The organism is Mesorhizobium shangrilense (genome assembly GCF_028826155.1).
Classification (GTDB): domain Bacteria; phylum Pseudomonadota; class Alphaproteobacteria; order Rhizobiales; family Rhizobiaceae; genus Arvimicrobium; species Arvimicrobium flavum.
On record NZ_JAQGPN010000001.1, the window covers coordinates 3,023,113 to 3,078,650 of the forward strand.

Here is a 55,538-nt window from a genome sequence, read left to right on the forward strand (position 1 = left end):
CTTCAACGCCGTCTACATGACCGGGGCAGGGGTCTCGGCTTCCCACGGTTACCCGGACTTTGGCCTGATCACCATGACCGAGATGGTGACGGTTGCCGGGCGCATGGCCGCCTCCGTCGATGTGCCTCTGATTGCTGACGCGGATTCCGGCTTCGGCAGCGAACTGAATACGGCCCGCGCGGTGCGCGCCTATGAGCGGGCGGGTGTGGCCGCAATCCACATTGAAGACCAGACCTTCCCGAAGAAGTGCGGGCATTTCGAGAACAAGACAATTGTTCCGGCCGAGGACTTCGTCGCCAAGATCCGCACGGCCTGCAAGGCGCGCGAGACGCCCGACTTCATGATCATCGCGCGGACAGACGCGCGCGCCGTCGAAGGATTCAACGCGGCGATCGAGCGCGGCAAGCGCGCCGCAGATGCCGGCGCGGATATCATCTTCGTGGAGGCGCCGCAGACGCTGGAGGAGATGGCGGCGGTCCCCGAGCGCATCGGCGCGCCCTGCCTCCTGAACGTGGTCTGGCGCGGCAAGACGCCGGAGATCGATTTCGAGACCGCGGCCGAGCTGGGCTACAGCATCGTCATCTTGCCCAGCATCCTGCTGAAGTCTGTGATGGGCATGTCGATGGAGATACTCAACGCTGCAAAGACCATCGGCCGTCATCCGGTTCCGCCGGGGGACATCGGCATCAAGGAAGGCGTCGCCATCGCCTCGGGCGCCGAATGGCGAACCATCAACGCGGCATTGGACGTCCCTCTCGCCTGACTCCAGCACCACACGAAACGGTTTTCCGGGTCGCTGCAACCCATGACGAGGTGACAATGCCAACGACGCTTTTCGACAAGCTGTGGAGCAGACACGCGGTCATGGAGCATCCGCTTGCCGGGACCTTGCTGTTCATCGACCGCCACCTGCTTCACGAAGGCTCGCGCAATGCGTTCTCCCAGTTGCGCCGCCGCGGCCTGCAGGTACGCCGGCCCGACCTGAGCACGGCCGTCGTCGACCACTATGCCCCAACCACCTCGCGCGATGTTGAGCAGATCGATGTCGCGTCACGGCGACAGGTTATCGCCGATCTCGCCAGCAACGCCGGCGCGGCGGGCGTCGAGATCCTCGATCTCGCTCATCCGTCGCAGGGCATCGTCCACGTCATCGGTCCTGAACTTGGGCTGACCCGGCCGGGCATGACCATCGTCTGTGGCGACAGCCATACCGCGACACATGGCGCGATGGGGGCGCTCGCCTTCGGCATCGGCGCCTCGCAGGTTGCCCATGTTCTCGCGACGCAGACGCTATGGCAGAAAAAGCCCAAACAGATGCGGATCGTCGTGCGAGGAAGCCTCAGGCCGCACGTCACCGCAAAGGATCTTATCCTGGCGATCATAGCCAGAGTGGGTGCGGCTGGTGGAACGGGCTACGCCATCGAATATGCGGGCCCGGCCGTCGAGGCGTTGAGCCTCGAGGGCAGGCTGACCTTGTGCAACATGACCATCGAGGCCGGCGCCCGCTTTGGCCTAGTCGCCCCGGATCAGGTCACGTTCGACTATCTGCGCGAGCGCGCATTCGATGCCGACGATGCGGGATGGCAGGCGCGCCTTGACGAATGGCGGGAGCTGCGCACGGAAACCGGGGCGGCCTTCGACAGCGAAATCGAGATGGACGCGACGTCGCTGAAGCCGATGATCACCTGGGGAACGAGTCCGGAAGACGGGGTCAGTGTCGACGGCGTCGTACCCGATCCGGCGTCGATCCAAGAGGTGTCACGGCGCAACGGCAAGATGGCCGCCCTCGACTATATGGGTCTGATGCCGGGCACGGCGATCGAAGACATCCGCTTCGACCGCGTCTTCATCGGCTCCTGCACCAATGGCCGCATCGAGGACCTGCGCGCTGCGGCGCGAGCCATCGGCGGGCGCAAGGCCGTCATACCGGCCATGGTCGTTCCGGGCTCCATGGCAGTGAGGGCGCAAGCCGAACGCGAAGGACTGGACACGATCTTTCTGGAGGCCGGGTTCGAGTGGCGTATGTCGGGATGCTCGATGTGCGCGGGCATGAACGGCGACCTGGGTCGCGCCGGCGAACGCTGCGCCTCGACGTCAAACCGCAACTTCGTCGGTCGCCAGGGCGCGGGTGTGCGCACCCATCTGATGAACCCCGCCATGGCCGCCACCATCGCCGTAACCGGCCATCCGGTCGACATTTCAGAGGCTGAACGATGATTCCCTTCACCGCCCTCACCGCGACCGGCCTTCCGCTCGGTCTCGAGAACGTCGACACCGACCAGATCCTGCCCGCACGCTTCCTTTCGATGAAACCGGAGGACGGCTATGCCGACTTTTGCTTCCATGACCTCAGGTTTGACGCCCAAGGCGCGCCAAGGTCAGACACTCCCCTGACGTCCGGCGTGCATGCTGGCGCGGCGATCCTCGTCGCAGGCTCGAATTTCGGTTGCGGGTCCTCAAGGGAAGGCGCCGTATACGCTTTGCAGCACCTCGGTTTCCGGGTGGTCATCGCGGAAAGCTTTGGCGACATCTTCTACCAGAACGCGCTGGTCAACGGCCTGCTGGCCATCCGAGCCGATGCCGGGATCACTCAGACGATCCTAGAGCATCTGCGCGCCCAACCTGACGCGCCAATCCATGTCGATCTGGACAAGCAGACAGTCGATGTCGAGGGCAGCGTGACCTTCACGTTCGACATTGACCCCTTCAAGAAACACTGTGTGCTGAACGGCACCGACGAAATCAGTTTCACTCTGGGCTTTCTGGAACAGATCCAGCGGTACGAAATCAAGGGGGAGGGCACCCTCGGTTGAATCGTATCGGCCTGCAGTTCTTCCAACGTCATGCGCCGCGCTGGGCGCCGCTATCAGAGTCGCCGCTTTCGGCGATGAGCATGAGCAGCCATCTGAACAGAGAAGCGTCGCTAAAGCCTTGCCGCCCGCACGGACGAATTTGATGGCCTCGGCGAAAGCCGCACGCCAATCACCGCGGGCCATGCGTTCACCTGATGATTGTGGCGCCGGCCAGCCTCATGTTGAGCACCGTCCAGGTGCTCCTCGTGATGCGCGCCGAGCGGGTGTCCCCGGATTTCCAGCCAGTCCATTGCGAGGACATGGGAAAGCGCGGTGCTGTTGCGACGGGCTTACTGTTCGGACGTAGTGGCAGACGTGTCGCGGACTAACGCGGTCCCCTGGCATCAACCGCCGGGGCAAAGAATCGAGAAGGCCTCCTCCACGCGCTGCCGATCGCCGTCGTCCATCTCGTCGTCACCTTCGCGGGGAAATCCAGCACCGGATGCTGCGGCTGCGACTCCTTATCGACACGATGAGCATTGGCGCGGATGAGATCGTCAACTTGCTTCCGCTCACGCGACGAATCGTGACGCTCTCGTAGAGCTTGCCGTCGAACTCCACGGGAGAGCCCAGCGTGACACTGGTCGAGCGGGGCTTCGGGGAGCGATACGTGCTTCAGGCTTGAGGCGCGTTCGTCGGTCATAGGGTAGATCTCCTGGTTGTCCAATGGAGAACCTATGGCCGATGTGAAAGGGTAAAAAGAACTGATTTTTCAGTTGTTTACGGTCGCTCCAACAATCCGCAGCCATCGACGGTCCCAGGAAAATTTCATTCCTAAGGCGAGATTGCCGGGGCTTTGGGTGCAACGAGATCCCCCTCGTTCGGGGCGCAAGCGAACGAAAGTCGCCTTAGGAAGGGGCTTAGAGTCGTCTAATTTTGTTCGGGAAAATACAGCGAAATCAATCGCTTGGCATAAGATGGCTCCCCGGGCCGGATTCGAACCAGCGACCAACCGGTTAACAGCCGGTTGCTCTACCACTGAGCTACCGGGGAACGTTGGGCTCAAGCGAACGCGGCTGCCTATAGCAAAGACTTTTCGACTTTGCAAAGAAGCAATCGGCACTTTTTTCACTTCTCTCCACAGCCTGGCGGAAAACATGGTGTGACATTTCGGCCGCCTTGCGCGTGCAACCGGAAAAATGGCCGTCGGATGCATGTTCAGGGAGCGCACGACGCACGTCGGGCGGGCTTGCGGAGCGTCATTTTCCGCATCAGAGAATTGTCGCGTGACCCGGCGGCGGCAACGCACCATATGTCGCCGATGATCGAGACGAGACGAGAGACGAGGCGGGTGAGGCGAACCATCAACCTGTTCGGAAGGCATATCGCGCTGCCGCGCTCGCGCGGCATGCGAATCTCCATTGGCGTCCTGCTGGTGTTCTGCGGCTTGCTTGGGTTCCTGCCGGTCCTCGGATTCTGGATGATCCCGCTCGGCCTTCTGGTGCTGTCGCACGATTTCGCACTGGTGCGTCGGTGGCGTAGACGCCTGGCCGTGTGGTGGGAAAGAAGACGCCGCCCGGGGCAGCCGCCATGATCCATCGAGCCGGCGTCAAACCGCCCCATGTGGGTAAGTCGTTTCGACCCGAGTAATTTGCGACCACATGCTTGTCCGCCTCGATACCCTCTGTTAACAGAGCCTCGCGCAAAGCGCCTCGACGGTTGGCCTCGTGGCGGAGTGGTTACGCAGAGGACTGCAAATCCTTGCACCCCGGTTCGATTCCGGGCGAGGCCTCCACTCGATGGCGATTTTGCGACGGTCGATTCCCATCGACCTTCATCCCTCAGGGCCTGGCAAGCCACCACGCGGACCGAACGAGAATGAACCCAGATTTTGCCGCGCTCCGTACGAAGATGGTCGATGGCCAAGTGCGCACCACCGACGTGACGGATTCGGCGATCCTGGATGCCATGCTTGCGGTGCCGCGCGAAGAGTTCGTGCCGGCCAAGCTGCGCCCGCTGGCCTATATCGACGAGGACGTCGAGATTGCCCCGGCTTCTTCCAGCGGCGGGGCGCGCTATCTGATGGAGGCGTCGCCTTTCGCGAAGCTGCTCCAGCTCGCCGAAATCCGAGCGGACGACGTCGTGCTCGATGTCGGGTGCGGTAGCGGATACTCGTCCGCAGTCCTGTCCCGCCTGGCGGGGTCGGTGATTGCCCTGGAGGAGAACGCCACGCTTGCCGAACGCGCGCAGTCGACCCTGGACAGGCTTGGCTACCATACGGTGGCCGTCGTGCAGGGCGCGCTTGCCGCCGGCCACGAGCCGGAGGCGCCCTATGACGTCATCGTCATCGAAGGCGGGGTCGAAACGGTCCCCGAGCCCCTGCTGGACCAGCTCAAGGAAGGCGGGCGACTGGTCGCCGTGGAGGGTGCCGGCAATGCCGGCATCGCCAAGGTTTATCTCAAGATCGACGGCCTAACCTCGGCCCGACGCGCCTTCAATGCGGCAGTAAAGCCACTACCCGGCTTCGAACGTACGCCAGAATTCGAATTCTAACGATCGTGTCCTTGCGACCGGCGGCATTTCATGTTGCCCTGTAACGGAGTGAAAGAGTGGGGCGGGACTATGTCGTCCTGCCAGCCATAAATTGTTTGGCATCATTGGATTGGGTTGGCGTCGCGATGCAAGCCGCTGAACGAGTCTGCACCGAAGCTTGAGGGGATTGCAGTGTTTGGACGTCGAGTTTTCTTCGCCACGGTCTTGGTGTCCGCGACGGCCCTTTCGCCCGTCGCGGCGACCGCCGAGACTTTGCTCGGCGCTCTCGCCAAGGCTTACGGGAACAATTCGGAACTGAATGCCGCGCGCGCCGGCCTGCGGGTGACCGACGAAAACGTCGCGATCGCCAAATCCGGGCAGCGTCCGATCATCACCGGGACCGGGAGCTACAACCTCGCGGAGCAGAACGGCATCGAGATCGAAACCGGTTCGTTCGGCGTACAGATCCAGCAGAACCTTTTCGACGGGTTTCAGACCAGGAACTCCGTAAGGACCGCGGAGGCGCGCGTCCGCGCCGGGGGCGAGGCGCTCCGCAACACCGAGCAGTCGGTCCTTTTCAATGCCGCAAGCGCCTATATGGACGTCATCCGGGATCGTCAGATCGCCGTGCTGACGGAGCGCAATCTGGAGTTCCTGATCGAACAGGTGCGTGCGGCGCGATCGCGATTCGAAGTGGGTGAGGGCACGCGCACCGACGTCGCCCAGGCGGAAGCCAGCCGGTCGTCGGCCGAGGCGCAGCTTGCTGCCGCCCGCGCCCAGGCCGACGTGAGCGCCGCAACCTACCGGCAGATCATCGGCGATTCCCCTGGCAAGCTGAGAGCCGGCTCGCCGGCCCGAGGCCTGCCCAAGAGCCTCGACAGCGCCTATTCGATCGCCACCGTTCAGCATCCGGCGATTCTGGCGACGAGCCATCTCGTCGATGCGGCCGCCTATTCGGTCAAGGTGGCGGAAGGCGCGCTGTTCCCGCAGTTGAACGCCACGGCGGGCCTGTCGCGCAGTTTCGTCGACGAGAACACCCGCTTCGGCCGGCAGGACGAATACACCAACTCCGCCACGATCGGCGCCCAGATCACCGTCCCGATCTATCAGGGCGGACGCGTCTCGGCCCAGGTGCGCCAGTCCAAGGAATCGCTCGGTCAGGCGCGCATCCAGGTGGATGTCACCCGCGACCAGGTCCGCGCCGCAGTCACCTCCGCCTGGACGCAGTTCGTCGCGGCCAACGAATCCGTGACAGCGAATCGGGCGCTGGTGTCGGCAGCGCAGCTGGCGCTCAATGGCGTCATCGAAGAGCGCAACGTCGGCCAGCGCACCACCCTCGACGTGCTCAATGCGCAGGCGGACGTCATCAGCGCTCAGATCAATCTCGCAAGCTCCGAGCGCGACGTCGTGGTGGCAAGCTACGCCATCCTCAGCGCCACCGGGCAGCTGTCGGTGCCAAAGCTCGGATTGAACGTCGAGCAGTATCGTCCGGAAGAGCACTACAATGCCGTCAAGGACAAGTGGTTCGGTCTGAGGACCCCCGACGGGCGTTGAGCCGCGCCTTGCCGGCGCCAACTTACTTGTGAGAAATACGAACCCCGCGGAATTTGGGGATTCTCCATAGCGGACTGCTCCGCTACGCTCTCAGCATTGATTCGTCGCTCGCCTCAAGAGGTGAAGTCCGACGATCGGGTGAGCTCAGGGCGGCAACGCGACAATGGCACAGGCAAGCAGCGCACAGCGTGAACCCTCCATGGAGGAGATTCTCGCGTCGATTCGACGAATCATCGAGGATAGCGATGTCGAGAAGCGGCGCGACATTGACGAGGCGTTGCCCGCTCAGGTGGCGCCCGCCAACGACGTGATGGATACGTTGAAGGGTATCGAAGCCTTCCGGGCGGAATTCCAGGAACCGACGCCGGCAGACGATGCTCCGGTCTCCGATCGAGTGATCTTTCGGGCAGTCGATGGCGACATGCAGCATAGTGCGCCGATCGCCGAGATTGCGGCAGTGGTGACGGCGGCTCCAGCGGAGCAGTTTGCGCCGTCAGAGCCCGAGACGGGTGAACAGCTGGCAGAAGACGGTCCGGCGACGAACGCCGAACCCGAAGTGACCCTTGATGCCGAGCCAATTGTCCCCGAACTGAGCGCGGTCCCGGTCGATGCGCCCCTGGCGGCGACACAGAACAGCGCTCCTGCGGAGGCGCAATCTCGACCGTCTCTCATCTCGGAGCAGGCCGGACGTCAGGTGGCGGCGGCGTTCGGGGAGTTGTCGGAGGCCTTTGCGGCGAGCCGTCGCCGCAGTTTCGACGAGATGGCCGAGGAGATGCTGAGGCCAATGCTGCAGGACTGGCTGGACAACAACCTCCCGCATCTCGTGGAGAGGCTGGTGCGCGAGGAAATCGAGCGCATAGCCCGCGGCTAGACCTGGAACCAAATGCTGTTGGCGCCGCCCTCGGGCGGCGTTGTGCGTTCGGACCACACCATCGCCTGCTGTTGACTTGGCGCTGCCCTTCCGATTTACACCGGCGTTTAGGGCAAAGATGCCGTCAGACGGGCGGCGTCCTGCTCCAGCTTTCCCGATGGGCCGGATGTGCGCTGATGCTTGAGAAAACCTACGATTCCAGGACGGTCGAACCAAAGATCGCGAAGATCTGGGACGAAGCAGACGCATTCCGCGCCGGCGCGGGCTCGCAAGCTGGCGCCGAGCCGTTTGCGATCGTCATCCCTCCGCCCAATGTGACGGGCTCGCTGCACATGGGGCACGCGCTCAACAACACATTGCAGGACATCCTGGTCCGCTTCGAGCGCATGCGCGGCAAAAACGTGCTCTGGCAGCCGGGCATGGACCATGCCGGAATCGCCACCCAAATGGTGGTCGAGCGCCGGCTCATGGAGAAGAAGATTCACCGCCGCGATCTGTCGCGCGAGGCTTTTATCGACAAGGTCTGGGAGTGGAAGGCCGAATCGGGCGGCATGATCTTCAACCAGCTGAAGCGCCTCGGCGCTTCCTGCGACTGGTCTCGCGAGCGTTTCACCATGGACGAAGGCTTGTCCAAGGCGGTCCTCGAAGTTTTCGTCACGCTTTTCAAGCAAGGGCTGATCTACAAGGACAAGCGCCTGGTCAACTGGGACCCCAAGCTGCTGACTGCGATCTCCGACCTTGAGGTCGAGCAGTTGGAGGTGAACGGCAATCTCTGGCATTTCCGATACCCAGTCGAGGACAAGACGTTCGACCCCGAGGATGCGAGCACCTTTATCACGGTTGCGACCACGCGGCCCGAGACGATGCTGGGTGATACCGCAGTCGCGGTGCACCCCGATGACGAGCGGTTCCGCCATCTGATCGGAAAATCGCTGGTTCTGCCTCTGGTCGGACGCCGGATCCCCGTCGTCGCCGACGAGTATTCCGATCCCGAGAAGGGCACGGGCGCGGTGAAGATCACCCCGGCGCACGATTTCAACGACTTCGAGGTCGGCAAGCGGCACAAGCTGCGCGCAATCAATGTGCTGACGGTGGAGGCGGCGATCAGCCTCCGCGAGAACGAGGATTTCCTGGAAGGCGTCGAGGAAAGCAAGACGCTCTTGGAAACGGTCGAGGCTCTTCAGGGACTGGACCGCTTCGCCGCGCGGCAGCGGATCGTCGAGATGATGGAGGCTGGCGGCTTCCTTGCCAAGATCGAACCGCACCGCCACACGGTGCCGCATGGCGACCGCGGCGGCGTGCCGATCGAGCCGTTTCTGACAGACCAGTGGTACGTCAACGCCGCCGAACTGGCGAAGCCGGCGATCCGCGCCGTGCGGGACGGCAGGACGAAGTTCGTCCCGAAGAACTGGGAAAAGACGTATTTCGAGTGGATGGAGAACATCCAGCCCTGGTGCATATCGCGCCAGCTATGGTGGGGACACCAGATCCCGGCCTGGTATGGCCCGGATGGCCACGTCTTCGTCGAGAAGTCCGAGCAGGAAGCCCTTGACGCCGCAGTGGAATACTACCTGGCGCTGGATGGGCCGTGGAAGGCATGGGTCGAGGAGAAGCTGGAGAATTTCCGTCCGGGCGAGATCCTGACGCGTGACGAGGACGTGCTCGACACCTGGTTCTCGTCGGCGCTGTGGCCGTTCTCCACTCTTGGCTGGCCGGACAAGACACCCGAACTGGACACGTACTACCAGACCGACGTGCTGGTGACCGGCTTCGACATCATCTTCTTCTGGGTCGCCAGGATGATGATGATGGGCATGCACTTCATGGATGAGGAGCCGTTCCACACGGTCTACGTCCACGCCCTTGTCCGCGACAAGAACGGGCAGAAGATGTCGAAGTCGAAGGGCAACGTCATCGACCCGCTCGAACTGATCGAGGAGTATGGCGCCGACGCGCTGCGTTTCACGCTGGCGATCATGGCTGCGCAGGGCCGGGACGTTAAGCTGGATCCCGCGCGGGTCGCCGGCTATCGAAACTTCGGCACGAAGCTTTGGAACGCGACGCGGTTTGCCGAGATGAACGGCGTCAAGCGGAACAACGATTTCTGGCTGAACGACGCGAAGCTGACGGTCAACCGCTGGATCCTGACCGAGCTGACGCGCGCCTCGCGGGAAATCACCGAGGGCATCGCCGCCTATCGCTTCAACGAAGCCGCCGCCGCCGCGTACCGTTTCGTCTGGAACCTGTTCTGCGACTGGTATCTGGAGCTGTTGAAGCCGATCTTCGCCGGCACTGACGAGGCAGCTAAGGCCGAGAGCCAGGCTGTGGCCGCCTTCGTCCTCGACGAGATCTACAAGTTGCTGCATCCGATGATGCCGTTCATGACCGAGGAACTCTGGGCGCATACCGCGCCGGAGGGCGGAGAGCGCGAGAGCCTGATCTGCCATGCGGCGTGGCCGGAACCCGAGTTCGTGGATGCGGATGCGGCGGCGGAGATCAATTGGCTGGTCGAGATGGTGACCGGCATTCGTTCCGTCCGCTCCGAAATGAACGTGCCGCCGTCTGCGGTGGCTCCGCTGGTCATGATCGGGGCGAACGACGAGACGCGCGCGCGACTTGCCCGCCACGATTCCGCAATCAAGCGGCTGGCCAGGATCGGCGAGATTTCGCATGCAGAGGCCGCCCCCAAGCTCTCCGCCCAGATCGTGGTTGGGGAGGCTACGGCATGCCTGCCGCTGGGCGATCTGATCGACCTGGAGGCGGAGGCTGCGCGGCTGCACAAGGACGTTGCCCGCGTCACCCAGGAAATCGCCCGGCTGTTCAAGAAATTGTCCAACGAGAAGTATGTCGCCAACGCGCCCGAAGAGGTCGTCGCGGCCGACCGGGAAAAGCTTGCAGAGTTCGAAGACGCCCAGGCGAAGCTGCAGGCCGCACTTGCTCGCATAACGACCCCAGACTGAGAATCCGGTCCGCGCGAACGGGTGTGATTCCCTGTAGCTGCGTCGGAGTGTTCGCCCGGCTCCCCACGAACCCGCTTTATCGAAGCCTTCCATGATTTTCGGCCCCATTGTTGCCTTAATGCGACAGTGGGGCAAGGAGCTGGCAGACTTCCACGTATCTGCTTGAAATCCTTACGTAAGTGTAGGCCGTCAGAGCGCCCTTGGCGCGGTTTCGAAGGTGGGCGCGCAGCTGATCGGCGAGCCTCGGAACACAGGTCGAACCTTGGGTCTGGGGATGTCGGCCAAGATCACGGTTGCGCGACCCGACGGAAACCGGTCTAGCTTGTGCACGTGCTTCGGGGAGAGGGCTTATGTACGGGAATGCGCTGAAATCAGCATTGGGCGCGGGGATTGCGGCGCTCGTACTTGGAGGAGCCGCGCATGCGAATGGTTTCGCGCGCGGGACCGCCGATACCGACATCCTTTATGAGGAAGGTGGTTTCACATTTCGTTCGGGCATGACCTTCGTCAACCCGAGCCGCGAATACACCAAGCATGGCAATCCGGCGAACGTCGGCACCGACGCGTTCCAGGACTATGTGATCCCAAGCATCGCCTTCAAGCTCGATGTGTCTGATGCATTCCGCTGTGCCGGCACCTACACCACGCCCTATGGCGGCGCGGTGAAGTACGCCGCGCCGACGCTGTCGGGCAAGACGGAAGAAGATTTCGTCATTCATGAAATCGCGGCGACGTGTGCCGTGAAGTTCAGCGCTGGCAAGGGGAATGTCTACCTTCTTGGCGGCGTCTATCAGGAAGAATTCGACTACAACCGCTTCAACGTGTCTCCGCTCGGCGGGCTGCAGCTGGACCTCAGGGGCACCGAGATGGGATACCGCCTCGGCGTCGGCTACGACATCCCGGACATCGCGCTTCGCGCCCAGCTGCTCTACCGCTCGGGCACCGACTACGGCGCGAGTGGCACGCTGACCGGACCGGCAGGCGTTCTGGCTCCGCAACTGGGACTGCCGGCAACGATGCAGATCCCGGTGCGGGCGATCGGCATCGGCCATCTCCCGCAGACGGTCGAGGCAAAGTTCCAGTCGGGCATTGCGCCTGGCTGGCTCGCCTTCGCAAACATCAAATGGTCGAACTGGAGCGTCCAGGACAGCCTCGACGTCCGCTCCGCGGTCACTGGCCAGCTCATCAGCCGCGACATCTACAACTGGGACGACGGCTGGACGATCACGGCGGGTATCGGCCACGCCTTCAACGACGTGGTCTCCGGTGCGGTCAGCCTCACCTGGGATCAGGGTGTGGGCACCGGATGGGACCTGCAGAGCGATGTCTGGACCCTGGCCAGCGGCGTTTCCGTTAAGGACACTCTGGGCGGCGAGCTTCGCGCCGGCGTCGGCGTCAGCTATCTGACATCCGCCGAGGAGACGCAGTACGCGCCCGCGGTCAATTCGGCGGTGGACGATGGGTGGTCCTACGCTGGCTCCATTTCCTACAGGGTCAAGTGGTAGCCGTTCACGGACGGCGAAGTCTCCGGAGGCCGGCGCAGAGCGTCGGCCTTCTTCGTTTGGGCAGCGAGCGGCGATCGAGACGAACCGCGAGGCGCGCCGACAGGTGCGCGGCCCCAGGCCGTTTGTGTTGTTTGCGCAACACTCTCTCAACAAGCCCTGTTGTATAGATCCACCAGCGGGCGCCGCCAAGTTCCCGCCATAAACCCGGAGCACCCCACAAGCATTCCGGGCAAGGGTCGGGTCAGCCGCAACTGCCGCGGCGGGGAAAACGATGAACGCTGATGTAGTTTTGAGGGCGACAGCGCCAGTCGGCCGGGGGTCGAGCGAGGGCAAGGCGCGCTGTTTGCACCACGGCCCCACTTTGGCCGAAAACCATCGGCAAAGTTCCTATACCGGCTCGCGCCATCGGCACCTTTGCCAGGCTGTCGCGCATGCGATCGAAGCGCTCCTGTCCAAGGCCCTTAGGCGGCGCGGCGAAGCCGGGATTGATCCGGAGGCTGCCATCCGCGGCCGAACCGGGCGCGTCCTGCTGGACGGAGAATTTGCGGTGAGGGCAAGGGGAATGAAGTCGCGCACAGCCGCTTTTGCGGCGGGTGCGGGTGTTGAGTGCGGCTTGTCGCCGAACCTTGCGTGGATGGAGCATCGCTTCCTCGGCGCAGATGGAAGAGCAGACTGATGACAATGCGAGTGGCGCGTTCAGTATATTCTGCGGTCGTCGCTGCCGGTCTTTTCGGAGCATCGGGCGGCGCCCATGCCTTCGACACGAATGCTGCGAAGCCTGAGAAGTCGAGCCCGTGGGCCGTTTTCCAGCGGGGCTTCGACGCCTACAAGAGCGGGCATAAGGACGAAGCGGTCGAAGCCTACCGCTATGCCGCCGAGAATGGTCAGATCGGCGCTACCTGGAAACTCGCGCGCATGTATGCCGAAGGGGACGGGGTCAAGCGCAACGACTATGAGGCCTTCAAGTTCTTCAACGAGATCGTCGCGCAGGATGTGGAGCCGGGCTCTCCTGAGGAGAGTTACATTTCGGACGCCCTGGTCGCGCTCGGAGGATATCTGAAGAACGGGATACCGGGGTCGGTCGAGCCCAATCCGGTCGCAGCGCAGGAATTCTATATGCGCGCAGCTGCGAACTACCGCAACGCGGAAGCCCAGTACGAGATGGGCAAGATGTTCCTCAAGGGCGAGGGCGGCATGAAGGCGAGCGTCCGCCAGGCTGGCCGCTGGCTGCAGCTGGCGGCCGCAAAGGGGCATGCCGGCGCCCAGGCGACCCTCGGAAACCTCCTCTTCGAGAGCGGCAAGGTGGTGCGCGGGCTTGCCATGATGACGGCTGCGCTCGAACGCGCGTCGCCGCACGACCAGCCCTGGATCCGTGGCATGCAGGAACAGGCCTTTGCGCTGGCCGGTGAAGCCGACCGCCGCACGGCGATCGCCCTTGCCGAGGACATGCTGGCCCAGGGCGCCAACCCGTAAGGGTGCTGCCGGTCTCTTGCGCAGATCCGGCGCGAATTCAGATCGAACGTTCGTGACGCTCGTCGCCCGTCGGCAACGCGCGCAACGCCTGGCCCACGAGACCCGGGTCCACGCCGGCGTGTTCTGCGAAGCGCAACAGGGTCGGCTCGTGTGCGAGGATGAAACCCAGTATCCCAGCCAGGAATCCGGGCTCAGACGCCGCCGTGCGGATCATCGACGCACTGATGCCCGTGATCGCCAGGAAGCGCGGCAGCAGCTCTGGATCTTCCGCAATGAAGACGAGAGCGGAGATGGCGAGGTTTTCGGCCGAATCCCGGTCCATGCTCGTTTCCATTTTCTGACGCCTCGATTCGCTTATTCGAGGTAAGGCTGTATTGTCTTCCATGCCAAGCTGGCGGTTCGAATGCAATCGATGCGCCAATTTCCGTTTCGTCAATGATCTGGCGGTATTGTTGTGTCGGGAATCGTGCCCGTGGCGGGGTACGGGCCGGCCCAGCGATTCGCCGCAGCCGGCCGGCAGGGCAGGGTGATGATGCCAAAAAAGGTGATGATCGTCGAAGACAACGAGCTGAACATGAAGCTCTTCCGCGACCTCATTGAGGCCAGCGGCTACGAGACCGTGCGCACTCGCAATGGGCTCGAGGCGCTCGATCTTGCGCGGATCCACCGGCCTGACCTGATCCTGATGGACATCCAGTTGCCGGAAGTGTCCGGCCTCGAAGTCACCAAATGGCTGAAGGCCGATGACGACCTTCACGTGATTCCGGTCATCGCGGTGACCGCCTTCGCCATGAAGGGCGACGAGGAGCGTATCCGGCAGGGAGGATGCGAAGCCTACATTTCCAAGCCCATCTCGGTTCCACGGTTCATCGAAACGATCAAATCCTATCTCGGCGACGCATGACCCGAGTCTCGCGGGTCCGGAGAGTGACAACGCATGACCGCCCGCATTCTTGTTGTTGACGACATACCGGCCAATGTGAAGCTGCTCGAGGCGCGCCTGCTGGCGGAGTATTTCGAGGTTCTCACGGCGAGCAACGGACCGGATGCGATCGAAGCGTGCGAGAACGCCAAGATCGACGTCGTGCTCCTGGATGTCATGATGCCCGGAATGGACGGGTTCGAGGTTTGCCGCCGGCTGAAGAGCGATCCGGCGACCTCGCATATCCCCGTCGTCATGGTGACTGCACTCGACCAGGTTGCCGATCGCATCCGGGGTTTGGAGGCGGGCGCCGACGATTTTCTGACCAAGCCAGTCAACGATCTCCAGCTGATGACGCGGGTGAAGAGCCTGGTCAGGCTGAAGTCGCTGACCGACGAACTGCGGCTCAGGGCGTCCACGACGCGGAACATTGGCATCGAGGAACTGCTCAGCCGGACCAATCCTGACCTGTTCTCACGGCCTCGCGTGCTGCTCGTCGATGAGCAGCCAGCTTCGTTCCGGCGTGTGGTGCAGATGCTTGCGGACGCCGCAGACGTGGATGTCGGAACGGATCCGCATGCGGCTTTGTTCCAGGCGGCCGAGAACGCATACGACGCCGTGATCATCTCCAGCCGGTTCGCCGATTTCGATCCGTTGAGACTGTGCTCGCAGCTGCGCTCCGTCGATCGCACGCGTCTTCTGCCGATCATCCTGATGGTCGAGGCCGGCGACGATGCGCGCATCATCCGCGGCCTCGAGCTGGGCATCAATGATTATCTGGTGCGGCCGGTGGACAAGCACGAACTGCTTGCGCGTCTCGACACGCAGGTGCGGCGCAAGCGCTACAACGACCATCTGCGGGCGAGCGTCGCGCAGACAATCGAAATGGCGGTCACGGACGGCCTCACGGGGCTCCACAATCGCCGCTATCTCGACAATCATCTGCAGACGCTGTTCGACCGCGCTGTGGCGCGCAAGCGGCCGCTGTCGGTCGTCATGACCGATCTCGACCGCTTCAAGTCGATCAACGACACCTACGGACACGACGCCGGCGACCTCGTGCTGCGGGAGTTCGCCCGGCGGCTGCGCAAGAACGTCCGCGGGATCGACCTTGCCTGCCGCTATGGCGGAGAGGAGTTCATCGTGATCATGCCCGACACGGATGGCGACATTGCCGAGATGGTCGCCGAGCGCATACGCGCCCAGATCGCGCAGACGCCATTCAGTCTAGGCGAAGGGAAGCCGGACCTCGAGGTGACGGTAAGCGTGGGTGTCTCGTCGCTGCGCCGTGGCGCGGACAACCCGCAAAACCTGATGAAGCGTGCCGACGTTGCTCTATACGAGGCGAAGACGGGTGGGCGAAACAGAGTAGTGGCTGCGGCCGCGTGAGACACGCCGGCCTGCCGAATCGTCAGCGCCGCCATGACAGGCTTGACCTTGGCGCAGAAATTTACCCTATTTGCCTGATTCGGCAGCGTTGGTTAAGAAACTATTGATTTTCAAGCGCTGTTGCGCAATTCTCTTACCTGAACGCTCAACACCTCGGGACGGTGGAACGATTTCAACCGACGCGAGCAGGTTTACCCCATGATGCTCAGGTCCGCCGCATCTCCTGGGTCCGTGGGGTTGGCCGGTCGACTCTGGCACATAGTGGCCTCCTCGTACCGCTGCTGGATGTCGACCGGCCCCCTTTCTCTCATTCTTCGCGAAGAAATGGCAGGATATCCCTGATATCGCAGGGTTTCCGTTTCTGAAACGAAAAACGCCGCCCGAAGGCGGCGTCGAACCAGTGTCGCGTCGGCGCGACTACTTGATCTTGGTTTCCTTGAACTCGACGTGCTTCTTCGCAACCGGGTCGTACTTGCGGAACGACATCTTCTCGGTCTTCGTGCGGCTGTTCTTGCTCGTCACGTAGAAGTAGCCGGTGTCGGCGGTCGAGAGGAGCTTGATCTTGATGTTTGCGGCTTTTGCCATGGCTGTCTTCCGATCTGTTTGGGCACATACCGCTGAAACGCGGGCACGGCGCCCGGATGCGGAAATTTGCGCGAGACATACTGATGGCGGCGTGAAAGTCAAGGGCTGGAGCCGATCCGCCAGCGGAAACGCTTCGCGGATGCCCGTGCGGGTGCGGAGCGGTGAGGCGGCAAGAGGCGGTCGCCGCCCCACCCGACAGTTTCTGCCTCACACGCCGGGCGTGCGACAGGTCTCAGCCCCCGCTGATCGCAGTCAGCACAAATACCTCGCTTCCTGCCGGTATCCTCGTGCCAAGTTTTGCGCGCTCACCGTCAATGAAGATATTGATGTGCTTGCGGATGGCAGGCGAGGTGTCGCAGAGGCGGTCGCGCATGCCCGGCCATGACCGGTTGAGCCCATCCATCATCTCGTCCACGGTGGTCGCCGACATCTCCACGCGCCGCGGCGCGCCGGGAAAAAGGTCGACGAGCACCCCGGGCAAACGCACGACGATGACGTTTGTCATTTGGCCACTGTTGTGGCCAGGCCCGAAACTCTGGTCGTTCATCGCATGATCGCCGGTTGTGGCTTCCCTTTGAGTGTCCTGCATCCCGCACGCCTCATCTGCGCAACATCGGAAGGAGGAGGTGACCGGCCCGTCCCGCGCGACAGGCTACCGCTCGACCACCATGGTTTCGACCGAGGAGATTGAAGGCAGGTGCTCGGCGATGGGCTGCCAGCTATCGCCTTCATCCGGGCTGGCGAAGAGGACGCCGCCGCTGGTGCCGAAATAGACGCCCGACGGGTCGAGCCTGTCCGTCGCCATGGCCTGGCGAAGCACGCCGAAATAGGCGTTCTCCTGGGGCAGGCCGGCGCGCAGGTCTTGCCACGTCTGGCCGCCGTCGCGCGTGCGCCAGACGGCCGCCTTGGCGTCGGGCACGTAGCGGCCCTTGATGTCGCCGTTGAGCGGCAGCAGGAACAGCGTTTCGCGATCGCGTGGGTGCGTGGCTGCAGGGAAGCCGAAGGTGGAGGGAAGGCCGGCCTCGATGCTCTCCCAGCGCTTGCCGCCGTCGTCGCTGCGATACATGCCGCAATGGTTCTGCTGGTAGAGCCGGTCGGGCTCGCCGGGCGCCATCACCAGGCAGTGCACGCACTGGCCGAACTCAGGATAGTTCTGGCCCTCGGGCATGAAATCCGCGCGGGTGCCGCGGTTGCGGGGCTCCCAGGTCTCGCCGCCGTCGGCCGTGTGGAAGACGCCGGCGGACGAGATGCCAACCCAGATCTGGTTGTCGTCCTTCGGGTGAGCCACGAGGGAATGCAGGATGAGCCCGGCGCCGCCTGGCATCCAGTCCTTTCGCGTCGGATGCTTTTGCAGGCCGTCCAGATGGATCCAGGTCTGGCCCTGGTCCTCGCTGCGGAAGAGGCCGGCTGGCTGCACGCCGGCGTAGAGATGGCCGTTGCGTGGCGCGACGCTCCAGACCGCCTTGATCGGCTCCTCGCCGGCGTCATAGGCGAGACCCTCGCTGGAGTGCGTCCAGGTTTGCCCGAGATCGGTCGATTTCCATACGGCCGGCCCGAACCATTCGTTGCCGCCTCCGGCATAGATCGTTCCTGATTCGGCGTCGCCGATCGCATGATGGATCGGCCAGGTCTCGCAGTATGGGCCCCTGATGTCCCACTTCTTTCGGGCCGCATCGCTCTCGGCGATGAACACGCCCTTCTTGGTGCCGAGGAGAATCAGAATCCGTTTGGCCATGAAGCTTGTTCCTCCAGACTTTTGTCCTGTGCCTTCTGCACCCAAGCCGTGGTATGAAAGCATGAGAATTATGTTGATATCAACTGACAGAATCAAATGACCGACGAGAACCTCCTCGACTTCAGCACCACACTGGAGGTTCGCGACAGCTGCCTGTGCATGCACGCGCAGCGGGCGGCGCGGGCGCTGGCGCGGCGCTACGACGAGGCGTTGCGACCGTCCGGCCTGACGAACGGGCAGTTTTCGGTGCTGATGGCGCTCAACCGGCCGGGCGGAGCGGGGATCAGGGATGTGGCGGAGGTTCTGGCGATGGACCGGACGACGGTGACCGCAGTGCTCAAGCCGCTGACCCGGCGCGGACTGGTCGAGGTCGCTGCCAGCCCCAAGGACCGGCGCGCACGCGCGCTCATCCTGACGCAAGCCGGCAGGGGGCTCCTCGTCGCGGCGCTGCCGGTGTGGCGCAAGATGCAGAAGGAGATCGAGAGCCTGTTGCAGGAGCCGGAGAGGCTGCGCACCGAAATGCGTAGTCTGTGCTGACATGCGGGGCTTGTCTGTAAGCCGGGTTTGGGGCATCGCAAGGGGATGAGTGACACCGCGCGGCCGATCGATCATCTCGTCTTGCCGACCGCAAGCCTGAAGGCGGCGAGGGCGCGGTTGGCTGCACTGGGCTTCACGGTCGCTCCCGACGGCGAGCATCCGTTCGGGACTGCGAACTGCTGCGTCTTCCTGTCCGACGGCGTCTATCTGGAGCCGCTCGCCACCGTCAGCAACGCCTTGGTGGCCGATGCGCGGGCCGCAAGCAACGTATTCGTCGCACGTCATGAGGCCTTCCGCTTCAGGCGCGGAAACGAGGGATTTTCAGCCGTCGTGTTCGGCACGCACGACGCCGCCGCCGATCACGCGAGATTTGCCGCGACCGGCTGGTCGGGCGGGCCGATGCTGGAATTCTCCCGCGATTTCGTCGACGCTTCCGGCAACAAGGACCGGGCCTCGTTCAAGCTCGCCTTCGCAGGCGATGCGCGTGCGCCGGACTGCCTATTCTTCACCTGCGAGCGGGTCAACGTACCCAAGGTCGATCGCACGACACTGCAATCGCATGCCAACGGCGTGAGGCGGCTAAAGTCCGTTGTGCTCGCGGCGCCCCGAGCCTCCGCCTTTGCTCCCTATCTCGCCGCCGCCAGCGGCGCGACGGTCGACGGGATGTCGGACGATGACACGGTGGTGATGAATGCGGCCAACGCCAGCATCCAGTTAACGAGCAACCAGGCGCTGCAGCGGGATTTCGGGCGATCGTCCAGCGGCGATCAGGGGCTGGAAGCGCGCGCCATCATCTTCGGCGTGGATGACCTCCACGCCACCAAGGCCTATATGACCGCCAACCGTATCGACTGCGAAAAGTTCCGCGGTCGGCTCATCGTGCTTCCTGCGCCTGGACAAGGCGCGATCCTTGCGTTCGAGGCGAATGAATGAACAAGCCCAACCACACCGTCGCCGCCGGCAAGGTGCGATTTGCCAATGACGCCCCGCTGGCGCTGGTCGCCGGTCCGTGCCAGCTCGAATCGCGACAGCATGCCTTCGACATGGCCGGCGCGCTGAAAGAGATGACGGAAAAGCTCGGCATCGGGCTGGTCTACAAGACCAGCTACGACAAGGCGAACCGCACCTCGCTCTCGGCCACGCGCGGGGCGGGGCTGGAAGCGGCGCTCCCGGTGTTCGACGCGCTTCGCAAGGAGTTCGGCCTGCCGGTGCTGACCGACATCCACAGCGAGGAGCAGTGCGGCATCGTCGCGCCGCATGTCGATATCCTGCAGATCCCGGCGTTCCTGTCGCGACAGACCGACCTACTCGTCGCCGCCGCCAGCACAGGCAAGATCGTCAACGTGAAGAAGGGGCAGTTTCTGGCCCCCTGGGACATGAAGAACGTGGTCGCCAAGGTCACGGGCTCCGGAAATCCGAACGTGCTGGTGACGGAGCGCGGCGCATCCTTCGGCTACAACACGCTGGTTTCCGACATGCGCGCCTTGCCCATCATGGCCGACATCGGCGCGCCGGTGATCTTCGACGCCACCCATTCGGTACAGCAGCCGGGCGGCCAAGGCGGCTCGAGTGGCGGCGAGCGGCGCTTCGTCGAAACGCTGGCTCGCGCAGCGGTCGCCGTAGGGGTTGCGGGCGTGTTCATCGAGACACATCAGGACCCGGACAATTCGACGTCGTCCGACGGTCCCAACATGGTGCCGCTCAAGGACATGCCGGCCCTTCTCGAAAAGCTGATGGCGCTGGACCGCGTGGCAAAGGGCTGATCGGGCCGGCCGGCGTAGGGCCCGGCCCCAGTCCAGGACGGCCGGACAAGAGTCTGATTCAATCCGGGCGCGTGTTGCTCTAGGCTGGACCGGCGGGGGCCTCAGGAGGAACCCATGTCGGTTGCACGTGTCACCGAAATCACCGCTTCGTCAACGACGAGCTTCGAAGACGCCATCGCTCAGGGCATCGCCCGGGCCAACCAGACGCTGACGAATGTCGAGGGCGCCTGGGTCCAGCAGCAGACGGTCGCCTGCGAAGCGGGCAAGATCAAGGAGTACCGGGTGAATATGAAGGTGACCTTCATCCTCACCGACTAGCTGCGGCGGACTGCAGCGGACGGGGAGGCACGACAACGGCACGCCGCGACGCGGCCGGCCGTTACGGGCCCCGGAGGCTGTCGGCGATGCCGCCAACCAGCGCGTCGTAATCTGCCTTGAGCGACGGCGGATAGGCGACGCTCACCGTATGGATCACGCCGCCATGTCCGAACAGGCGGCGCTGGTAGAACACGTGGCCGTCCTTGAAGCCCGAAAGCACCACCCAGTCGCTGCCGATCCGGCTGTAGGTGATGCGGTACGAGGAGTCCTGGTCGGCGGCAGCGCTGGCGGCGAAGCTCTTCGGCGTCTCGTCCATGACATTCTGGATGCCGGAGCAGACCAGGCTCGCCCCATCGTCGGCCATCCACTGCTGCCCGTCGCCGTTGTCAGGTTCGGGCAGCCGCCGGATGAAGATCTCGTCCGGAAAGGTGCAGGTCGTGCCGAACCGCGAGTTCACATAGGTGTAGGGATCTGCTCCGGCCGTGGCCGCACCTGCCGCAAGCACGGCCAGGGCCAGGGAGAGCAGGGCGCCCCGGGGTCTCATCCCCCGGTCACGCTCATGTGACGCGACACCGCGGGGCGCTTGCTGCGCCGATCGATGACGAAGTCATGGCCCTTCGGCTTGCGGCCGATCGCCTCGTCGATGGCGGCGGAGAGCAGATCGTTGCCTTCGGACGCCCGCAGCGGCGTGCGCAGGTCGGCCGCGTCCTCCTGACCGAGGCACATGAACAGCGTGCCCGTGCAGGTGATGCGTACGCGGTTGCAGCTTTCGCAGAAATTGTGGGTCATCGGCGTGATGAAGCCGAGGCGGCCGCCCGTCTCGGCGACCTCGACGTAACGAGCGGGGCCGCCGGTCTTGTAGGGGATGTCGTTGAGCGTGAACTGGCGCTCGAGATCAGCGCGCAGCACGGAGAGCGGCAGGTACTGGTCGGTGCGGTCGACTTCGATCTCGCCCATGGGCATGGTTTCGATGACCGTGAGGTCCATGCCGCGGCCGTGGGCCCACCGCATCAATTCCGGGATCTCTGCCTCGTTGAAACCCTTCAGCGCGACCGCATTCAGCTTGATGCTGAGCCCTGCGGCCTGCGCGGCGTCAATGCCGGCGATGACACGTCCGATATCGCCCCAGCGGGTAATCTCGCGGAATTTCACCGGGTCGAGCGTATCCAGCGAGACGTTTATGCGCCTCACGCCACAGTCGACGAGTTCTTGGGCGAAGCGGGAGAGCTGCGAGCCGTTGGTGGTGAGCGTCAGCTCTTCCAGCGCGCCGGTCTTGAGATGGCGCGAGAGCTCGCGCACGAGATGCATGATGTTCTTGCGCACCAGCGGCTCGCCGCCGGTGAGCCGCAGCTTCTTCACGCCCTTCTCAATGAAGACCGTGCAGAGCCTGTCCAGTTCCTCGAGCGAGAGCAGATCCTTCTTGGGTAAGAAGGTCATGTCCTCTGCCATGCAATAGGTGCAGCGGAAGTCGCAGCGGTCGGTGACCGATACGCGAAGATAGGTGATGTCTCGACCATACGGGTCGGTCATGCTCATCGGACGTTTCACTCCCTGCACGTCAGAGGCTGCCGAGTGTCATATACCGTGATGTTGTACGATCCGGCAGAACAATCAAGTGGGTGACGCCTTTGCCTTGCAGGAAGTCGCATTTTCCCGTGCCGGATTTCGAATGTCCGGGAAGGGCGCGAAATGACGGATCACCGGCCAATCGCCCTTGTTCGCAGGGGCATCAAGTTCCATTTGATGGCTTCCTCAACAGAATTGAGTTCCAATGATGGCCGCCGAGGGATATTTTCGTTCGTAGACAGCGGCCAACGACACAATCGGAGAACGGCGTGAACACAGTCAGCGCTATTCGCGGCAATACGGTGAAGCCGGTCGATCCAATCTGGAACGCCGTGCGGGAAGAGGCGATCGCCGCGGTCGACAACGACCCGCTGCTATCGGCATTCCTCTATTCCACGGTGCTGAACCAGGAGAGCCTGGAGGAAGCCGTGATCCATCGAATCGCCCAGCGCCTGGACCACGGCGATCTCAGCGCCGATCTCATCGCCCAGACCTATCGCGAGATGGTCCGGGCCCAGCCGGAGTGGAGCGCCACCGTACGGGTAGACATCCAGGCCTATTACGATCGCGACCCAGCCTGCGACCGGTTCATCATGCCGGTCCTCTATTTCAAAGGCTTTCACGCCATTCAGACGCATCGGCTCGCGCACTGGCTGTGGAACCAGGACCGCAAGGATTTCGCGCTCTACCTGCAGAGCCGTTCGTCCGCGATCTTCCAGACCGACATCAATCCCGCTGCCCGCATCGGCAAGGGGCTGTTCATCGATCATGCGACCGGACTGGTCGTCGGCGAGACGGCGGTCATCGAAGACAATGTCTCGATCCTCCACGGCGTGACGCTCGGCGGTACTGGCAAGACTGGTGGCGACCGCCATCCGAAGATCCGCTACGGCGTGCTGATCGGCGCCGGCGCCAAGATCCTCGGGAACATCGAGGTGGGTCACTGCGCCAAGATCGCCGCGGGTTCTGTCGTGCTGGCCCCGGTGCCGCACAACAAGACGGTCGCCGGTGTTCCGGCGCGCATCGTCGGCGAGAGCGGGTGCGACCAGCCTTCCCGGCAGATGGACCAGTTGCTGCCGTCGCGCGCCTTCGATGACGGGCCGGGCTTCGATATCTGAGAATTGGACGCCGCTTCGGTTCTGACGGACTTTACAGGCACGTTTGCCGCGTGCCAGAAGCCGGGCTTCATTGACCACCTCGTTGGAGAAAGCCGTTGAAGCCCGAAGAGATCCGAAAGCTCGACGCTTATTTCAAGCGCACTTTCCAGAATCCGAATCTCCAGGTGAAAGCACGCCCGCGTAAGGCCGATTCCTGCGAAGTCTATGTCGGCGACGAGTTCCTTGGCATCGTTTTCAAGGATGAGGACGACGGCGACTACAACTTCTCGATGGCGATTCTCGACATCGATCTCGGCTGAAGCTCAACGCTTCACCATTTGCTCCGCCTTGGCGATCACTGCGGCATCGAGCTGCTTCCAGTCTGCCAGCAACTCCTGCGGGAAGCGGTATGTCAGGCTGAGCGCGTCGCCCATGTGGATGTCGCGCTCGCAGGGCGCCAGCGACTCGGCGGCGCTGGGGCCTGATAGGCACCGAGCCACATAGGGCGGCATGCCGGCTCCACGCTCGGCCACCGCCAGGACTTCGTTCAGATAGCCCGAGCTCTCGTTGAATTCATGGAAGACCAGCCCGGCTGGCCCCGCCGTGGACGGTTCAACGATGAGCGATTTATAGATCGGCTCGAACCGGCCGCTCATGTCGCGCGACATCATGGCGGGCTCGAAGGACACGAAAAGAATGTTCTTCCTGTCGCCGGCGTTGTTGAAGTCGACGCTCGTGCTCGGGCTGTAGCCGTCCATCTGCGGCCATCGGAAATAGAGGTCGAGGCGAGGCGCGACGCCGTTGATGCGCTGGCGCTCGAAACGGATGACGTTGGCCGGCGCGACGATCACGTTGTTTCCGACCACAATCTCGCGCAGCGTGACGTCGTCGGTGTGACCGGCCATGACGATGGAGGCGCCCACCCACTTGCCGGCGACGCTGAGGCCTACCGAGAACAGGGCGAGGGCGGCGAAGACGTAGAACATCTTGAGCATGAAAGTGGAGTTGACGACGTTGAGTTCAACGTCGGCCACTGACGCTTCTTCGGCCGTCCGGGACACCGAGCACTCCACCATTAGGACCGGTTCCATGCCTGATCGGCACATCCTTCACGGCATGGCGTTGCCGCGCGACGAAGGTACTGTGCGGAACTATGGTAAACAGCCGGTAAAGAGCGGACTGCGCGGCGGCGACCGTCGATCCTTCGCCGGCATCGCTGGGCAATGCCAAGGTTGCTTCGTGCGTCGGCCGCACCTAGGGTCGCAACGATCCCAAGGAAGGAAACGATGCCGATCTACGCACTGGATGGAGTTCGTCCCACATTCGACGACGAGAACGTATGGATCGCGCCGGATGCGTCGATCATCGGCAACGTATTGCTGGGTCGAGACGTCGGCATCTGGTTCGGCGCGGCGTTGAGGGGCGATTCCGAGCCGATCCGGATCGGCGACGACACCAACGTACAGGAACACACGATCATGCACACCGATCCCGGCTTGCCGCTGACGATCGGGAAGGGATGCACGATCGGCCATCGCGCGCTGCTGCACGGCTGCACTATCGGCGACAATACGCTGATTGGTATGGGGGCGATCGTGCTGAACGGCGCCCGCATCGGCAACAATTGCCTCGTCGGCGCCGGGGCGCTGGTGACGGAAGGCAAGGAGTTCCCCGACGGCTCGTTGATCGTGGGATCGCCGGCGAAGGTCGTGCGCCAGCTGGACGAGGCGGCGATCGAGCGCCTGCGTCAGTCTGCGAGGCACTACGTGGCGAACGCGCGCCGGTTCAGGGCCGGATTGACGACCGTTGCGTAGCCTGTCGGCGGCGTCAGCCGCCGACAGCGACCGTGACCACGCGCAGCGGCGTCGTGATGATGATGTTCGCGGCGCTGGTGACCGCGTGGCCGATCCCCGTGGTCAGGTTCCCGATGCGGTCAGCCAGTTCGGTTTCGGACGCGATGGTGTCGCCTGCGCGCAACCTTTCGCCGAGCAGCTTCACCAGCACCGGGTTGTCCGCGAATTTCGAGTGGTTGAGGCGATCGCCGGAGGCGACGTCGGAAACGTTCACGACCGTGACGCCCAGCTCGGCCAGTTCCGCGGCATCGCCATAATCGCCTACTCGCGGCCGATTGCCTGCGATCAGGCCGGAGATGCGAAGGGCGCGGTCGTCGGCGGACAGAAGCACGATGAACGGCTTGTCGGGCTTTCCGTAGCGCTGCATCTGAGTCTTGAAGACGTCGACGTCGATGTCGGGCGATGCCAGGAGCACATCGCCAAGGCGGCCATCGAGGTCGCGGTCGTCGGTGATGGCGAGCTGGCGCAGGGCTTCCATCGTTACCCAGTTGCCCATGGAGTGCGCAAGTATGTCCACGCGCTTGGCGCCGGCATGCGAGACGAGGCGCAAGGTGGCTTCCAGTTGGTCGCGAGCGGCATGGGCGCTGTTGCTGTCATAGACATAGTCGGTCACCCGGCCGCCCGACGCCCAGGTGAAGAGGATGGGCGTTCCGTCGTAGCCGGCGTCGTGGACCAGTTGCGTCATCCGATACACGGCATCGTCGAACTTGGTGTTATAGCCGTGAATGAAGACGATCGCCCGCCCACCGCGCTTCTTGATGTCGCTGCGCAGCGCCTGTGCGAACGCCTTCTCGTCGTAACCAGTGACGGAGGTGGCGGTGAAGTACTTCGCCGGGTCGCGGACGCCTCGCTTCGGCCGCTCGGTTGCGCCCAGCTTGTGGGAAGCGGGAACGGAAACTTCCACCTTGGCGAGACTGAGATCCGGCGAGCGTGCGCGGCTGAAAACCTCGGCATGATCGGCGGCGGGAGCCCGCGTCGTGGCGACGAAGATGGAGTGCGTCGCTGCGATCGCCGATGCAGGCGCGGGCGTTATCGTGCCGGACAGGAGCTGATGTGTTTTGCTGCCGCCACCACAGCCGGCGAGGGCGAACGCAACTACGGCGATCTGCAGGTAGACAACGACCCGACCCAATACCACACCTCGAACGGCGCCTCTCGCAGCGCTTTCATAACTTGGACGACCGGTCGGGTCCACCCGCCCCAGCCGCGATGTCAGCGTCGCCAGAATGCCGGGCTGAAGACCACGAGGACGGCGAGGATCTCAAGACGCCCGAGCAGCATAGCGATTGCGCAGAGCCATTTTGCGATGTCCGGGAGGCTGGAGAAATTGCCCACCGGACCGATGACGGGACCAAGCCCGGGGCCGACATTGGTGAGCGACGTGAGCGCACCGGTAAGGGCTGTCACGAAATCCAGGCCGGTGGCGCTCAAGAGCAGCGTGAAGATGACCCACAGCATGAAAAAGGACGCGACGAACAGGACGACGGCGCGCTGCATGTCGTCGTTGATGGTGCGGTCGCCGTACCTCACCGGAAGCACCGTGTGCGGATAGATGAGGCGCCTCAGACCGTTCACCACAAGCTCCAGGAGGATGAGGAACCGGTATGCCTTGATGCCGCCGGTGGTCGAGCCCGAGCAGCCGCCCAGAAACGTCGCCACGAACACGCAGCCGACGGCGAACGGCCCCCACAGCGTATAGTCGTCGCTGGCAAAGCCCGCGGTGGTGATGATTGAGAGGAAGTTGAAGGTTGAATGGGTGAGCGCCAGGCCGAACGGCATGCCCGCCTTGACGGTCAGGTAGACGGCCACCGCGACCGCAAAGACGACTGAATATCCGGCAAAAACGCGGATCTGGGGATCGCGCAGCACATCGAAGCGGCCGCGTACCGCAAACAGGATCATGATCGAAAAGGGCAAGGCGCCGATGAACATGAAGACCGATCCGACCCACAGCACCGCAGGCCGGTTGGCATACTGCAGGAAGGAGGTGTCATGCGTGGAAAAGCCGCCGGTCGCCACCGTCGACATGGCGTGGTTGATCGCGTGAAAACCATCCATCCCGGCCGCCGTATAGGAGACGGCGCAGGCGAAGACGAGCGCCGTGTAGATGCCGATGAGACTGATCGTGAAGGTCTGGAAGCGCTCGAACGGACGATCTTCGATGTCGGACGATTCGATCTTGAAGTAGCTGACGCCGCCAATGTTCAGGAAGGGAAGCAGGAACAGGCCGAGCACGATCACGCCAAGGCCTCCCATGAACGAGAGCAGCGATCGCCACAGGAGCAGGCCGGGCGGCGCTTTGTCGAGCCCGTTGATGACGGTCGAGCCGGTCGTCGTCACGCCGGACACCGATTCGAAGATGGCGTCCGTCAGGCTCATGTCGAGCGACGAGACAGCGAACGGAACCGCGCCGGCAAGCGCCATTGTGAGCCAGAGCATGTTGACGAGAAGGAAGCCGAAGCGCGTCGAAGCCTGCGGCGCGCGCCCCTGCGTCGCCAGCATGATCGCCATCGCAATGCCGCCCACGAAAAGGGCCGACAGGGCGAACGCCTCCCAATCGGGATTGTCGTAGTAAAGGTCCACGGCGGCCGGGATGAGCATGGCTGCCGAGAGATAGAGTGCGAAGACTGCGGCGACGTGGGTAGCGGCCCGGATGGCTGATCTGTTCACGAACGACTCGATCCCGTCTGGCCCCGCTCAAAAGGGTCGGCTTGGCTACTCGAACGGGCCGACAGTGGCTTCGCACAACCGAATATGCAATAGCGCCCCTGCCGCAACCAACAGACTGATGGACCCACGGATCGACCGATGACGACATTTTCCGAACGCGTCTCCGGTTCCGCGGAGGCGCTGCGGGCGCTGTTTCCCGCCACGCCACTGCAGGAGAACGACTATCTCTCGCGCAAGTACGGGGCGCGCATCCTGCTTAAGCGGGAAGACCTGACGCCGGTGCGCTCGTACAAGATCCGCGGCGCCTTCACCTTTTTCCGCAAGGCGCTGGCGCATGAGGGCGACACGGCGACCTTCGTCTGTGCTTCGGCCGGCAACCACGCGCAGGGCTTCGCCTTCGTCTGCCGCCACTTCGGGAAGAAGGGCGTCGTCTTCATGCCGGTGACGACGCCGCAGCAGAAGATCGACAAGACGCGCATGTTCGGCGGCGGGTTCGTCGAGATCAAGCTCGTCGGCGACTATTTCGACGATTGCTACCGCGCCGCCCTGGCCTTCGCGGAGACGACCGGCAGCCGCATGGTGCCACCCTTCGATCACAAGGACATCATCGAGGGGCAGGCGACCGTCGGCTTGGAGATCGCCGCCCAGATGCCGAATGGCCGCGCGCCCGATATCGTTGCTGTGCCGATCGGAGGAGGCGGCCTGGCGGCCGGCGTGACGCAGTACTTCGCGGAGGCTGGGGCATCGCCCCGATACCTGTTTTGCGAGCCGGCCGGAGCGCCGAGCCTCAGGGAGAGCCTCGCCGCCGCGCGGCGCGTGAAACTCGACAGGGTCGATAATTTCGTCGACGGCGCAGCAGTGGCGGAGATCGGGCGCGAGCCGTTCCGGAACTTGAAGGGGTTCTCGGCGGATTCTGTCACGCTCGTCCCGGAAAACCGCCTCTGCGCCACCATGATCGAGATGCTGAACGTCGAAGGGGTCGTGCTGGAGCCGGCTGGCGCTCTTGCGATCGACGCGCTGAAGGATCTTCCCCGGAAGGAGATCAAGGGCAAGACGATCGTGCTGATCGTCTCCGGCGGCAACTTCGACTTCGAGCGGCTGCCGGACGTCAAGGAGCGGGCGCTGCGTTTCGAGGGCCTGAAGAAATACTTCGTCTTCCGATTTCCTCAGCGTCCCGGCGCGCTGCGCGACTTCCTGGCCCTGCTCGGCCCGGACGACGACATCACCCGCTTCGAGTATTTGAAGAAGTCGGCGCGCAATTTCGGCTCGGTGCTGATCGGCATCGAAACGAAGGATGCCAAGAACTTCGGCCGCCTTGCAAAACGCTTCCACGAAACCGGGTGGGCCTATCAGGACATCACGGACGACGAAACGATTGCGGAGTTCGTCGTGTGAGCGGCACGGTCTACATCCTGCTCTTCCGTGGGGTGGGCGGCGCAACCCAACTGCCCACCAGGCCGCTGCGCGAGGCATTGTCGCAGGCCGGCTTCCAGAATGCCGGCACCTACATCAACAGCGGCAACGCCTACCTGAAAACCGACATGCCGCGCGCAAAAATGCTGGAGAAGGTGGCCGACATCTGCCGGGAGCAATTCGGCTTCACCAAGGACATCTATGCGCCGACGCTCGCCGAATGGCGACGGCTGATCAAGCAGAACCCGTTTGCAGACCAACTGAAAGAGGGCCGCTTCCTCCACGCGGCCGTCCTGAAAGGGCAGCCGGAGAAGGAGAACATCGATGCCCTGCGCGCGCTCGCCGCAGACGGCGAAGGCATCGAGATCGTCGACGGGTTGGCGTATCTTCACACGCCCGGCGGCCTCAGCTCGTCGAAACTCGGCGCGAAGTTCGACAAGGGGCTCGGCGTGCCCAACACGGCGCGCAACTGGAACACTGTGCTGAAGCTGCTGGAACTGGCGGAGAAAGCGGCGAAGTAGTCGGCGCTGCCGCGCGTGAGCCATTGCTGCACTGCAGCGCAATCTTCCTTGCATTTTTCGGCGAACTCCTCCATATGCGCAGCCATAGGCGCTTGGGCCGGCTCTGACCGGCTTTCCCGTGGCATGGGACTGGTTGCGTCTGTTTCCCCTTCCCGAACAGTTCGGCGAGCGGCGGAAAAGTCCCGCGGCATTCGGCTGGCGGGCACGACAGCGCAACCGCGGGGGCACTTTCCTTGCCCCCCGCCTTGTCGTTTCAACGAACAATGAATGCACGGCAGGTTGCGCCCTGCCGCTCTGCCTGTTTGCGGCGTCTTGCCGCCTGAAAGAAGAACAAATTGAACAACGAAAACAATAATACGCTCAAGAGCTTCGAGGAGCTGGGCATTTCCGGCCAGCTGCTGAAGGCGACGCTCGCCGCCGGCTACACCGATCCCAAGCCGATCCAGGAGCAGGCGATTCCCGCGCAACTCGAAGGCCGTGACATACTGGGCGTGGCCCAGACCGGCTCCGGCAAGACCGCCGCATTCGCGTTGCCGATCCTATCGAAGATCATCGCCCTCGGCTCGAAGCGCAAACCCAAGACCACGCGGGCGCTGGTCCTGGTGCCGACGCGTGAGCTCGCCGTGCAGATCGACGAGACGTTTCGTCTCCTCGCCAAGGGCGCGCATATTTCCACCGCTCTCGTGCTGGGCGGGGTTTCGCGCTTCAGCCAGGTCAAGAAGATCCAGCCCGGTGTTGACGTGATCATCGCCACGCCCGGTCGGCTAATGGATCTGGTCAAGGCGCGGGACGTGTATCTCTCCGACACCACTTGGCTGGTGCTGGACGAGGCCGACCGCATGCTCGACATGGGGTTCATCAACGATGTCAAGCGCATCGCCAAGGAAACCCATGCTGCGCGCCAGACTGCGCTGTTCTCGGCCACGATGCCGGCGGAAATCGAGCAGCTTGCGCAGAGCCTGCTGCGCGCTCCGGTCCGCGTCGAGGTGGCGCCGCAGAGCACTACCGCCGCCGAGATCACCCAAAGCGTCGTGCTCGCCCGCACCAAGCAGAAGCGCCAGATCCTCTCGAAGATGCTCGCTGACCCGGACATGTCGTCCGTCATCGTCTTCTCGCGCACCAAGCACGGCGCCGACCGCATCACCCGCGATCTCGAGCGTGACGGTTTCGAGGCGGCGGTCATTCACGGCAACAAGTCGCAGAATGCCCGCCAGAAGGCGTTGAACGGCTTTAAGGACGGGACCGTCCGCATCCTCGTCGCCACCGACATCGCGGCGCGTGGCATCGACGTTCCGGGCATCAGCCATGTGGTGAACTTCGACTTGCCGGACGAGGCCGAGAGCTATGTCCACCGCATCGGCCGCACCGGGCGCAACGGCGCATCCGGCGTCGCGGTCACGCTGTGCGATCCCTCTGAAAACAGCAAGCTGCGCACCGTTGAACGGATCATCCGCATGAAACTGCCGGTCAGCGCGGACCACCTCGGCGAGGCGGATCCGCAGCGCGAGCCGCGTGCACCGGGGCAGCCGGCGGCCGCCAACGACGACGCCCAGCCGCGCGGCGCGCGCAGTCCGCAGCAGCGCAAGCCGAACGGCGGCAAGCCAAACGGCGGGAGGCCGAAGTGGAAGGCCGACGGGGACCGTCCGGCCGGCGACCGTGCCCATTCCGACAAGCCTGCAGGCGCAAAGCCGGACGGGCGCAAGCCCTTCCGGGGCAAGCGCCGCGGTTTTGGCGGCAAGCGCGCCCCGGCGCGCGCTGCCTGACGATCTTGTCTACTCTGGGCTGATGGCCCGGGGTTCTGGTCCATTGTTCCGCCGTCGATGACGGGTTAGGGCGGTCGAAGCACGGCTTCGGCCGCCCATTCATGTCATGGACACGAAGCCGATGGCCGGGATTGTAGCACTCGCATTTGGCTATGTGCTGTCGCAGTTCTTCCGGTCTTTCCTCGCGGTTCTGACCCCGGCGCTGTCTGCGGACATCGGCGCCAGCAAGGCCGATCTCGCCCTGGCTTCCGGCGCCTACTTCCTTGTCTTCGCGCTGGCGCAGTTCGCGGTCGGCGTGTCGCTGGACCGGCTGGGCCCGCGCCGCACAGTCTCGCTGTTCCTGGCGTTTGGCGGGGGCGGGGGATCGTTCCTTTTCGCCGCGGCGAGCGAGCCGTGGATGGTGATCGCCGCCATGGGTCTCATCGGGCTTGGCTGCGCTCCGGTCCTGATGGCCTCGCTGTTCATCTTCGCAAAGGCATATTCGCCGGCACGCTTCGCAGTGCTGGCGTCCTGGATGGTGGCATTTGGCACGGCCGGCAACGTGCTCGGGGCGGCGCCTCTCGCCAATGCGGCCGAGCTCATTGGCTGGCGACCCGTCATGACTGGCCTTGGCGTGGTCACGCTGCTGACCGCCGCCGCCCTGGCGCGGCTGGTGAGCGATCCCGAAACCGACGCCGTCCAAGGGGCAGGCCTTTCAGGCTATCGGGAGCTCTTCCGCATGCGCGTGCTTTGGCCGATCATTCCCTTGGTTGCGCTGAACTATGCCCCGGCATCCGGCATCCGCGGACTGTGGGCTGGCCCCTACCTGGCCGACGTCTACGGGGCCGACGCGCTGCTGATTGGCAACGTGACGTTCGTGATGGCGCTCGCCATGGTCGCCGGCTCATTCGTGTACGGCCCGCTGGACACGATCTTTCGAAGTCGCAAATGGGTGGCGATGGCGGGCTGCTGCGTCCTCCTGTGCGCTCTCGCCTATCTGGCGATCCACCCGGCGCCCGAGCTCGCGGGCGTGACCGCGCTGCTGGTCGTGATCGGCGTCTCCGGCGGCGCCTATGGGCTCCTGATGGCGCATGCGAGAGCCTTTTTCCCTCCCCATCTGATCGGGCGCGGCGTGACCCTCATGAACTTCTTCTCGATCGGCGGAGCCGGAGCGATGCAGTTTGCGACCGGCATGGTGGTGACGCGCAACATTGCTCCCGGCGATCCGACGGCCGGCTACCAAGCGCTCTTCGCCTTCTATGCTGCCATGCTCGGCCTTGCGCTCTTCGCCTATTTGCTGGCGCGCGACGCCAAGCCCGAGGCCGCCCCTAGCCGGCCGTCTTCCTCACCCAGTTGACGATCGCCCCCGTGAGGCGTCCGGTCGTCGACGGCGACAAGGCATCACCCGCGATGACATGGTGCTGGGGATCGTCGGAATCCTCCACTCTGACGATCTCATGCAACGCGCCCCAGCGTTGAGCCACCTTGCGCGTGAGGTCCGGCCGGACGACCTGATCGTTGTCCGAGAAAACGAAGAGCGCGGGGACCTTGATGGTCTCCACGGGAGCGCGGCGCGCCGCCAGGGTCAGGGCGGCCATCGGGAGCAGCGCGGCGGTCGGATAGCGCGACGTCCAGTAGGTGGCGCTGAGCTGGTTCTGCGGGGTGAAGCCGCGCTCCGGTCCGATCACAAGCTCTGCGATGTGTCGCCCCCAAGGCTGCGTCAGCAGCCAGGCCCCCGTGCCCTTTACACCATAGTTCGGCGAGATGAGGACCATGCCTGCAACGTGCCCGGTCAACTCCTCGTTGGTCGCGGCCAGGGTCGCCAGCGCCGCGCCGGTGGATGTCGCGATGACGATGACGCGCTCGCCGAGCCGGCTTCCGATCGCCACCGCTTCGGCATAGTCGTTGATCCAGTCGTTGACGGATGCCGTGGCCATCGCCGCGCCGTCCTGGCCATGGCCCTTGAGCCGTGTGAACAGCAAGTTTGCGCCAAGCCGCTTGGCCACTTCGTCGGGAAGCGGGCGGATCTCGCCCTTGGACGCCGAAAAGCCGTGCACGTAGACGACGGCAAGCGGGGTCCGGACTTTGGTGTCTCGGTCCGCCCAGACGATTTCCTTATGCATACCGGGCCGGAGGGCTGCGACTTTGTCTTCTGCCGCCTCCAGATACACTTCAAGATCATCGCCGATCTTGCTGACATCGAAGGCTATTCTGGTGTCGACGCGAACACGTGGTCCGAACATGAATGCGAGCGCGAACACGATGGCAATGACGGCAAGCCAGATCAAAATGCGCCTCATGATCAATCTCCGGGTTCGGTCACCGGCAATGTCGGCAGGCTGCCCCGAATTTCCCGGCGGCGCCAGAGCGCCCTCCCAGTCGGTCTTTTTCCGAAGAAGGGAGACATCGCAGAACGCGCTTTTCGCCAGGAGGCCGACCTTGCGCACGCATGAGGCGATTTCGACCCATCCAGAACAAATTCTGACCTTGCAACCGGCGACGCCGATTTCTACGCTCCGGGCGGAAAATCGAGAGACAACATGATGCATCGTTCGGCAATCGAAGCGATCGGCAACACGCCGCTCATTCGCCTGCGCCGCGCCTCCGAGGAGACCGGCTGCGAAATCCTCGGCAAGGCCGAGTTCATGAACCCCGGTCAGTCAGTGAAGGATCGGGCCGGCCTTTTCATCATTCGTGATGCGGAAAAGAGAGGCCTGCTGAAACCCGGCGGCGTGATTGTCGAGGGCACAGCCGGCAACACCGGCATCGGTCTGACCGTCGTCGCCAAGGCGCTCGGCTACCGCACGGTGATCGTCATTCCGGACACGCAGAGCCAGGAGAAGAAGGACGCGCTGAGGGTGCTGGGCGCCGAACTGCTCGAAGTGCCTGCTGTGCCCTACAAGAACCCCAACAACTACGTGAAGGTGTCGGGACGTCTGGCCGAGCAACTGGCCAGGAGCGAGGCGACCGGCGCCATCTGGGCCAACCAGTTCGACAACGTCGCCAACCGCGACGGCCACATCCGCACAACGGCAGAGGAAATCTGGCGCGACACCGGCGGCAAGGTGGACGGATTTGTCTCTGCCGTCGGCACGGGCGGCACGCTGGCGGGCGTCGCCATCGGCCTGAAGGCGAAGAACAAGGACGTGAAGGTGGCGCTTGCCGATCCGCTCGGCGCGGCGCTCCACAGCTTCTATACCGAGGGACAACTGAAGGCAGAGGGAAGCTCGATCACCGAAGGCATCGGCCAGGGACGCATCACCGCCAATCTCGAAGGTTTTACGCCCGACTTCTCTTTCCAGATCCCCGACGACGAGGCGCTGCCGATCGTCTTCGACCTGGTCCAGGAAGAAGGGTTGTGCATGGGCGGATCGACCGGCATCAACATTGCCGGGGCGATCCGCTTGGCGAAGGAGCTCGGGCCCGGCCACACGATCGTGACGATCCTTTGCGACTACGGCACGCGGTATCAGTCGAAACTGTTCAATCCGGATTTCCTGCGCAGCAAGAACCTGCCAATTCCGCAATGGATGGACCGTTCGCCCGACATTGCCATTCCGTTCGAGAAGGTCGAGTGATGCCGGCGACCGAAGCGCTTTTCCGCGACGACGGCTACCTCAGGGAGACGGATGCGGAAGTCGTCGCGATCAACGACCGCGGCGGCGTCATCCTGGACCGTACCGTCTTCTACGCGACCTCCGGCGGCCAGCCTGGCGACACCGGCCATTTCACTACATCCGGTGGTGCGAAAGTCGCCATCGCAGGCACGATAACGGGCGAGACGAAGGACGAGATCATCCATATCCCGGCGGCTGACCAGGATCCTCTTTCCGTCGGCGAGCGGGTCAGGCTTGCGATCGACTGGGAGCGCCGCTATCGCCTGATGCGCATGCACACCGCATGTCACCTGCTGACGGTCGTGTGCCCGTTTCCGATCACAGGGGCTGCGGTTTCCGAGGATGATTCGCGCGTCGACTTCGACATCCCCGACGCCAGCTATGCAAAGGAAGAGGTCACGGAAAGGCTCATGGAACTGGTCGCCGCCGATCATCCGGTCTTCTACCGCTGGATCACGGACGACGAACTGACGGCCAATCCCGGCCTCGTGAAATCGAAGAACGTGCGTCCGCCGTCAGGCACCGGACGCATCCGCATCGTCGGCATCGGCGACGAAGGCGCAGTGGATACCCAGCCGTGCGGTGGCACCCATGTTGCCCGAACGGGCGAGGTGGGCGAGATTCACATCGGCAAGATCGAGAAGAAGGGGCGCGAAAACCGTCGCTTCCGGCTGCGCTTCGGTCCGATTCCAGCTAACTGAGAGCAGATATGAACGACCGTAGTCCTTTCGTTGTCGATGCCGACTGGCTCCAAGGCTGGGTGGGCAAGCCCGGAATTTCGATCGTCGACGCTTCCTGGTATCTGCCGGCCCAGAAGCGGAACGCGCGGGCCGAGTATGGCCAGGCGCACATTCCGGGCGCTGTCTTCTTCGACCACGACCAGGTTGTCGACCAGGCTTCGCCGTTGCCGCACACGCTGCCGCGGCCGGAGGACTTTGCCCGCCTTGCAGGCTCGATGGGCATTTCCACGGAAGACACCATCGTCGTCTATGACGGTCCCGGCATGTTTTCCGCGCCCCGTGTGTGGTGGATGTTCCGCCTCATGGGGGCGAAGGAAGTGTTCGTGCTGGACGGCGGCTTTGACCGCTGGAAGGCCGAGGGACGTCCGGTTACGGCGGAGCCGACGAGGATCGCTCCCTGCGTATTCACGGTCGAGTTCGACGCATCGCGGGTCGCCTCGCTTGCCGAAATGCGGGAGATCGTCGCGAAGGGCGGCCGGCAGATCGCCGACGCTCGACCGGCCGGGCGCTTCACCGCCGCCGAGCCAGAGCCCCGCGCGGGCGTTCGTGGGGGCCATATGCCCGGCGCCAGAAGCGTGCCGGCGAGTTCGCTCTCGCAAGACGGCATGCTGCTCCCGGTCGAGGCGTTGCGGGAGAAGCTCGAGGCGGCAGGACTCGACCTGGACCAGCCGATCGTGACCTCATGCGGGTCGGGCATTACCGCCGCGGTAATCACGTTGGCGCTGGAATCCGTCGGTCATTACGGCAGCAAGCTCTATGACGGTTCCTGGTCGGAGTGGGGCAGTCTTGCCGACACGCCGGTCGCCACCGGTAAGGAGTAAGCATGGAGGCCCAAGAAGGCACGGAAACCGTCCCCGTCACGGTGACCTTCCTGGAGATGTCCGCCCCGCCGGCGCACTATCCGCCACTCCCGCACAACCGGCAGATCGCACTGCTGCGAGCGCGAAAGGTGCCGACCCACTTCTACCGCTATCTCGCCGATCGGGTTGGGCGCAAATGGCATTGGGTCAACATCCTGCGCTGCAGCGAGGAGGAACTGGAAGCTTCCCTGTGGAAGCCCGATCGCGATATACGCGTGCTTTATCTCGATGGTGCGCCCGCAGGGTTCTTCGACATCAAGCCGCATTTGCCGGCAACGGCGGAGATCGCCTATTTCGGCATGATGGAGCACGCGATGGGGCAGGGGCTCGGCCGCTGGTTCCTGGGCGCGGCGATCGAGGCGGCGTGGGCGCAGGGTCCGAGCACCGTGACCGTCCAGACCTGCACCATGGATCATCCGGCCGCACTTCCGCTCTACCAGAAAATGGGCTTTTCGCCGGTCGGCCAGAAGCAGGAGATCGTCAAGCTCATGACTTTTGCCGAACGCTCGGAAAGCGTCATGCGCTGACAGGTGGGCGGTTCGTCGCCTGAACGGATCGTTCATCACCGCTTCAGCTTTGGACTGCAATGGTCGCCCCGGTTCCAAGTCAAACGGAGAGGGCGCGATCCCATGCCGAAATCATCATTCCTTGCGGCGGCAATGGCTGCGATGCTTGCCCTGCCGGGGCAGGCGGCGGCGCAATCCATGCCCTCGGCATCCCAGATCGAGCGCTCGCTGGAGGCCGCACCGCGCGAAAGGATCCGGCCAGAACAGCGGACCACGGTGCGCGAGTTGAAGCGAAGGCCCGAACTGCGGCGGGCCGCTCCCTCGATCGATATCCAGGCTATCAACTTCGCCTTCGGTTCGGACGAAATCCCTGACTCGCAATACAACAAGGTCGAGAACATCGCGACGGCGATGGAGCGAATCCTGCGCCGCAAGCGCGGCGAGGTCTTCCTGATCGAGGGCCACACGGACGCCGTGGGCTCGTTCGCCGCCAACCAGCGTCTGTCCGAAGAGCGCGCCGCCTCCCTGAAGCGCGTGCTGGTGCGCGAGTTCGGCATTCCGCGCCGCGCGCTGGAGACGGTCGGCTATGGCGAGGAGTATCTGCTGGTGCCGACGCAGAACGAGAACTGGCGCAACCGTCGCGTCACCCTGCGGCGCATCACGGACGTCGTCCGGCCCTACTGATCCGCGCGTCATTGTCATTGCGGCGCAACCGGCGCATCCTCGCTGGCAGAGCAGGAGGATGCCAATGACGATCAGGGTCGTGATGAGCGGCGCAACCGGCTGGGTGGGCAGGGCTCTCGTGCCGGCGATCATGGCCGACGGCGGCATGCGCCTTGCCGGCGCCGTCTCGCGCAACGCTGCTGGGCAGGATGCAGGCTTGGCCGCAGGCGTCACGTCCGTGGGGGTCAGCGTCTCGGCGACGCTCGAGGAGGCGTTCGCCACGCCCTCGGATGTGATGGTGGACTACACCAAGCCCGATGCCGTTAAGGCACATGTGATGACGGCGATAGATCACGGACGGCACGTGGTCATCGGCACGTCGGGTCTTGGGGCCGCCGACTATGCAGAGATAGAAAAGGCGGCGCTCGCCAACGGGGTCGGCGTGATTGCAGCCGGCAACTTCTCCATCACGGCGACGCTGATGAAGCGGTTCGCCCTGATGGCGGCCAAGTACGTGCCGGACGTGGAAGTCATCGACTATGCGAGCGCCAGGAAGCCGGATGCGCCTTCTGGCACAGCGCGCGAGCTGGCGGAGGCGCTGTCTGCGGTGCGCGGCGCGTCGACCGCAAAGCCGCAAGCGGAAGTCTCGGGCATTCGCGAGACGCGGGGCGCCGCGGTGGGGACGGGGCAGGGCGTGCAGGTGCATGCGCTCAGGCTGCCGTCATATATCCTCTCATGCGAAGCCTTGTTCGGGCTGCCCGACGAGAGGCTGACGATCCGCCACGATGCCGGTTCCTCGGCGGCTCCCTACGTCGCGGGGACCCTGCTTGCGATCCGCAAGGTCGGCTCGATCCGCGGCCTGGTGCGCGGTCTGGACGCGCTGATCGACTGAGGCGCGCGATGCAGCGTCAGGCGTTCTGCTGGTTGAACTCGGCGTCGAGCATTTCGGGTCGCTGCACGACGGCGAACTCGATCGCGATGCCGTCTTCGAAATGCCGGACGACCTGGCCGCGCATGGCGCCGAGTACGACCTGGACGCCAATCGCGGGTCTGACGTCGATCTCGATCGCCGCACCCGAAAGCGACAGATCGATGATCCGGCACTGGTACTGCCGGCCGTCCATGAGCTGCAGGACGCTGAGAGGGTTGCGCGGGGCGACGCGCTCGTGCCGCCGGTCCTCCGGCAGGTCAAGCTCATGCTTGTTCGCGAGCCAGGTGAGCTGCGCGGCGAGCTTGTCCCGCTTGCGCTCCGAGGCGATGACCGTCATGGCAAAGCCATCGGCCAGGCGGCGGGTCATGACGCCTTCCACGCGCCCGATATGATCAATGTAGGCGATGACCTTCTCGCCAGGCTCGCCGACGCGGTCGCAACGGAACGAAACGTTGCCGGGCGACATGTCGATGACCTGGCAGGGGTGCTCCGAAAGGTCCTCCAGCATGAAGCGGCCGTAAATCTTCACGCGGACTCTTTGAAAGGTCCGCCGCTCGACTCTCGACGGCGCATTGAGGGTCGCCGCAGCCTTCATTCTCGCACCTGATGATTCCGGCTCGTGGCCGATGGTCCACACCAAGCAAAAATAGCCCGGGAGAGTTAAAAATGCGGAAACCGCGCCATGCGTCGATAAACGATTTGGCCGTCACGGATATGCCGGACGGCGAGGGGCAACGATCAGGGCTCGCGACCGCCCTGCAGCACGAGCAGATGACGGATCCGCCTTGCATTGATGAGCGGCACGTCGCCCTTCGCCCGCGGCAGATGCGGCGGCACGGCCCCGCTCGGTGGGCCCTTGGGGAAGAGCGGATCGCGGTCGGGATCAATGATCCTTACAGTCCCCAGAAGGGCGTCCCTTATCGGGTCCGAACCCAGCCAGAAAGGCTTTGAAGCGGCTGACAGCGCGCCAAGGCAGCGCGGGTTTTCCAGGCCTCCGTCGAGCGGCAGCAGGATGAACTCGAACGACGCGCTGCGATCGTCGCGACCAAAACCCTCGAAATCGAACGTGACAACGGTCTTTGACTGGAAGACGCTGGTGGCGAGACGCGCCATCGTCGTGCGGTCCGCCTCGCGCCACAATGAAGTAAATGCAAAACCCTTCAGTTCGCGCCCGTAGACGGCGCAGAGCCGGGTGCCCGCCAGGCGGAAGATAGCTTCGCCGCGCATGTCGCGCTCGAGAATGAACGTGTCGCCGAGCAGCGACTTGATGTCGGCGGGCTCGATCTCGGTCCGCATCGGGGCAGGGCGATCGCGACGCAGCCGGTTCCAATATTGGAACAGCGCCCAGGAGCCGTCCTGTTTCATTGCATGCCACTCCGAACTCATCGCCGCGAATCTGTTTCGGCGCTGCACATTCATGCACCCCTAGGGCGCGTTCATGTGTCCAGGAGCAGGATGCGTGCCACTTCGGTGGCGACTTGTTCACGGGTCGGGGTCGTTAAGGTTAACAAAGCGTTTCGATTGCCCGCCCGGGATCCATGTGGGAGGTTGCTGTCACTCCGATACAGCCGCTGCAGTCTTTGCCCTGCGGCGTTTCAATCAAAGGCATTCTTGGGGAGAGCAGGGGGCTCGCCGGCCGCGCAAGGGAAACCTTGGGCGGCCGTTTCTTTGCGGCTTCGCGGTTTTCTTCGCACGGGCAATAGTTTATGGCTCCGCCATGACGACCTCGCCCCACCCGGAGCCCCGTGAGACAGCGCCCGACGGGGGAGATGCGGCCTCGGCAGAAAATCAGGACGCCGCCATCCGTCGAAGGCCTGCCGAACCAATCTTCAACGTTCCCAGCATCGTCGCCCTTCTCGCCGCGGCGTGCGTCGTGGTTCATGTCGCGCGCGTCTATTTGTTGACCGCGGACCAGGATTTCGACCTTTTGGTGCGGACGGCCTTCATCCCGATCCGCTATTCGGGCGGTTTTGAGCTGGATATCTGGGCGTTCACCAGTCCAATCACCTATGCCTTCCTTCATGGCGGACTGGCGCATCTGCTGCTCAACATGATCTGGCTTCTTGCCTTCGGCTCGCCGCTGGCCAACCGACTGGGCGTGGCGCGCTTTGTCGCCTTCTGGATCGTGACGAGCCTGGGCGCGGTCGCCTTGCATTTCGCCGTCTACCCGTTCGGCCAGGCGCCTCTCATCGGCGCTTCGGGCGCGATCTCGGGCATGATGGGAGCGGCGGCGCGATACGGGTTCAGGATAGACCGATCGTCTGGCCGCGGCGTTTTCGGAGGCCCGATCCTGCCTGTTTCGGCGGCGCTGACATCGCGTCCGGTCGCCACCTTCCTGATCGTCTGGTTCGCCATCAATCTGGTCACCGGGCTCGTCGGGCTAGGCTCGGGCGAGGACGCGTCGATTGCCTGGGAAGCCCATATCGGCGGCTTTCTGGTTGGCTTCTTCGGCATTGGCGCGTTCGACCGGAAGCCATCCCCGCCGCCAGGCCGAGAAACAGGCTTAGACATCTGAATACTTGAAATGAAGGTGTATGAGGGGCACGATAGCCGTGTTGTTTTCGCCTGAGAGGAGGTCGCGGTGACGGTCAAAGCCATCCTTGAAGCAAAGGGCCATGACGTGTTCACGTTGGGCCCCAACGAGAAGCTCGCCGAAGCGGTTCGCATGCTTGCCGACCACCGGATCGGCGCGCTCGTCATCACCAACGGCGATCGCAAGATCGTCGGGATCCTCTCCGAGCGCGACATCGTGCGCGCCCTGGCCAAGGGCGGCCATGAGATGCTCGACCAGACGGTGCGCACGGCAATGACGCCGAAGGTCAACATCTGCAACGAGAACCACACGGTCAACGAGGTCATGGAAATGATGACCCGCGGCCGCTTCCGCCACCTTCCGGTCGAGAAGAACGGTCATTTGGACGGCATCGTCTCGATCGGCGACGTCGTGAAGCGGCGGATCGAGGACGTTGAGCGCGAGGCGGAAGAGATCAAGCACTATATCGCTACGGCCTGATCTCTCCCCTACCAGTTGGCGTCTGTTGGCTAACGGTTGTCAGGTTGCGGGCGAACCAACAGGAGCCCCTGCCGGGTGATCCGATAGGGGCCGCCTTGCGACGATGCGATCGCCCGCTTCCGTTTCAGTTTCCTGAAAAGCTCGATGTCGAGCGCTGCATGGCGCCACCCCTCGCGGGTGACGCAATGCACGGCCTCGAGCTTGCCGTCGTCGTTCTTTTCAAGGTCGATGCGTCCGCCCCGCGCCAACAGGTGCAGGATGCGCTGTTCCAAGCGCGATACGTTCATGTCTGTGAGTCCTGGAAAACCTGGCCGAAACGGCCAACACAAAAAAGCGCGCCGCAGTCATGCGGCACGGTGGTTCAGGTTTTCACGCCCCGCCTTTCAGGAAAGGTCGGGGCCTCAGCGGGACTCAAAGCTAGACATAAAACACCCAAGCTGGACGCGGACCGCTGCATAGCCGATACGGTCGGGAAAGTCGATGGGACGCCTTTCTCGGCAGAGCCGCGGGAGATTCTGCTTTCGGTGCGGGGCCGCGATGCGCGACGGCGTGGGCGCTCAAGGTTGCAAGACGGCGGCGTTTGATCTAGCGAACGGTCGAGACAGTTCGCCTGCGCGGAAAACGGACCTCCATGACGATTATCGACACACGCACGCCCGACCCGAAACGCTTCATCTCCGGCGCCACCGGCGACTGGGAGATCATCGTCGGCCTGGAGGTGCATGCGCAGGTGACGTCGGAGGCCAAGCTTTTTTCCGGCGCATCGACCGCCTTTGGCGCTGCCCCCAACGCCAATGTGAGCCTCGTGGACGCCGCAATGCCCGGCATGCTGCCGGTGATCAACGAGGAGTGCGTCCGGCAGGCGGTGCGGACGGGGCTCGGTCTCAAGGCGCAGATCAACCACAAGTCGGTGTTCGACCGGAAGAACTATTTCTATCCGGACCTGCCGCAGGGCTACCAGATTTCCCAATTCAAGCAGCCGATCGTGGGTGAGGGCACCGTCACGGTTTCGGTAGGGCCCGACTCCAAGGGACAGTTCGAGGACATCGAGGTTGGCGTCGAGCGACTGCACCTCGAGCAGGACGCCGGCAAGTCGATGCACGACCAGCATCCGACCATGTCCTACGTCGACCTCAACCGGTCCGGCGTGGCGCTGATGGAGATCGTCTCCAAGCCGGACATGCGCTCGGCCGACGAGGCGAAGGCCTATCTGACGAAGCTGCGCACCATCGTGCGTTATCTGGGCACCTGCGACGGCAACATGGACGAAGGCTCGATGCGCGCCGACGTCAACGTGTCCGTGCGCCGGCCGGGCGGCGCTTTCGGCACGCGCTGCGAGATCAAGAACGTCAACTCGATCCGCTTCGTCGGCCAGGCGATCGAATCGGAAGCGCGCCGACAGATCGCCATCCTCGAGGATGGCGGCCAGATCGAGCAGGAGACGCGGCTCTTCGATCCCAACAAGGGCGAGACGCGCTCGATGCGATCGAAGGAAGAGGCGCACGACTATCGCTATTTCCCCGATCCGGACCTCCTGCCGCTCGAGTTCGACCAGGCCTTCGTCGACGAACTGGCTGCGCACCTGCCGGAACTGCCGGACGACAAGAAGACCCGTTTCGTCGACGAGATGGGCCTCTCGGCCTACGATGCATCCGTGCTGGTGTCGGAGAAGGCGATTGCCGACTATTTTGAGAAGACGGCGGCCGGACGCGACGGCAAGACGGCCGCCAACTGGGTCATCAACGACTTGCTGGGCGCTTTGAACAAGGCCGGCAAGGATATTGAATTTGCTCCCGTTTCGCCGGAACAGATCGGCGCCATCATCGATCTCATCAAGGAAGGGACGATCTCCGGAAAGATCGCCAAGGACCTGTTCGAGATCGTCTGGAACGAGGGCGGCGACCCGCGCGCCGTTGTCGATGCGCGCGGCATGAAGCAGGTCACCGATACGGGCGCCATCGAGAAGGCAGTCGACGAGATCATCGCCGCCAACCCCGACAAGGTCGAACAGGCCAAGGCGAAGCCGACGCTGGCCGGGTGGTTCGTCGGTCAGGTCATGAAGGCGACCGGCGGCAAGGCCAATCCGCAGGCCGTCAACGACCTCGTCAAGGCCAAGCTTGGCATCGAGGGGTAGCGATGTACGTCCGCACCGCATCGGATCGCGACATTGATGCGATTCGTGCGCTGTTGATCGAGACATGGCATGACACCTACGACGCGATCCTCGGCGCCGATCGGGTTCGGGAAATCACGGACGAATGGCATTCGATCAGCGCCCTGAGGCGTCGTCTCACGTCGCCGAGGTCAGAGTATCTGGTGGCGGACGACGGCGCCGCCATTACCGGGATGGCGTTCGCCGCTGCTGACGAAAAGGGCGAGACGGTCACCCTCCACCAGCTTTACGTGCTTCCTTCATGGCAGGGCCGGGGCATCGGCGCGATGTTGCTGGAGGAAGTGATCTCCAGTTTTCCTGACGCGCGCGCGATTCGTCTCGAGGTCGAGCCGGAGAACGAGCGGGCGATCGGATTCTACGAATCGCAAGGGTTTGCGTCGAGCAGCGAAGCGGCAAAAGACAGCCTGCCGGGATCGATCGTTCCAGGGCGGGTCTATGTGCGCTCGCTGTACGGCGACCCCGTCTGATCCGCTATTTCGCGAGCACAAGGGCCCAATAGCGTCGGCTGCTGCCCGGGCTATCCTGCGCGGCTGCCAGCCCGTACTTCGTAAAGCTCGGATCGAGCATGTTCCGGCGATGGGGCGGCGACGCCATCCATCGCGCAAACAGTTCTTCCGGCCCGAAAGCGCCATGCGCGATGTTCTCGGCTGCGGGACCCTTGACCCCGTTGCTGTGCATGCGCCGGCCAAAGTTCTGGCCGAAGCTCGTGGTGTGGCTCATCTTGCCGGCGCCCGCCATCAGCGCCGCCTGCTGGCGGGCCGCCTTTTCGAGCGTCGAATCGGGTGACATCGACGGAAGCGCATTGTCGGCGCGAATCTTCGCCATGTAGGCGGCGCCGGTGCGGTTCTCGCCCGTCGATTCGCCGAGCCGGCCGGCGCTTTGGCAGCCTGCCAGCGCAATCAGGACAGCGATCGATACCGCGCGCGCCATGCGCGCCCCGAATTCCTGCATTTGAAGGATCCCAAAGATGAAAGTTCGCCGATGTCCTATGGCAAGATGGCTTTTTCCCGGCGCTTTGCCGCGGGGCGGAAAGGGCGCTTGCCAGAACGGGCGCGTGCGGCCATAAGCGGGCCAGCAAGGATGTATCGGGTACAGGTATCCGACGGGGTTTCGATGAAGACGTTCCTCACGCAGTTCTTTACCTGGTGGAACGGGCAGACGCTCGGCACGCGCTTCCACACGTGGCGACATGGCACGCAGGTCGGCCAGGACGAGTTCGGCAACGTCTACTACGAGGGCGGCAAGGACTCCGAAGGGCGCACGCGTCGCTGGGTGATCTACAACGGTTATGCGGAAGCCTCCATCATCCCGCCGGGCTGGCATGGGTGGATCCACCACCGCGTTGACACGCCCCCGGCGAAGGAGAATTACAAGCCGCGGGAGTGGCAGCAGCCCCACCAGCCGAATCTCACCGGCACCGGCAACGCATACCGGCCAAAAGGCTCGGTCCTGGGGAATCAGCAGCGTCCGCGCGTCACCGGCGACTACGACGCCTGGACCCCGGGCTCCTGAGCGGGGTCCGATCCGAAGTGCAGCGCGCCGCGGCGGGCTGCTCGAATCGGTCTTTTGTCGCCACATTTGGATCTTATCGGCTTGGGCGTCGGCTGTTTCCCGCCGACAAGTCTCCAGGGGCATCCGCGACAACGATCGGTAGCGCAATGGCAACTTTCAGCGGTTTCGTGGGCAGGATACTTCGCCAAGGCGCAGCGGGCGCGGCATTCTTGGTTGCGGCAGGGGGCATCGCCCATGCAGAGCGCATCAGCAACCCGGTCGCGGAGTTCGCCGGTATCGACAAGATCACCGGTCGCATCATCACCTTCGACGTCTATATCGACGAGACGGTGCAGTTTGGGGCTTTGCAGGTGACCCCGCGTATCTGCTACTCCCGGGCGAAGGAGGAGGAGCCGAAAACGGATTCTTTCGTCGAAGTCGATGAAATCACGCTCGACCGAAAGATCCGTCGGATATTCACGGGCTGGATGTTCGCTGAAAGCCCGGGGCTCAATGCAGTCGAGCACGCCGTCTATGACGTGTGGCTGAAGGGCTGCAAGCAGAAGTCGGACGTTCCGCCGCCGGAAGAAGCCAAGACCAACTGAAGTCTACCGCTGCGACGCCTGTCGCCAATCAGAGCGGGATGTTGTCGTGCTTCTTCCAGGGGTTTTGCAGATCCTTGTTGCGCAGCATACGCAGCGCCCGCGCCACCCTGCGTCGCGTTGAATGCGGCATGATCACCTCATCGATATAGCCGCGCTCGGCCGCGACGAAGGGTGACAGGAAGCGGTCCTCGTAGGCCTTCGTGTGCTGGGCGATCTTGTCGGCGTCGCCGATATCGCGTCGGTAGATGATTTCCACCGCACCCTTGGCGCCCATCACCGCGATCTGCGCGGTCGGCCATGCATAGTTCATGTCGCCGCGCAGGTGTTTTGACGCCATGACGTCGTAAGCCCCGCCAAAAGCCTTGCGGGTAATGACCGTAACCTTCGGCACAGTGGCCTCGGCATAGGCGAACAGCAGCTTGGCGCCGTGCTTTATCAGCCCCCCATATTCCTGATCGGTGCCCGGCAGGAAGCCCGGCACGTCGACAAACGTGACGAGCGGGATGCCAAAACAGTCGCAGAAGCGGACAAAGCGGGCGGCCTTGCGCGAGGCGTCGGAGTCCAGCACCCCCGCCAGCACCATGGGCTGGTTGGCGACGAAACCGACGGTGCGCCCCTCGATGCGGCCGAAGCCGGTCACAATGTTCCTGGCGAATGCCTCCTGGATCTCGAAAAAGTCGCCTTCGTCGGCGGTCTTCAGGATCAGTTCCCTGATGTCGTAGGGTTTTGCCGCGCTGTTCGGGATGAGCCTGTCGAGGGACAGGTCGTGATCGGTCACCGACTGGTAGCATTCGACCTCGGGCAGGTCGGCGGTGTTCGATGCCGGCAGCAGGTCGATCAGCCGACGCATCTGCAGCAGCGCTTCGACGTCGTTTTCGTAGGCGCCGTCGGCGATCGACGATTTGGTGGTATGAACGGATGCGCCGCCAAGTTGTTCAGCCGTCACCGTCTCGTTGGTGACGGTCTTCACGACATCGGGGCCTGTGACGAACATGTAGGAGGTGTCGCGCACCATGAAGATGAAGTCCGTCATAGCCGGCGAGTAGACGTCGCCGCCCGCGCAGGGCCCCATGATGAGCGAGATCTGCGGAATGACGCCCGAAGCGAGGACGTTGCGCTGAAAAATCTCGGCATAGCCGCCGAGTGCCGCGACGCCTTCCTGGATGCGCGCGCCGCCAGCATCGTAAAGGCCGATGATGGGCGCGCGGTTGCGCAGCGCCATATCCTGCACCTTCATCACTTTTTCAGCGTGCGCTTCCGACAGCGAGCCGCCGAAGACGGTGAAATCCTTGGCGAAGACGTAGATCGGCCGGCCGTTGACGGTGCCCCAGCCGGTGACGACGCCGTCCCCGGCGACTTTCGACTTCTCCATGCCGAAATCCGTCGAGCGGTGCTCGACGAACATGTCGAACTCCTCGAAGGACCCCTCGTCGAGGAACACCGAGATGCGCTCTCGCGCGGTCAGTTTGCCGCGCGCGTGCTGAGCCTCGATGCGGGCCTTGCCGCCACCCATGCGAGCCACCTCGCGGCGGCGCTCCAGTTCGTTCAGGACTTCCTTCATGGAAACCTCCGTCGGTCTAAAGGCGGGCTATTCGCTGCGTCCCGACGGGAGCGGGCAACCTGTGGCGAGACCTACCAGGAACCGGTGTTTGCCATAGAGGCCCAAGGCTCCGCCTTCTCCTTGGCCGGCCCCTTCTGCAACAGCTCGATCGAGATGCCGTCGGGAGACTTGATGAAGGCCATGTTGCCGTCGCGCGGCGGGCGGTTGATGGTCACGCCCCTGTCCATCAGCCTCTGGCAGGTGGCGTAGATGTCGTCGACCTCATAGGCGAGATGGCCGAAATTGCGCCCGCCCTTGTAGTCCTCTGGATCCCAATTGTAGGTCAGCTCGATCAGCGGCGCCTTCGCGGTCAGGCCGCTTTGCTCGTCTTCCGGCGCGGCGAGGAAGATGAGGGTGTAGCGCCCCTGGGTGCTCTCGTGGCGGCGCACCTCCTTCATTCCGAGCTTGTTGCAGTAGAAGTCGAGCGACTGGTCGATATCGGTGACGCGGACCATCGTGTGGAGGTAGCGCATGACAAATTCCTTCGTGGGATGCGATTTGCGGTAGCATAGGGTTCGCGATCGCTCTCCGGCAACCGAAAAGGCAAGTCCGCGAAATGTCGAGAAATTCGAGTATAAGGTAAGTCGAATCACAAATTTCCTGCCGCGCCACTTGCGCAGACCAGAGCGGGAAGTGTTAATCTCAAGGTAAGAATCAGTGTCGGCGTCCATTGCGAAGGGGTTCGTAGGTATGGGGGACAAGGCCTCGTTGACAGGCCGTGATCCGGGCGAAGCGCAGGACCAGGGGAACGACGCAGCGGGATTGATCGAAGTTTCGGGCGCGATCAAATGGTTCGACGTGGCCAAGGGCTACGGCTTCATATGTCCCGACATGTCGGGACTTGGTGATATTCTTCTGCATGTGACCTGTTTGCGGCGGGACGGGTTTCAGACCGCCCTGGAAGGGGCGCGGGTTGTCTGCCTCGTCAGGCAGGGTGACCGCGGACTCCAGGCGTTCAAGGTTCTTTCCATGGATACGTCGACGGCGGTGCATCCGGCGGAGCAACAGCCCGCCCGCACCCACGTCTCGGTGACGGCCGAAAGCGGGCTGGAGCGCGCCCTCGTAAAGTGGTTCAACCGCACGAAGGGGTTCGGCTTCCTGACCAGGGGAGACGGGACCGAGGACATTTTCGTCCACATGGAGACGCTGCGTCGCTACGGCCTCACCGAGTTGCGGCCCGGCCAGGTGGTCCTCTGCCGGTTCGGCCGAGGCGACAAGGGCCTTATGGCGGCCGAAATTCACCCCGATATCGGGACGTTGCCGATTTCGCACTAGGGTTCAGGCCCTCGTGCTCAAACGTTCCGGAGAGAACATGCATCTCGAACATTGGCGGTCGAGCGGGCTGGCGCGCTGCGCCGTCCTGGTGGCGTTTCTGTTGGGTTCGGCCGCAACGTCCAGCGCCGACAACGATGCCCTTGTCCTGCCGGTCGACCCCGCGCCGCTGGTCGTTGAATCCTCCGGTGGCGAGCTCTCGTTCAAGATCGAGATCGCCGACGACGCCGCGGAGCGGGGCGCGGGTCTGATGTTCCGAAAGTTCCTTCCAGCCGATCAGGGGATGCTCTTCGTCTTCGAGCGAACGCAGCCCGTCGGCTTCTGGATGAAGAACACGCCGCTGCCGCTCGATCTGATCTTCATCGGGGAGGACGGCGAGGTAAAAGCCATCCGGCAGGGTGAGCCGATGTCGGAAGCCCTGATCGCGCCGCCCGAATCCGTGCGCTTCGTTCTGGAGCTTAATGCGGGAACGGCGGCTGCGCGCGGGATCGAGGAGGGAGATCGCCTGCGCCACCCGCAAATCGAGGCGACGGCAGGCGGCCAAGGCAGCAAGTAGGCGGACCGGCGTCAGGTCGCCTCAGGGCGGCGCGAGGGTCGACATCCACGGTAATCCATGCTTCTCCGGGGGCAGCCTGCCATTGCGGCGACTTGCTTTCATGACCTTCGGTGTTCGATGACTTTCTTCCGGCATGAATCGTTCGATATCGCATATGTCGACAGCGGCCCCGCAAACCAGGAGCCGATCCTCCTGATCCATGGCTTCGCATCCAGCGCAAAGGTCAACTGGATCACGCCCGGCTGGATCAAGACGCTGACCGAAGCCGGGTACCGCACGGTGGCCTTCGACCATCGGGGCCATGGCCGATCGTCCAAGAGCTACGACCCGGAGGACTACACGCCCACGAGAATGGCGGGCGATGCGGTCGCATTGCTCGATCATCTCGGGATCCCAATCGCCCACGTCATGGGCTACTCGATGGGCGCCCGGGTATCGGCCTTCCTTGCGCTGGATCATCCAGAACGGGTCAGGAGCCTGATCTTTGGCGGACTGGGCATCGGCATGGTCGACGGCGTCGGCGACTGGGATCCGATCGCGGAGGCTCTGTCCGCGGAGGATCCGGGAACAGTCACCCACCCGCGTGGAAAAATGTTCCGGACATTCGCCGACCAGACCGGAAGTGACCGCCGGGCTCTCGCAGCCTGCATCTCGACATCACGGGAATTGCTCACCGTCGACGAAATGGCGCGGATCACGCAGCCCACGCTGGTTGCGGTCGGCACCAAGGACGACATCGGAGGATCGGCGTCGGAACTGGCGACGTTGATGCCAAACGCCGAGGCGTTTGACATCGAGGGGCGGGATCATATGCTGTCGGTCGGGGACCGCACGTTCAAGAAGCGGGCCCTGGAGTTCCTGCGTATGCATCCAATCGAAGGCCTCGCACGCTGAGGGGGCCTGCTGTCGCGGGTCAGGACGGCGATGCCGGCCCACTATCTCTGCCATTCGACACTACGTCCTCCATTTCATGATCAAAGCAAAAGCCATTGAATTCGCGGGCGCTGAGGGAAATCGCCTGGCCGCAGACATCTGGGATGGTCAGGGCAGGCCGGTGATATTCCTCCATGGCGGCGGCCAGACGCGTCGCGCCTGGGGCGACAGCGCAAGACAAGCCGCCGCAGCCGGCATGCGCGCCATCACGATCGATCAGCGCGGCCATGGCGAAAGCGAATGGGTGGCCAGCGGGCACTACAGCTTCGACGACTATGCGCTTGATGTGGTGGCCGTTGTTCGGGCGGTCGTGCAGCGCTTCGATGCCATGCCGGCCGTCGTCGGCGCATCCCTCGGCGGTCTCGCCGCACTCACGGCCGAGTTGCGCCACGGGCCGCTTTTCGCGTCGCTGGTGCTGGTTGACGTGACGCCGCGGATGGATCTGGACGGCATCATGAAGGTGCAAGGCTTCATGGGCGCGCGTATCGAAGAAGGCTTTGCGACGCTGCAGGAGGCCGCGGACGCCATCGCCGAATACCTGCCTCACCGGAAACGCCCGCGCTCGCTCGATGGCCTGCGCAAGAACCTCCGCCTCTCCGACGACGGCCGCTATCGCTGGCACTGGGACCCTGCATTCATTGCGGGCGTACGCAGCATCGGCCACAACGCGAAGGAGACGTCCGAGGAGCTGATGGCAATGCTGCCCAGCCTTCGCATCCCGACGCTGCTGGTCAGGGGGACGCAGTCCGAGCTGGTCCACGAAGCCTATGCGCGTGAATTCCTCGAGCGTACGCCGGTCGCAAGCCAGGTGGATGTCAGCGGCGCGGGGCACATGGTGGCCGGAGACCGCAACGACGCATTCTCGACCGCGATTCTTGGCTTCCTGACCGAGCAGCAGGCTGCCTGAGGCGTCGACACCGCCCTTCCTCGACGGCAACAATTGGCGTAGGGCAGGGATGCAAACCTGAGAAGAGCCGATGACTGCGCCAAAAGAACTGCGGGTTTCGAAGGACCGGAAGCTGCTGACCGTTACTTTCCCGGGGCATGCGCCGTTCGAGCTGCCGGCCGAGCTGCTGCGCGTCCTTTCGCCCTCGGCCGAAGTGCAGGGGCATTCGCCTGAACAGCGAGTCACCGTGCCGGGCAAACGCAACGTGGCGATCACCAAGGTCGAGCCTGTCGGCAACTATGCGGTTCGCATCACATTCGACGACTTCCACGATACCGGCATCTTTACCTGGGACTACCTCCATACGCTGGGTCACGAAAAGGAAGAGCGATGGTCCGGATATCTGACGGAACTGAAGGAAAAGGGGCTTTCGCGAGACTGAACCAAAGCCGATGCGGCGAACGGATGTAACTTTTTCGGTCTTCGGAACGTATTCCGTGAACGAACAACGGGTTCGCCGATGATGCCCTGGACCGATCGTGCCGGAAAGTTCTCGCCGCTCAAATGCGCGGTGCTCGTCGGCACGTTGCTGCCGGCGCTTTATCTCTGCTGGGGGCTGGCAAACGGATCGATTGCCGCCGCAGCGCCGGTCGGGCCGCTCGGCGCACGGCCGATCACGGAACTGATCCACCGCACCGGAGACTGGGCCATCCGTTTCCTGCTGCTCTCGCTCTGCGTCTCGCCGCTGCGGCGGATCGTGCAGTGGCCGAAGCTGATAAACGTCCGCCGCATGCTCGGACTCGCAGCTTTTTCCTATGCGCTGGCCCATCTGTCGCTCTACGCACTCGACCAGAAATTCCGTCTCGGGATCATCGTTTCGGAGATCGCGGTACGCTTCTACCTGACAATCGGGTTCGTCGCCTTGCTCGGGCTCTCCACGCTCGCCGTCACCTCGACCGACGCCATGATCAAGCGGCTTGGCGGCAACTGGAATCGGCTGCACAGGATCGTCTATGTGATCGCGTTGCTGGCTTCGCTTCACTTCTTCATCCAGACCAAGCTCGACGTCTACCAGGCGACGCTGATGGCTGGCTTCCTGCTCGCCCTGTTCGGTTACCGCATCGCGCACGCCAGAGGCTTTTCCCTCACCTCACCATGGGTGCTCTTGTCCATCGCGGTCCTTGCGGCGCTCGCAACGGCGGTGGTCGAGGTGGCATGGTACGGCCTTGCCACCAACGTCCCGCCGCTGCGGGTATTGGCGGCAAACCTCCAGTTCGGCTTTTCGGTAAGGCCGGCCTGGTGGGTGCTGGCGGCGGGGCTGGGGGTGACGGTTCTTGGCGTCGTGCGGCCGTACTTCGGACCGGGAGAAACAAAAAACCGGCGGGCGCGACCGGCAGAGGTCAGCCGCACCGCATAACCGGAGGAGCCGCGACCAAACCCGCCAGCGCGTGGCTACGGATTGACCGGCCGGGCTGCCGAAAAGGCGTTCGGGAACATTTTCGGGGCGAAAGCGCCGCAGATCCACCAGATGGCAAGGGCCGCGCCGGCGCCCACTATGCCGTCGACGGCATAGTGCCAGCCAAGGTGGATCGAGCCGATGAAGATGAGCAGCGCGAAAACCGTCATCGCGTGGCCGAAGCGCCTGTCCAGCCTGTATGCGAAGGCGGCGAACAAGACCGCCTGCGCATTGTGCATGCTGGGCATGGCCGAAATTCCTCCCGGCATGTCGTGATTCCCGATATGGCCCTGCCAGAGATATTCCTGTGCGATCACGGCGAGTAGCGGAGGCTCGCTCCGAGCCTCGGCCAGATACTGCATGAGGCCAGCGTAGGGCGACGTCATGCCGGGAACAACGTCGCCGAAATAGCAGGGACCCGCCGAAGAGAGCAAGGTAGCCATCACCAGGCCGATGACGATCCAACTCAGGATCATCGACATCCACAACCGTGCCCTCAGCAACGCCGGGACGCGGGGACTGGCGAAAGCGCCCGCCCAGAACATGAACATCATTGGCCCCCAGAGCCCGTAGAGTAGGTCCAGGGTCGCTGTAATCATCGGGTAGCCAAGCATGGGATGCAGCACTTCCCACGGACTATGGCCGAGGAACAGGACTTGGTCCCATCGCGCAAACGTCGGGTCCCACGAGAACGGCGCCACTTCGGGGATCATCATCTTGTTGTAGAGGAATGCCGCAAGCATCAGGATCAGCCAGGCGCAGGCGAACAGGTACCGCCACAGCATGTCCGATCTGACGATCGCCGAGAGCGAAGCGACCACGGCGCGAAGCGGAGAGCCGCTGCGGTCATAGACCAGCGCCTTCACGCAGACCGCGATCAGAAGCATGCTCCCGACCAGGACGCACCCGCTGACGGCACTTTGCGCGTACCTTTCTAGGAAGGGAACAAAATCGACGCCCTGCAATGCCGAAACGAACAGTGTGAAGGCGACCAGGCCGAGGATGGCCATGTAGATGACGGCATAAGTTCCCAGTTCGCGGCCCCACCAGGAGAAGCCACTTGTGGCGGCGCGCTTCGCCAGCCCGCCCGTACCCGCCGAGTTTGACAACTCACGCCCCCCGCTGTCGCCAATCACCGTAGCAAGGGGGCATTAAGCGTTTGTTTCTCGGGGATCAGTCGCTGTTCAGCATTTCCTCGATGCGGCGCATCTGATCGCCCATCCGGTCGCATTCAGCGGCGCTGGACTGCGCCATCACCCGTTCGATCAGCGTGGAGTAGACTTTCAGGGCATCCATCAGCAGCGCTTCGCCCTGTTCGGTGAGGTAGAGCCGCATGATGCGCCGATCCTTGGGATCGCCCTCTCGCCGCAGTACGCCCTGCTTCTCCATCTGCGGCAGCAGCATCGTGATGTTGGAACGACCGACCAGCAACCGGCGCGCGACGTCATGTTGCGACATGCCGGGATGCCGGTAGAGATTCATGAGCACGTCGAGCTGGCCTATCTTGAGATCCAGCGGCGCCAAGGCCCGGGTCAGGGCGCGGACCACCGCCTTTTCCGCACGTACCAACGCGATCCAGTTTTTAAAGCGGGGATTGTCCCACGGGAGTGCTTGCATATTGTTCATGCTTGAACTAGTTTGTTCATCCTTGAACGAAGTTGTCGGAGCCCACTATGGCATCATTTCCCTTGAAGGTCATCCGCGGCGCGTTCGGGCTTGGCGAGCGTCTCGCGCCAACCCTGACAGGGTGGGCGGCTTTCGAGCTGTTTTGCCGGACAGCGAGCCCGCGCTCTCTGACCGGGAATGAGAGGAAGGCGATCGCCAACGCTGCATCCTTCATGAGCGACGCGCGCCACCATCACATCACGACGAGGCGGGGTTGCGTCCGCGTGCATGAGTTCCGGCCGGAGACGGGCAACGCGCGCAAAGGCACCGTGCTCGTCGTCCATGGCTGGCGCTCCCGAACCGAATACATGCGCACGGTCATCGAGGGACTTCGCGCAGCCGGTTTTCGGGTGATGTCACTCGACCTGCCGGGTCACGGACAATCGCCTGGGCGTAAGCTGGATATGGCGAGGGCGGTCGACGCGGTGGCCGCTGCCGACGAGTGGTTCGGGCCGTTCGATGCGGTGGTAGGGCACTCCTTCGGTGGAGCGACTGCCGTCAATGCCGTGGCCGGATCGATTGCGGGAATAGCGCCGATCGCGCCCGGGCGTCTTGTCCTGATCGCGGCGCCGGAGTCCCTGCCCAAGGTGTTTGAGCAATTCGGCCGCATCGTCAATGTGGGTCCGAAGTCGCAGCAGGTCATCCAGCGTCGGGTTGAACGGATCGCCGGACGCCCGTTGAGCGAATTCAGGGGTGCAGAGCAACTGGCGCAGCTTTCGGTGCCCACCTTGATCATCCATGCTCCCGACGACCGCGAAGTGCCTGCCGAGAGC

At 63.6% G+C, this 55,538-nt stretch carries 60 protein-coding genes and 2 tRNA genes (2 of these 62 only partly in view); 43 read left to right on the forward strand and 19 right to left on the reverse strand.

Annotation, left to right across the window (positions count from 1 at the left end):
• The 3 genes in view from PD284_RS14595 to leuD are tightly spaced (at most 56 nt apart) and all read left to right on the forward strand, a layout consistent with a single transcriptional unit that may run on beyond the window.
• Nucleotides 1-763, forward strand: partial view of an isocitrate lyase/PEP mutase family protein gene (locus PD284_RS14595; protein WP_274628913.1) — the 3' portion only. 95 nt of this gene lie to the left of the window's left edge; 763 of the gene's 858 nt are visible here — the last part of the coding sequence; its start codon lies off the left edge, out of view; its stop codon occupies nt 761-763.
• A gap of 56 nt (nt 764-819) precedes the next feature.
• Nucleotides 820-2,217 carry a 3-isopropylmalate dehydratase large subunit gene (gene leuC, locus PD284_RS14600; RefSeq protein ID WP_274628914.1) on the forward strand — a complete coding sequence of 466 codons (1,398 nt, stop codon included), beginning with the start codon at nt 820-822 and terminating at the stop codon, nt 2,215-2,217.
• Nucleotides 2,214-2,813, forward strand: coding sequence for a 3-isopropylmalate dehydratase small subunit (gene leuD, locus PD284_RS14605; protein WP_274628915.1), 600 nt, complete (start codon nt 2,214-2,216; stop codon nt 2,811-2,813). The genes leuC and leuD overlap by 4 nt, the downstream gene beginning before the upstream one ends.
• Before the next feature lie 957 nt (nt 2,814-3,770).
• Here leuD and PD284_RS14610 read toward each other — a convergent pair.
• Nucleotides 3,771-3,845 (reverse strand) — tRNA-Asn (locus tag PD284_RS14610).
• 355 nt (nt 3,846-4,200) lie between these two features.
• On the opposite strand from PD284_RS14610, the gene PD284_RS14615 reads away from it, so the two are divergent.
• From PD284_RS14615 to PD284_RS14650, 8 genes are all read left to right on the forward strand, one after another.
• Complete coding sequence (locus tag PD284_RS14615; protein WP_274630642.1) at nt 4,201-4,386, forward strand: hypothetical protein; 186 nt, start codon at nt 4,201-4,203, stop codon at nt 4,384-4,386.
• Between the two features lie 127 nt (nt 4,387-4,513).
• A tRNA-Cys gene (locus PD284_RS14620) sits at nt 4,514-4,587 on the forward strand.
• A gap of 83 nt (nt 4,588-4,670) precedes the next feature.
• Entirely contained in the window at nt 4,671-5,345 is a 675-nt protein-coding gene (locus PD284_RS14625; protein ID WP_274628916.1) for a protein-L-isoaspartate O-methyltransferase family protein, read from the forward strand.
• 171 nt (nt 5,346-5,516) lie between these two features.
• Nucleotides 5,517-6,878: a TolC family outer membrane protein gene (locus tag PD284_RS14630; protein ID WP_274628917.1), complete on the forward strand. Its 1,362-nt coding sequence runs from the start codon at nt 5,517-5,519 to the stop codon at nt 6,876-6,878.
• A 199-nt stretch (nt 6,879-7,077) separates the two neighbouring features.
• Nucleotides 7,078-7,749 (forward strand): PopZ family protein, encoded by a 672-nt coding sequence (locus PD284_RS14635; protein ID WP_274628918.1) that lies wholly within the window; start codon nt 7,078-7,080, stop codon nt 7,747-7,749.
• A 176-nt stretch (nt 7,750-7,925) separates the two neighbouring features.
• Nucleotides 7,926-10,709 carry a valine--tRNA ligase gene (locus PD284_RS14640; RefSeq protein ID WP_274628919.1) on the forward strand — a complete coding sequence of 928 codons (2,784 nt, stop codon included), beginning with the start codon at nt 7,926-7,928 and terminating at the stop codon, nt 10,707-10,709.
• Nucleotides 10,710-11,059: 350 nt separating this feature from the next.
• Nucleotides 11,060-12,214 (forward strand): outer membrane protein transport protein, encoded by a 1,155-nt coding sequence (locus PD284_RS14645; protein ID WP_274628920.1) that lies wholly within the window; start codon nt 11,060-11,062, stop codon nt 12,212-12,214.
• Between the two features lie 687 nt (nt 12,215-12,901).
• Nucleotides 12,902-13,687, forward strand: coding sequence for a tetratricopeptide repeat protein (locus tag PD284_RS14650; protein WP_411956213.1), 786 nt, complete (start codon nt 12,902-12,904; stop codon nt 13,685-13,687).
• A gap of 37 nt (nt 13,688-13,724) precedes the next feature.
• Here PD284_RS14650 and PD284_RS14655 read toward each other — a convergent pair whose 3' ends face one another.
• Nucleotides 13,725-14,009, reverse strand: coding sequence for a DUF3572 domain-containing protein (locus PD284_RS14655; protein ID WP_274628921.1), 285 nt, complete (start codon nt 14,007-14,009; stop codon nt 13,725-13,727).
• Nucleotides 14,010-14,216: 207 nt separating this feature from the next.
• Here PD284_RS14655 and PD284_RS14660 point away from each other — a divergent pair, with 207 nt between their 5' ends.
• Together PD284_RS14660 and PD284_RS14665 are read left to right on the forward strand one after the other, a co-directional pair.
• On the forward strand, nt 14,217-14,591 hold the full coding sequence (locus PD284_RS14660) for a response regulator (protein WP_411956214.1): 375 nt from the start codon (nt 14,217-14,219) through the stop codon (nt 14,589-14,591).
• 33 nt (nt 14,592-14,624) lie between these two features.
• Nucleotides 14,625-15,998 (forward strand): PleD family two-component system response regulator, encoded by a 1,374-nt coding sequence (locus tag PD284_RS14665; protein ID WP_274628922.1) that lies wholly within the window; start codon nt 14,625-14,627, stop codon nt 15,996-15,998.
• Nucleotides 15,999-16,415: 417 nt separating this feature from the next.
• On the opposite strand, the gene rpmG is transcribed toward PD284_RS14665, so the two are convergent.
• The 3 genes from rpmG to PD284_RS14680 form a co-directional block, all read right to left on the reverse strand.
• A complete protein-coding gene (gene rpmG, locus PD284_RS14670) occupies nt 16,416-16,583 on the reverse strand; it encodes a 50S ribosomal protein L33 (protein WP_274628923.1) in 168 nt (55 codons plus the stop codon).
• 232 nt (nt 16,584-16,815) lie between these two features.
• Entirely contained in the window at nt 16,816-17,088 is a 273-nt protein-coding gene (locus PD284_RS14675) for a ubiquitin family protein (protein ID WP_274628924.1), read from the reverse strand.
• Nucleotides 17,089-17,235: 147 nt separating this feature from the next.
• Entirely contained in the window at nt 17,236-18,318 is a 1,083-nt protein-coding gene (locus PD284_RS14680; protein WP_274628925.1) for a WD40/YVTN/BNR-like repeat-containing protein, read from the reverse strand.
• Nucleotides 18,319-18,414: 96 nt separating this feature from the next.
• On the opposite strand from PD284_RS14680, the gene PD284_RS14685 reads away from it, so the two are divergent.
• From PD284_RS14685 to PD284_RS14700, 4 genes are all read left to right on the forward strand, one after another.
• Nucleotides 18,415-18,855: a MarR family winged helix-turn-helix transcriptional regulator gene (locus PD284_RS14685; RefSeq protein WP_274628926.1), complete on the forward strand. Its 441-nt coding sequence runs from the start codon at nt 18,415-18,417 to the stop codon at nt 18,853-18,855.
• Nucleotides 18,856-18,900: 45 nt separating this feature from the next.
• The gene (locus PD284_RS14690; protein WP_274628927.1) at nt 18,901-19,788 is read left to right on the forward strand and encodes a VOC family protein; all 888 of its coding nucleotides are present in this window, start codon (nt 18,901-18,903) and stop codon (nt 19,786-19,788) included.
• Nucleotides 19,785-20,618, forward strand: a complete 834-nt coding sequence (gene kdsA, locus PD284_RS14695; protein ID WP_274628928.1) for a 3-deoxy-8-phosphooctulonate synthase — start codon at nt 19,785-19,787, stop codon at nt 20,616-20,618. The genes PD284_RS14690 and kdsA overlap by 4 nt, the downstream gene beginning before the upstream one ends.
• Before the next feature lie 114 nt (nt 20,619-20,732).
• Entirely contained in the window at nt 20,733-20,936 is a 204-nt protein-coding gene (locus PD284_RS14700; protein WP_274628929.1) for a dodecin family protein, read from the forward strand.
• Between the two features lie 61 nt (nt 20,937-20,997).
• On the opposite strand, the gene PD284_RS14705 is transcribed toward PD284_RS14700, so the two are convergent.
• Nucleotides 20,998-21,480, reverse strand: coding sequence for a hypothetical protein (locus tag PD284_RS14705; protein ID WP_274628930.1), 483 nt, complete (start codon nt 21,478-21,480; stop codon nt 20,998-21,000).
• Nucleotides 21,477-22,472 carry a GTP 3',8-cyclase MoaA gene (gene moaA, locus PD284_RS14710; protein ID WP_274628931.1) on the reverse strand — a complete coding sequence of 332 codons (996 nt, stop codon included), beginning with the start codon at nt 22,470-22,472 and terminating at the stop codon, nt 21,477-21,479. The genes PD284_RS14705 and moaA overlap by 4 nt, the downstream gene beginning before the upstream one ends.
• Before the next feature lie 299 nt (nt 22,473-22,771).
• On the opposite strand from moaA, the gene cysE reads away from it, so the two are divergent.
• Entirely contained in the window at nt 22,772-23,620 is an 849-nt protein-coding gene (gene cysE, locus PD284_RS14715; protein WP_274628932.1) for a serine O-acetyltransferase, read from the forward strand.
• Between the two features lie 95 nt (nt 23,621-23,715).
• A complete protein-coding gene (locus PD284_RS14720; protein ID WP_274628933.1) occupies nt 23,716-23,919 on the forward strand; it encodes a DUF3126 family protein in 204 nt (67 codons plus the stop codon).
• Nucleotides 23,920-23,922: 3 nt separating this feature from the next.
• Here PD284_RS14720 and PD284_RS14725 read toward each other — a convergent pair whose 3' ends face one another.
• The gene (locus PD284_RS14725) at nt 23,923-24,690 is read right to left on the reverse strand and encodes a hypothetical protein (protein ID WP_274628934.1); all 768 of its coding nucleotides are present in this window, start codon (nt 24,688-24,690) and stop codon (nt 23,923-23,925) included.
• A 195-nt stretch (nt 24,691-24,885) separates the two neighbouring features.
• On the opposite strand from PD284_RS14725, the gene PD284_RS14730 reads away from it, so the two are divergent.
• Nucleotides 24,886-25,413, forward strand: a complete 528-nt coding sequence (locus PD284_RS14730; RefSeq protein WP_274628935.1) for a gamma carbonic anhydrase family protein — start codon at nt 24,886-24,888, stop codon at nt 25,411-25,413.
• A gap of 13 nt (nt 25,414-25,426) precedes the next feature.
• On the opposite strand, the gene PD284_RS14735 is transcribed toward PD284_RS14730, so the two are convergent.
• Complete coding sequence (locus PD284_RS14735) at nt 25,427-26,584, reverse strand: alpha/beta hydrolase (protein WP_274628936.1); 1,158 nt, start codon at nt 26,582-26,584, stop codon at nt 25,427-25,429.
• 80 nt (nt 26,585-26,664) lie between these two features.
• A complete protein-coding gene (locus PD284_RS14740; RefSeq protein WP_274628937.1) occupies nt 26,665-28,122 on the reverse strand; it encodes a TrkH family potassium uptake protein in 1,458 nt (485 codons plus the stop codon).
• A gap of 138 nt (nt 28,123-28,260) precedes the next feature.
• On the opposite strand from PD284_RS14740, the gene ilvA reads away from it, so the two are divergent.
• The 4 genes from ilvA to PD284_RS14760 all read left to right on the forward strand — a co-directional run bounded on the left by ilvA (nt 28,261) and on the right by PD284_RS14760 (nt 33,155).
• Nucleotides 28,261-29,517, forward strand: coding sequence for a threonine ammonia-lyase IlvA (gene ilvA, locus PD284_RS14745; RefSeq protein WP_274628938.1), 1,257 nt, complete (start codon nt 28,261-28,263; stop codon nt 29,515-29,517).
• Entirely contained in the window at nt 29,514-30,056 is a 543-nt protein-coding gene (locus PD284_RS14750) for a DUF1697 domain-containing protein (RefSeq protein ID WP_274628939.1), read from the forward strand. The genes ilvA and PD284_RS14750 overlap by 4 nt, the downstream gene beginning before the upstream one ends.
• A gap of 335 nt (nt 30,057-30,391) precedes the next feature.
• Nucleotides 30,392-31,819 (forward strand): DEAD/DEAH box helicase, encoded by a 1,428-nt coding sequence (locus PD284_RS14755; protein WP_274628940.1) that lies wholly within the window; start codon nt 30,392-30,394, stop codon nt 31,817-31,819.
• A gap of 121 nt (nt 31,820-31,940) precedes the next feature.
• The gene (locus PD284_RS14760; protein ID WP_274628941.1) at nt 31,941-33,155 is read left to right on the forward strand and encodes an MFS transporter; all 1,215 of its coding nucleotides are present in this window, start codon (nt 31,941-31,943) and stop codon (nt 33,153-33,155) included.
• Here the strand turns inward: PD284_RS14760 and PD284_RS14765 are convergent.
• Nucleotides 33,127-34,098 (reverse strand): alpha/beta hydrolase, encoded by a 972-nt coding sequence (locus PD284_RS14765; protein ID WP_338036656.1) that lies wholly within the window; start codon nt 34,096-34,098, stop codon nt 33,127-33,129. The two genes, PD284_RS14760 and PD284_RS14765, sit on opposite strands and share 29 nt — an antisense overlap.
• A gap of 243 nt (nt 34,099-34,341) precedes the next feature.
• On the opposite strand from PD284_RS14765, the gene PD284_RS14770 reads away from it, so the two are divergent.
• From PD284_RS14770 to dapB, 6 genes are all read left to right on the forward strand, one after another.
• Complete coding sequence (locus PD284_RS14770; protein ID WP_274630646.1) at nt 34,342-35,376, forward strand: cysteine synthase A; 1,035 nt, start codon at nt 34,342-34,344, stop codon at nt 35,374-35,376.
• On the forward strand, nt 35,376-36,116 hold the full coding sequence (locus PD284_RS14775; protein WP_411956215.1) for an alanyl-tRNA editing protein: 741 nt from the start codon (nt 35,376-35,378) through the stop codon (nt 36,114-36,116). Before PD284_RS14770 ends, PD284_RS14775 begins: the two co-directional genes overlap by 1 nt.
• Nucleotides 36,117-36,124: 8 nt before the next feature.
• Entirely contained in the window at nt 36,125-36,976 is an 852-nt protein-coding gene (sseA, locus tag PD284_RS14780; RefSeq protein ID WP_274628943.1) for a 3-mercaptopyruvate sulfurtransferase, read from the forward strand.
• Between the two features lie 2 nt (nt 36,977-36,978).
• The gene (locus tag PD284_RS14785) at nt 36,979-37,542 is read left to right on the forward strand and encodes a GNAT family N-acetyltransferase (RefSeq protein WP_274628944.1); all 564 of its coding nucleotides are present in this window, start codon (nt 36,979-36,981) and stop codon (nt 37,540-37,542) included.
• Nucleotides 37,543-37,644: 102 nt separating this feature from the next.
• Complete coding sequence (locus PD284_RS14790; protein WP_274628945.1) at nt 37,645-38,205, forward strand: OmpA family protein; 561 nt, start codon at nt 37,645-37,647, stop codon at nt 38,203-38,205.
• 64 nt (nt 38,206-38,269) lie between these two features.
• The gene (gene dapB / locus PD284_RS14795; protein ID WP_274628946.1) at nt 38,270-39,076 is read left to right on the forward strand and encodes a 4-hydroxy-tetrahydrodipicolinate reductase; all 807 of its coding nucleotides are present in this window, start codon (nt 38,270-38,272) and stop codon (nt 39,074-39,076) included.
• Nucleotides 39,077-39,092: 16 nt separating this feature from the next.
• Here the strand turns inward: dapB and PD284_RS14800 are convergent, their stop codons facing one another.
• Both PD284_RS14800 and PD284_RS14805 read right to left on the reverse strand, forming a co-directional pair.
• On the reverse strand, nt 39,093-39,710 hold the full coding sequence (locus tag PD284_RS14800; protein WP_274628947.1) for a PilZ domain-containing protein: 618 nt from the start codon (nt 39,708-39,710) through the stop codon (nt 39,093-39,095).
• A gap of 143 nt (nt 39,711-39,853) precedes the next feature.
• Complete coding sequence (locus PD284_RS14805) at nt 39,854-40,480, reverse strand: PAS domain-containing protein (RefSeq protein WP_274628948.1); 627 nt, start codon at nt 40,478-40,480, stop codon at nt 39,854-39,856.
• A 352-nt stretch (nt 40,481-40,832) separates the two neighbouring features.
• On the opposite strand from PD284_RS14805, the gene PD284_RS14810 reads away from it, so the two are divergent.
• Both PD284_RS14810 and PD284_RS14815 read left to right on the forward strand, forming a co-directional pair.
• Entirely contained in the window at nt 40,833-41,630 is a 798-nt protein-coding gene (locus PD284_RS14810; protein ID WP_274628949.1) for a rhomboid family intramembrane serine protease, read from the forward strand.
• Between the two features lie 66 nt (nt 41,631-41,696).
• Nucleotides 41,697-42,128 (forward strand): CBS domain-containing protein, encoded by a 432-nt coding sequence (locus tag PD284_RS14815; RefSeq protein ID WP_274628950.1) that lies wholly within the window; start codon nt 41,697-41,699, stop codon nt 42,126-42,128.
• A 29-nt stretch (nt 42,129-42,157) separates the two neighbouring features.
• Here PD284_RS14815 and PD284_RS14820 read toward each other — a convergent pair whose 3' ends face one another.
• Nucleotides 42,158-42,415, reverse strand: a complete 258-nt coding sequence (locus tag PD284_RS14820) for a YjhX family toxin (protein ID WP_274628951.1) — start codon at nt 42,413-42,415, stop codon at nt 42,158-42,160.
• Nucleotides 42,416-42,759: 344 nt separating this feature from the next.
• Between PD284_RS14820 and gatB the strand changes: the two genes are divergently transcribed.
• Nucleotides 42,760-44,262, forward strand: coding sequence for an Asp-tRNA(Asn)/Glu-tRNA(Gln) amidotransferase subunit GatB (gatB, locus tag PD284_RS14825; protein WP_274628952.1), 1,503 nt, complete (start codon nt 42,760-42,762; stop codon nt 44,260-44,262).
• Nucleotides 44,263-44,264: 2 nt separating this feature from the next.
• A complete protein-coding gene (locus PD284_RS14830; protein WP_274628953.1) occupies nt 44,265-44,768 on the forward strand; it encodes a GNAT family N-acetyltransferase in 504 nt (167 codons plus the stop codon).
• A 4-nt stretch (nt 44,769-44,772) separates the two neighbouring features.
• Here PD284_RS14830 and PD284_RS14835 read toward each other — a convergent pair whose 3' ends face one another.
• Nucleotides 44,773-45,252, reverse strand: a complete 480-nt coding sequence (locus PD284_RS14835; RefSeq protein ID WP_274628954.1) for a CAP domain-containing protein — start codon at nt 45,250-45,252, stop codon at nt 44,773-44,775.
• A gap of 162 nt (nt 45,253-45,414) precedes the next feature.
• Here PD284_RS14835 and PD284_RS14840 point away from each other — a divergent pair, with 162 nt between their 5' ends.
• Together PD284_RS14840 and PD284_RS14845 are read left to right on the forward strand one after the other, a co-directional pair.
• Nucleotides 45,415-45,813, forward strand: coding sequence for an NADH:ubiquinone oxidoreductase subunit NDUFA12 (locus PD284_RS14840; protein WP_274628955.1), 399 nt, complete (start codon nt 45,415-45,417; stop codon nt 45,811-45,813).
• A 146-nt stretch (nt 45,814-45,959) separates the two neighbouring features.
• Entirely contained in the window at nt 45,960-46,397 is a 438-nt protein-coding gene (locus PD284_RS14845) for a DUF2155 domain-containing protein (RefSeq protein WP_411956274.1), read from the forward strand.
• Between the two features lie 28 nt (nt 46,398-46,425).
• On the opposite strand, the gene PD284_RS14850 is transcribed toward PD284_RS14845, so the two are convergent.
• Together PD284_RS14850 and gloA are read right to left on the reverse strand one after the other, a co-directional pair.
• A complete protein-coding gene (locus PD284_RS14850) occupies nt 46,426-47,958 on the reverse strand; it encodes an acyl-CoA carboxylase subunit beta (RefSeq protein WP_274628957.1) in 1,533 nt (510 codons plus the stop codon).
• A gap of 71 nt (nt 47,959-48,029) precedes the next feature.
• Nucleotides 48,030-48,470 carry a lactoylglutathione lyase gene (gene gloA / locus PD284_RS14855; protein ID WP_274628958.1) on the reverse strand — a complete coding sequence of 147 codons (441 nt, stop codon included), beginning with the start codon at nt 48,468-48,470 and terminating at the stop codon, nt 48,030-48,032.
• A 217-nt stretch (nt 48,471-48,687) separates the two neighbouring features.
• On the opposite strand from gloA, the gene PD284_RS14860 reads away from it, so the two are divergent.
• The 6 genes from PD284_RS14860 (at nt 48,688) to PD284_RS14885 (ending at nt 53,061) form a co-directional block, all read left to right on the forward strand.
• Nucleotides 48,688-49,272 carry a cold-shock protein gene (locus PD284_RS14860; protein ID WP_274630647.1) on the forward strand — a complete coding sequence of 195 codons (585 nt, stop codon included), beginning with the start codon at nt 48,688-48,690 and terminating at the stop codon, nt 49,270-49,272.
• Between the two features lie 37 nt (nt 49,273-49,309).
• On the forward strand, nt 49,310-49,825 hold the full coding sequence (locus PD284_RS14865) for a DUF192 domain-containing protein (RefSeq protein WP_274628959.1): 516 nt from the start codon (nt 49,310-49,312) through the stop codon (nt 49,823-49,825).
• Between the two features lie 117 nt (nt 49,826-49,942).
• Nucleotides 49,943-50,719, forward strand: a complete 777-nt coding sequence (locus PD284_RS14870) for an alpha/beta fold hydrolase (RefSeq protein ID WP_274628960.1) — start codon at nt 49,943-49,945, stop codon at nt 50,717-50,719.
• 76 nt (nt 50,720-50,795) lie between these two features.
• Entirely contained in the window at nt 50,796-51,665 is an 870-nt protein-coding gene (locus tag PD284_RS14875; RefSeq protein WP_274628961.1) for an alpha/beta fold hydrolase, read from the forward strand.
• Between the two features lie 70 nt (nt 51,666-51,735).
• Nucleotides 51,736-52,086, forward strand: coding sequence for a gamma-butyrobetaine hydroxylase family protein (locus tag PD284_RS14880; RefSeq protein WP_274628962.1), 351 nt, complete (start codon nt 51,736-51,738; stop codon nt 52,084-52,086).
• A 78-nt stretch (nt 52,087-52,164) separates the two neighbouring features.
• A complete protein-coding gene (locus tag PD284_RS14885) occupies nt 52,165-53,061 on the forward strand; it encodes a protein-methionine-sulfoxide reductase heme-binding subunit MsrQ (RefSeq protein WP_274628963.1) in 897 nt (298 codons plus the stop codon).
• A gap of 35 nt (nt 53,062-53,096) precedes the next feature.
• On the opposite strand, the gene PD284_RS14890 is transcribed toward PD284_RS14885, so the two are convergent.
• Nucleotides 53,097-54,209, reverse strand: a complete 1,113-nt coding sequence (locus tag PD284_RS14890) for a phosphatase PAP2 family protein (RefSeq protein ID WP_274628964.1) — start codon at nt 54,207-54,209, stop codon at nt 53,097-53,099.
• A 64-nt stretch (nt 54,210-54,273) separates the two neighbouring features.
• Nucleotides 54,274-54,726, reverse strand: coding sequence for a MarR family winged helix-turn-helix transcriptional regulator (locus PD284_RS14895; RefSeq protein ID WP_274628965.1), 453 nt, complete (start codon nt 54,724-54,726; stop codon nt 54,274-54,276).
• Between the two features lie 47 nt (nt 54,727-54,773).
• Between PD284_RS14895 and PD284_RS14900 the strand changes: the two genes are divergently transcribed.
• Nucleotides 54,774-55,538 carry the 5' portion of an alpha/beta hydrolase gene (locus PD284_RS14900; protein WP_274628966.1) on the forward strand. The gene runs 147 nt beyond the window's last position, so 765 of the gene's 912 nt are visible here — the first part of the coding sequence; it begins with the start codon at nt 54,774-54,776; the stop codon falls past the right edge of the window.

Coding starts and splice junctions, on each gene's coding strand:
- leuC (WP_274628914.1), top strand. CDS start 820: ATGCCAACGACGCTTTTCGACAAGCTGTGGAGCAGACACGCGGTCATG.
- leuD (WP_274628915.1), top strand. CDS start 2,214: ATGATTCCCTTCACCGCCCTCACCGCGACCGGCCTTCCGCTCGGTCTC.
- PD284_RS14615 (WP_274630642.1), top strand. CDS start 4,201: ATGCGAATCTCCATTGGCGTCCTGCTGGTGTTCTGCGGCTTGCTTGGG.
- PD284_RS14625 (WP_274628916.1), top strand. CDS start 4,671: ATGAACCCAGATTTTGCCGCGCTCCGTACGAAGATGGTCGATGGCCAA.
- PD284_RS14635 (WP_274628918.1), top strand. CDS start 7,078: ATGGAGGAGATTCTCGCGTCGATTCGACGAATCATCGAGGATAGCGAT.
- PD284_RS14640 (WP_274628919.1), top strand. CDS start 7,926: ATGCTTGAGAAAACCTACGATTCCAGGACGGTCGAACCAAAGATCGCG.
- PD284_RS14645 (WP_274628920.1), top strand. CDS start 11,060: ATGTACGGGAATGCGCTGAAATCAGCATTGGGCGCGGGGATTGCGGCG.
- PD284_RS14655 (WP_274628921.1), bottom strand. CDS start 14,009: ATGGACCGGGATTCGGCCGAAAACCTCGCCATCTCCGCTCTCGTCTTC.
- PD284_RS14660 (WP_411956214.1), top strand. CDS start 14,217: ATGATGCCAAAAAAGGTGATGATCGTCGAAGACAACGAGCTGAACATG.
- PD284_RS14665 (WP_274628922.1), top strand. CDS start 14,625: ATGACCGCCCGCATTCTTGTTGTTGACGACATACCGGCCAATGTGAAG.
- rpmG (WP_274628923.1), bottom strand. CDS start 16,583: ATGGCAAAAGCCGCAAACATCAAGATCAAGCTCCTCTCGACCGCCGAC.
- PD284_RS14675 (WP_274628924.1), bottom strand. CDS start 17,088: ATGACAAACGTCATCGTCGTGCGTTTGCCCGGGGTGCTCGTCGACCTT.
- PD284_RS14680 (WP_274628925.1), bottom strand. CDS start 18,318: ATGGCCAAACGGATTCTGATTCTCCTCGGCACCAAGAAGGGCGTGTTC.
- PD284_RS14685 (WP_274628926.1), top strand. CDS start 18,415: ATGACCGACGAGAACCTCCTCGACTTCAGCACCACACTGGAGGTTCGC.
- PD284_RS14690 (WP_274628927.1), top strand. CDS start 18,901: ATGAGTGACACCGCGCGGCCGATCGATCATCTCGTCTTGCCGACCGCA.
- kdsA (WP_274628928.1), top strand. CDS start 19,785: ATGAACAAGCCCAACCACACCGTCGCCGCCGGCAAGGTGCGATTTGCC.
- PD284_RS14700 (WP_274628929.1), top strand. CDS start 20,733: ATGTCGGTTGCACGTGTCACCGAAATCACCGCTTCGTCAACGACGAGC.
- PD284_RS14705 (WP_274628930.1), bottom strand. CDS start 21,480: ATGAGACCCCGGGGCGCCCTGCTCTCCCTGGCCCTGGCCGTGCTTGCG.
- moaA (WP_274628931.1), bottom strand. CDS start 22,472: ATGAGCATGACCGACCCGTATGGTCGAGACATCACCTATCTTCGCGTA.
- PD284_RS14725 (WP_274628934.1), bottom strand. CDS start 24,690: ATGGAACCGGTCCTAATGGTGGAGTGCTCGGTGTCCCGGACGGCCGAA.
- PD284_RS14730 (WP_274628935.1), top strand. CDS start 24,886: ATGCCGATCTACGCACTGGATGGAGTTCGTCCCACATTCGACGACGAG.
- ilvA (WP_274628938.1), top strand. CDS start 28,261: ATGACGACATTTTCCGAACGCGTCTCCGGTTCCGCGGAGGCGCTGCGG.
- PD284_RS14760 (WP_274628941.1), top strand. CDS start 31,941: ATGGCCGGGATTGTAGCACTCGCATTTGGCTATGTGCTGTCGCAGTTC.
- PD284_RS14765 (WP_338036656.1), bottom strand. CDS start 34,098: ATGAGGCGCATTTTGATCTGGCTTGCCGTCATTGCCATCGTGTTCGCG.
- PD284_RS14770 (WP_274630646.1), top strand. CDS start 34,342: ATGCATCGTTCGGCAATCGAAGCGATCGGCAACACGCCGCTCATTCGC.
- PD284_RS14775 (WP_411956215.1), top strand. CDS start 35,376: ATGCCGGCGACCGAAGCGCTTTTCCGCGACGACGGCTACCTCAGGGAG.
- sseA (WP_274628943.1), top strand. CDS start 36,125: ATGAACGACCGTAGTCCTTTCGTTGTCGATGCCGACTGGCTCCAAGGC.
- PD284_RS14785 (WP_274628944.1), top strand. CDS start 36,979: ATGGAGGCCCAAGAAGGCACGGAAACCGTCCCCGTCACGGTGACCTTC.
- PD284_RS14790 (WP_274628945.1), top strand. CDS start 37,645: ATGCCGAAATCATCATTCCTTGCGGCGGCAATGGCTGCGATGCTTGCC.
- dapB (WP_274628946.1), top strand. CDS start 38,270: ATGACGATCAGGGTCGTGATGAGCGGCGCAACCGGCTGGGTGGGCAGG.
- PD284_RS14800 (WP_274628947.1), bottom strand. CDS start 39,710: ATGAAGGCTGCGGCGACCCTCAATGCGCCGTCGAGAGTCGAGCGGCGG.
- PD284_RS14805 (WP_274628948.1), bottom strand. CDS start 40,480: ATGAAACAGGACGGCTCCTGGGCGCTGTTCCAATATTGGAACCGGCTG.
- PD284_RS14810 (WP_274628949.1), top strand. CDS start 40,833: ATGACGACCTCGCCCCACCCGGAGCCCCGTGAGACAGCGCCCGACGGG.
- PD284_RS14820 (WP_274628951.1), bottom strand. CDS start 42,415: ATGAACGTATCGCGCTTGGAACAGCGCATCCTGCACCTGTTGGCGCGG.
- gatB (WP_274628952.1), top strand. CDS start 42,760: ATGACGATTATCGACACACGCACGCCCGACCCGAAACGCTTCATCTCC.
- PD284_RS14830 (WP_274628953.1), top strand. CDS start 44,265: ATGTACGTCCGCACCGCATCGGATCGCGACATTGATGCGATTCGTGCG.
- PD284_RS14835 (WP_274628954.1), bottom strand. CDS start 45,252: ATGCAGGAATTCGGGGCGCGCATGGCGCGCGCGGTATCGATCGCTGTC.
- PD284_RS14840 (WP_274628955.1), top strand. CDS start 45,415: ATGAAGACGTTCCTCACGCAGTTCTTTACCTGGTGGAACGGGCAGACG.
- PD284_RS14845 (WP_411956274.1), top strand. CDS start 45,960: ATGGCAACTTTCAGCGGTTTCGTGGGCAGGATACTTCGCCAAGGCGCA.
- PD284_RS14850 (WP_274628957.1), bottom strand. CDS start 47,958: ATGAAGGAAGTCCTGAACGAACTGGAGCGCCGCCGCGAGGTGGCTCGC.
- gloA (WP_274628958.1), bottom strand. CDS start 48,470: ATGCGCTACCTCCACACGATGGTCCGCGTCACCGATATCGACCAGTCG.
- PD284_RS14860 (WP_274630647.1), top strand. CDS start 48,688: ATGGGGGACAAGGCCTCGTTGACAGGCCGTGATCCGGGCGAAGCGCAG.
- PD284_RS14865 (WP_274628959.1), top strand. CDS start 49,310: ATGCATCTCGAACATTGGCGGTCGAGCGGGCTGGCGCGCTGCGCCGTC.
- PD284_RS14870 (WP_274628960.1), top strand. CDS start 49,943: ATGACTTTCTTCCGGCATGAATCGTTCGATATCGCATATGTCGACAGC.
- PD284_RS14875 (WP_274628961.1), top strand. CDS start 50,796: ATGATCAAAGCAAAAGCCATTGAATTCGCGGGCGCTGAGGGAAATCGC.
- PD284_RS14880 (WP_274628962.1), top strand. CDS start 51,736: ATGACTGCGCCAAAAGAACTGCGGGTTTCGAAGGACCGGAAGCTGCTG.
- PD284_RS14885 (WP_274628963.1), top strand. CDS start 52,165: ATGATGCCCTGGACCGATCGTGCCGGAAAGTTCTCGCCGCTCAAATGC.
- PD284_RS14895 (WP_274628965.1), bottom strand. CDS start 54,726: ATGAACAATATGCAAGCACTCCCGTGGGACAATCCCCGCTTTAAAAAC.